The sequence below is a fragment of the Paenisporosarcina sp. NPDC076907 genome (assembly GCF_050269735.1).
Lineage (GTDB): Bacteria > Bacillota > Bacilli > Bacillales_A > Planococcaceae > Paenisporosarcina.
In genome coordinates this window covers 1,255,136-1,312,806 of record NZ_JBNNIX010000001.1, presented here as the reverse complement: position 1 = coordinate 1,312,806, position 57,671 = coordinate 1,255,136, and the positions used below count along the sequence as shown (strand labels likewise).

General features: G+C 40.8%; 59 protein-coding genes and 1 other annotated feature (2 of these 60 running past the window's edge). Of the genes, 6 read left to right on the top strand and 53 right to left on the bottom strand.

All coding sequences use genetic code 11. The annotated features are described in order from the left end of the window. The 46 genes from pyrE to ACQKEV_RS06140 all read right to left on the bottom strand — a co-directional run. On the bottom strand, window positions 1-332 hold the 5' portion of the coding sequence (gene pyrE / locus ACQKEV_RS06365) for an orotate phosphoribosyltransferase (protein WP_427444495.1). The gene continues 301 nt to the left of window position 1, outside the view; only the first 332 of its 633 coding nucleotides appear in the window; its start codon is at window positions 330-332; its stop codon lies beyond the left edge, outside the window. After that, window positions 329-1,042 carry an orotidine-5'-phosphate decarboxylase gene (gene pyrF, locus ACQKEV_RS06360; RefSeq protein WP_427444493.1) on the bottom strand — a complete coding sequence of 238 codons (714 nt, stop codon included), beginning with the start codon at window positions 1,040-1,042 and terminating at the stop codon, window positions 329-331. The genes pyrE and pyrF overlap by 4 nt, the downstream gene beginning before the upstream one ends. Then, the gene (locus ACQKEV_RS06355; RefSeq protein ID WP_427444490.1) at window positions 1,039-1,950 is read right to left on the bottom strand and encodes a dihydroorotate dehydrogenase; all 912 of its coding nucleotides are present in this window, start codon (window positions 1,948-1,950) and stop codon (window positions 1,039-1,041) included. Before ACQKEV_RS06355 ends, pyrF begins: the two co-directional genes overlap by 4 nt. Then, a complete protein-coding gene (locus ACQKEV_RS06350; protein ID WP_427444488.1) occupies window positions 1,947-2,723 on the bottom strand; it encodes a dihydroorotate dehydrogenase electron transfer subunit in 777 nt (258 codons plus the stop codon). The genes ACQKEV_RS06355 and ACQKEV_RS06350 overlap by 4 nt, the downstream gene beginning before the upstream one ends. Further along, window positions 2,720-5,917 (bottom strand): carbamoyl-phosphate synthase large subunit, encoded by a 3,198-nt coding sequence (gene carB / locus ACQKEV_RS06345; RefSeq protein ID WP_427444485.1) that lies wholly within the window; start codon window positions 5,915-5,917, stop codon window positions 2,720-2,722. The genes ACQKEV_RS06350 and carB overlap by 4 nt, the downstream gene beginning before the upstream one ends. After that, window positions 5,910-7,010, bottom strand: a complete 1,101-nt coding sequence (locus tag ACQKEV_RS06340) for a carbamoyl phosphate synthase small subunit (RefSeq protein WP_427444482.1) — start codon at window positions 7,008-7,010, stop codon at window positions 5,910-5,912. Before ACQKEV_RS06340 ends, carB begins: the two co-directional genes overlap by 8 nt. After that, a complete protein-coding gene (locus tag ACQKEV_RS06335; protein WP_427444479.1) occupies window positions 7,010-8,287 on the bottom strand; it encodes a dihydroorotase in 1,278 nt (425 codons plus the stop codon). Before ACQKEV_RS06335 ends, ACQKEV_RS06340 begins: the two co-directional genes overlap by 1 nt. Next, window positions 8,287-9,165: an aspartate carbamoyltransferase catalytic subunit gene (locus tag ACQKEV_RS06330; protein WP_427444477.1), complete on the bottom strand. Its 879-nt coding sequence runs from the start codon at window positions 9,163-9,165 to the stop codon at window positions 8,287-8,289. The genes ACQKEV_RS06335 and ACQKEV_RS06330 overlap by 1 nt, the downstream gene beginning before the upstream one ends. A 144-nt stretch (window positions 9,166-9,309) precedes the next feature. Beyond that, entirely contained in the window at window positions 9,310-10,629 is a 1,320-nt protein-coding gene (locus ACQKEV_RS06325) for a uracil-xanthine permease family protein (RefSeq protein ID WP_427444474.1), read from the bottom strand. A gap of 18 nt (window positions 10,630-10,647) precedes the next feature. Continuing rightward, window positions 10,648-11,187 (bottom strand): bifunctional pyr operon transcriptional regulator/uracil phosphoribosyltransferase PyrR, encoded by a 540-nt coding sequence (gene pyrR, locus ACQKEV_RS06320; RefSeq protein ID WP_427444471.1) that lies wholly within the window; start codon window positions 11,185-11,187, stop codon window positions 10,648-10,650. Window positions 11,188-11,429: 242 nt separating this feature from the next. Beyond that, window positions 11,430-12,356: an RluA family pseudouridine synthase gene (locus ACQKEV_RS06315; RefSeq protein ID WP_427444468.1), complete on the bottom strand. Its 927-nt coding sequence runs from the start codon at window positions 12,354-12,356 to the stop codon at window positions 11,430-11,432. Continuing rightward, complete coding sequence (gene lspA / locus ACQKEV_RS06310) at window positions 12,357-12,842, bottom strand: signal peptidase II (protein WP_427444466.1); 486 nt, start codon at window positions 12,840-12,842, stop codon at window positions 12,357-12,359. Between the two features lie 140 nt (window positions 12,843-12,982). Then, window positions 12,983-15,745 carry an isoleucine--tRNA ligase gene (gene ileS, locus ACQKEV_RS06305; protein ID WP_427444463.1) on the bottom strand — a complete coding sequence of 921 codons (2,763 nt, stop codon included), beginning with the start codon at window positions 15,743-15,745 and terminating at the stop codon, window positions 12,983-12,985. A 118-nt stretch (window positions 15,746-15,863) separates the two neighbouring features. Next, window positions 15,864-16,087: a binding site (T-box leader), on the bottom strand. Between the two features lie 121 nt (window positions 16,088-16,208). After that, on the bottom strand, window positions 16,209-16,718 hold the full coding sequence (locus tag ACQKEV_RS06300) for a DivIVA domain-containing protein (RefSeq protein ID WP_016427756.1): 510 nt from the start codon (window positions 16,716-16,718) through the stop codon (window positions 16,209-16,211). 98 nt (window positions 16,719-16,816) lie between these two features. Next, window positions 16,817-17,605, bottom strand: coding sequence for an RNA-binding protein (locus ACQKEV_RS06295; protein WP_427444459.1), 789 nt, complete (start codon window positions 17,603-17,605; stop codon window positions 16,817-16,819). Between the two features lie 54 nt (window positions 17,606-17,659). Next, window positions 17,660-17,920, bottom strand: coding sequence for a YggT family protein (locus ACQKEV_RS06290; protein ID WP_427444456.1), 261 nt, complete (start codon window positions 17,918-17,920; stop codon window positions 17,660-17,662). 20 nt (window positions 17,921-17,940) lie between these two features. Beyond that, entirely contained in the window at window positions 17,941-18,402 is a 462-nt protein-coding gene (locus ACQKEV_RS06285; protein ID WP_427444453.1) for a cell division protein SepF, read from the bottom strand. After that, a complete protein-coding gene (locus ACQKEV_RS06280) occupies window positions 18,399-19,088 on the bottom strand; it encodes a YggS family pyridoxal phosphate-dependent enzyme (protein ID WP_427444450.1) in 690 nt (229 codons plus the stop codon). Before ACQKEV_RS06280 ends, ACQKEV_RS06285 begins: the two co-directional genes overlap by 4 nt. Before the next feature lie 74 nt (window positions 19,089-19,162). Then, window positions 19,163-19,411 (bottom strand): YlmC/YmxH family sporulation protein, encoded by a 249-nt coding sequence (locus ACQKEV_RS06275; RefSeq protein ID WP_427444447.1) that lies wholly within the window; start codon window positions 19,409-19,411, stop codon window positions 19,163-19,165. 628 nt (window positions 19,412-20,039) lie between these two features. Next, on the bottom strand, window positions 20,040-20,828 hold the full coding sequence (sigG, locus tag ACQKEV_RS06270) for an RNA polymerase sporulation sigma factor SigG (protein ID WP_427444445.1): 789 nt from the start codon (window positions 20,826-20,828) through the stop codon (window positions 20,040-20,042). Window positions 20,829-20,923: 95 nt separating this feature from the next. Next, window positions 20,924-21,631: an RNA polymerase sporulation sigma factor SigE gene (sigE, locus tag ACQKEV_RS06265; protein WP_427444443.1), complete on the bottom strand. Its 708-nt coding sequence runs from the start codon at window positions 21,629-21,631 to the stop codon at window positions 20,924-20,926. Window positions 21,632-21,650: 19 nt separating this feature from the next. Beyond that, complete coding sequence (locus ACQKEV_RS06260) at window positions 21,651-22,481, bottom strand: sigma-E processing peptidase SpoIIGA (RefSeq protein ID WP_427444441.1); 831 nt, start codon at window positions 22,479-22,481, stop codon at window positions 21,651-21,653. A 259-nt stretch (window positions 22,482-22,740) separates the two neighbouring features. Further along, window positions 22,741-23,916, bottom strand: coding sequence for a cell division protein FtsZ (gene ftsZ / locus ACQKEV_RS06255; protein WP_427444439.1), 1,176 nt, complete (start codon window positions 23,914-23,916; stop codon window positions 22,741-22,743). A 40-nt stretch (window positions 23,917-23,956) separates the two neighbouring features. After that, a complete protein-coding gene (gene ftsA, locus ACQKEV_RS06250) occupies window positions 23,957-25,249 on the bottom strand; it encodes a cell division protein FtsA (protein WP_427444437.1) in 1,293 nt (430 codons plus the stop codon). A gap of 111 nt (window positions 25,250-25,360) precedes the next feature. Then, window positions 25,361-25,717, bottom strand: coding sequence for a small basic family protein (locus ACQKEV_RS06245; protein WP_427444435.1), 357 nt, complete (start codon window positions 25,715-25,717; stop codon window positions 25,361-25,363). A 3-nt stretch (window positions 25,718-25,720) separates the two neighbouring features. Beyond that, entirely contained in the window at window positions 25,721-26,440 is a 720-nt protein-coding gene (locus ACQKEV_RS06240) for a DUF881 domain-containing protein (protein ID WP_427444432.1), read from the bottom strand. A gap of 96 nt (window positions 26,441-26,536) precedes the next feature. Further along, window positions 26,537-27,253: a DUF881 domain-containing protein gene (locus ACQKEV_RS06235; protein WP_427444429.1), complete on the bottom strand. Its 717-nt coding sequence runs from the start codon at window positions 27,251-27,253 to the stop codon at window positions 26,537-26,539. Next, window positions 27,234-28,025 (bottom strand): cell division protein FtsQ/DivIB, encoded by a 792-nt coding sequence (locus tag ACQKEV_RS06230; RefSeq protein WP_427444426.1) that lies wholly within the window; start codon window positions 28,023-28,025, stop codon window positions 27,234-27,236. Before ACQKEV_RS06230 ends, ACQKEV_RS06235 begins: the two co-directional genes overlap by 20 nt. A 24-nt stretch (window positions 28,026-28,049) precedes the next feature. Next, window positions 28,050-29,132 (bottom strand): putative lipid II flippase FtsW, encoded by a 1,083-nt coding sequence (gene ftsW / locus ACQKEV_RS06225; protein ID WP_427444424.1) that lies wholly within the window; start codon window positions 29,130-29,132, stop codon window positions 28,050-28,052. Between the two features lie 20 nt (window positions 29,133-29,152). Then, on the bottom strand, window positions 29,153-30,505 hold the full coding sequence (gene murD, locus ACQKEV_RS06220) for a UDP-N-acetylmuramoyl-L-alanine--D-glutamate ligase (protein WP_427444421.1): 1,353 nt from the start codon (window positions 30,503-30,505) through the stop codon (window positions 29,153-29,155). Further along, entirely contained in the window at window positions 30,506-31,477 is a 972-nt protein-coding gene (gene mraY / locus ACQKEV_RS06215) for a phospho-N-acetylmuramoyl-pentapeptide-transferase (protein ID WP_427444418.1), read from the bottom strand. It abuts the gene before it with no gap. 42 nt (window positions 31,478-31,519) lie between these two features. Continuing rightward, a complete protein-coding gene (locus ACQKEV_RS06210) occupies window positions 31,520-33,439 on the bottom strand; it encodes a penicillin-binding transpeptidase domain-containing protein (RefSeq protein ID WP_427444415.1) in 1,920 nt (639 codons plus the stop codon). 58 nt (window positions 33,440-33,497) lie between these two features. Then, window positions 33,498-35,660, bottom strand: a complete 2,163-nt coding sequence (locus ACQKEV_RS06205; RefSeq protein WP_427444412.1) for a penicillin-binding protein — start codon at window positions 35,658-35,660, stop codon at window positions 33,498-33,500. Window positions 35,661-35,695: 35 nt separating this feature from the next. Continuing rightward, a complete protein-coding gene (gene ftsL / locus ACQKEV_RS06200) occupies window positions 35,696-36,064 on the bottom strand; it encodes a cell division protein FtsL (RefSeq protein ID WP_427444409.1) in 369 nt (122 codons plus the stop codon). Next, complete coding sequence (rsmH, locus tag ACQKEV_RS06195) at window positions 36,065-37,015, bottom strand: 16S rRNA (cytosine(1402)-N(4))-methyltransferase RsmH (RefSeq protein WP_427444407.1); 951 nt, start codon at window positions 37,013-37,015, stop codon at window positions 36,065-36,067. An 83-nt stretch (window positions 37,016-37,098) separates the two neighbouring features. Continuing rightward, on the bottom strand, window positions 37,099-37,530 hold the full coding sequence (gene mraZ, locus ACQKEV_RS06190; RefSeq protein WP_036659407.1) for a division/cell wall cluster transcriptional repressor MraZ: 432 nt from the start codon (window positions 37,528-37,530) through the stop codon (window positions 37,099-37,101). 176 nt (window positions 37,531-37,706) lie between these two features. Next, complete coding sequence (gene bshC, locus ACQKEV_RS06185; RefSeq protein WP_427457765.1) at window positions 37,707-39,329, bottom strand: bacillithiol biosynthesis cysteine-adding enzyme BshC; 1,623 nt, start codon at window positions 39,327-39,329, stop codon at window positions 37,707-37,709. Between the two features lie 82 nt (window positions 39,330-39,411). Next, complete coding sequence (locus ACQKEV_RS06180; RefSeq protein WP_427444400.1) at window positions 39,412-39,801, bottom strand: DUF3397 domain-containing protein; 390 nt, start codon at window positions 39,799-39,801, stop codon at window positions 39,412-39,414. Beyond that, window positions 39,794-40,696, bottom strand: a complete 903-nt coding sequence (locus tag ACQKEV_RS06175) for a 2-dehydropantoate 2-reductase (RefSeq protein WP_427444397.1) — start codon at window positions 40,694-40,696, stop codon at window positions 39,794-39,796. The genes ACQKEV_RS06180 and ACQKEV_RS06175 overlap by 8 nt, the downstream gene beginning before the upstream one ends. A gap of 123 nt (window positions 40,697-40,819) precedes the next feature. Further along, on the bottom strand, window positions 40,820-42,361 hold the full coding sequence (locus ACQKEV_RS06170; protein ID WP_427444394.1) for an acyl-CoA carboxylase subunit beta: 1,542 nt from the start codon (window positions 42,359-42,361) through the stop codon (window positions 40,820-40,822). 45 nt (window positions 42,362-42,406) lie between these two features. Beyond that, on the bottom strand, window positions 42,407-42,619 hold the full coding sequence (locus ACQKEV_RS06165) for an acetyl-CoA carboxylase biotin carboxyl carrier protein subunit (RefSeq protein ID WP_427444391.1): 213 nt from the start codon (window positions 42,617-42,619) through the stop codon (window positions 42,407-42,409). A 1-nt stretch (window position 42,620) separates the two neighbouring features. Next, on the bottom strand, window positions 42,621-43,976 hold the full coding sequence (locus tag ACQKEV_RS06160) for an acetyl-CoA carboxylase biotin carboxylase subunit (protein WP_427444389.1): 1,356 nt from the start codon (window positions 43,974-43,976) through the stop codon (window positions 42,621-42,623). A 171-nt stretch (window positions 43,977-44,147) separates the two neighbouring features. Further along, the gene (locus ACQKEV_RS06155) at window positions 44,148-44,528 is read right to left on the bottom strand and encodes a transcriptional regulator (protein ID WP_427444386.1); all 381 of its coding nucleotides are present in this window, start codon (window positions 44,526-44,528) and stop codon (window positions 44,148-44,150) included. Window positions 44,529-45,108: 580 nt separating this feature from the next. Continuing rightward, the gene (locus ACQKEV_RS06150) at window positions 45,109-45,870 is read right to left on the bottom strand and encodes an enoyl-CoA hydratase/isomerase family protein (RefSeq protein WP_427444383.1); all 762 of its coding nucleotides are present in this window, start codon (window positions 45,868-45,870) and stop codon (window positions 45,109-45,111) included. A gap of 82 nt (window positions 45,871-45,952) precedes the next feature. After that, complete coding sequence (rpmF, locus tag ACQKEV_RS06145; protein WP_016427787.1) at window positions 45,953-46,126, bottom strand: 50S ribosomal protein L32; 174 nt, start codon at window positions 46,124-46,126, stop codon at window positions 45,953-45,955. 24 nt (window positions 46,127-46,150) lie between these two features. Then, on the bottom strand, window positions 46,151-46,681 hold the full coding sequence (locus ACQKEV_RS06140; protein ID WP_427444380.1) for a YceD family protein: 531 nt from the start codon (window positions 46,679-46,681) through the stop codon (window positions 46,151-46,153). 125 nt (window positions 46,682-46,806) lie between these two features. On the opposite strand from ACQKEV_RS06140, the gene ACQKEV_RS06135 reads away from it, so the two are divergent. After that, window positions 46,807-48,018 (top strand): nucleotidyltransferase, encoded by a 1,212-nt coding sequence (locus ACQKEV_RS06135; protein ID WP_427444377.1) that lies wholly within the window; start codon window positions 46,807-46,809, stop codon window positions 48,016-48,018. 86 nt (window positions 48,019-48,104) lie between these two features. On the opposite strand, the gene ACQKEV_RS06130 is transcribed toward ACQKEV_RS06135, so the two are convergent. Next, window positions 48,105-49,160: a SepM family pheromone-processing serine protease gene (locus ACQKEV_RS06130; protein WP_427444374.1), complete on the bottom strand. Its 1,056-nt coding sequence runs from the start codon at window positions 49,158-49,160 to the stop codon at window positions 48,105-48,107. Window positions 49,161-49,299: 139 nt separating this feature from the next. Between ACQKEV_RS06130 and ACQKEV_RS06125 the strand changes: the two genes are divergently transcribed. Beyond that, window positions 49,300-50,154 (top strand): hypothetical protein, encoded by an 855-nt coding sequence (locus ACQKEV_RS06125; protein ID WP_427457762.1) that lies wholly within the window; start codon window positions 49,300-49,302, stop codon window positions 50,152-50,154. Between the two features lie 693 nt (window positions 50,155-50,847). On the opposite strand, the gene coaD is transcribed toward ACQKEV_RS06125, so the two are convergent. After that, entirely contained in the window at window positions 50,848-51,333 is a 486-nt protein-coding gene (gene coaD, locus ACQKEV_RS06120; RefSeq protein ID WP_427444368.1) for a pantetheine-phosphate adenylyltransferase, read from the bottom strand. Then, on the bottom strand, window positions 51,326-51,895 hold the full coding sequence (gene rsmD / locus ACQKEV_RS06115) for a 16S rRNA (guanine(966)-N(2))-methyltransferase RsmD (RefSeq protein ID WP_427444365.1): 570 nt from the start codon (window positions 51,893-51,895) through the stop codon (window positions 51,326-51,328). Before rsmD ends, coaD begins: the two co-directional genes overlap by 8 nt. Window positions 51,896-52,012: 117 nt before the next feature. Between rsmD and ACQKEV_RS06110 the strand changes: the two genes are divergently transcribed. Beyond that, on the top strand, window positions 52,013-52,402 hold the full coding sequence (locus tag ACQKEV_RS06110) for a DUF7147 family protein (RefSeq protein WP_427444362.1): 390 nt from the start codon (window positions 52,013-52,015) through the stop codon (window positions 52,400-52,402). A 1-nt stretch (window position 52,403) separates the two neighbouring features. On the opposite strand, the gene ACQKEV_RS06105 is transcribed toward ACQKEV_RS06110, so the two are convergent. Next, window positions 52,404-52,676 (bottom strand): YlbG family protein, encoded by a 273-nt coding sequence (locus ACQKEV_RS06105; RefSeq protein ID WP_269925520.1) that lies wholly within the window; start codon window positions 52,674-52,676, stop codon window positions 52,404-52,406. 130 nt (window positions 52,677-52,806) lie between these two features. Here ACQKEV_RS06105 and ACQKEV_RS06100 point away from each other — a divergent pair, with 130 nt between their 5' ends. Continuing rightward, window positions 52,807-53,715, top strand: coding sequence for a glycerophosphodiester phosphodiesterase (locus ACQKEV_RS06100; RefSeq protein ID WP_427444359.1), 909 nt, complete (start codon window positions 52,807-52,809; stop codon window positions 53,713-53,715). A gap of 84 nt (window positions 53,716-53,799) precedes the next feature. On the opposite strand, the gene ACQKEV_RS06095 is transcribed toward ACQKEV_RS06100, so the two are convergent. Next, entirely contained in the window at window positions 53,800-54,249 is a 450-nt protein-coding gene (locus ACQKEV_RS06095; protein WP_427444357.1) for a YlbF family regulator, read from the bottom strand. Window positions 54,250-54,336: 87 nt separating this feature from the next. Here ACQKEV_RS06095 and ACQKEV_RS06090 point away from each other — a divergent pair, with 87 nt between their 5' ends. After that, window positions 54,337-54,825, top strand: coding sequence for a PaaI family thioesterase (locus ACQKEV_RS06090; RefSeq protein ID WP_427444355.1), 489 nt, complete (start codon window positions 54,337-54,339; stop codon window positions 54,823-54,825). Here the strand turns inward: ACQKEV_RS06090 and ACQKEV_RS06085 are convergent. Further along, window positions 54,796-56,271, bottom strand: a complete 1,476-nt coding sequence (locus ACQKEV_RS06085) for a UDP-N-acetylmuramoyl-L-alanyl-D-glutamate--2,6-diaminopimelate ligase (RefSeq protein ID WP_427444352.1) — start codon at window positions 56,269-56,271, stop codon at window positions 54,796-54,798. The genes ACQKEV_RS06090 and ACQKEV_RS06085 overlap by 30 nt on opposite strands. Before the next feature lie 112 nt (window positions 56,272-56,383). Between ACQKEV_RS06085 and ACQKEV_RS06080 the strand changes: the two genes are divergently transcribed. After that, window positions 56,384-57,127, top strand: coding sequence for an aspartate kinase (locus ACQKEV_RS06080; protein ID WP_427444350.1), 744 nt, complete (start codon window positions 56,384-56,386; stop codon window positions 57,125-57,127). Here the strand turns inward: ACQKEV_RS06080 and ACQKEV_RS06075 are convergent. Next, a protein-coding gene (locus ACQKEV_RS06075) for a CAP domain-containing protein (protein ID WP_427444348.1) crosses the window boundary here: on the bottom strand, window positions 57,121-57,671 show its 3' portion. Its footprint extends 526 nt past the window's final position; 551 of the gene's 1,077 nt are visible here — the last part of the coding sequence; its start codon lies beyond the right edge, outside the window — the gene reads right to left on this strand; the stop codon is at window positions 57,121-57,123. The genes ACQKEV_RS06080 and ACQKEV_RS06075 overlap by 7 nt on opposite strands.

Below are 57,671 nucleotides of genomic sequence, written 5' to 3'. Positions count from 1 at the left end.
CCTTCAATTTGATTCCCACGGCCGTGCTCCTTCGCTTTTGAACGGACATAGACCATCGGCAAATTAAGAACATCACTTACCCATGCTGCATGTGGAATCCCTGCTGTCGCGGTCCCAGCTACTACTTCTGTTTGTGGGAAAAACTCACGGATATTTGCCGCTAATGCTTCGGCAATTTGTTTGCGTACAGTTGGGCTCGACATGGTTAAACGGTTGTCACAGTAAATTGGTGACGAAATGCCAGAGGTCCATGTAAATGGGTCTTGAGGCCTCAATTCCACTGCACCTATTGATAATAATGCTCCTGCAATTTCATCTTGCTGACTTTTCATTGTAAAACCTCCCATTGTTGTTTAACCAACTGATACGTTTCCACTGGATTTTCCGATTTAGTGATCGCTCTACCGACGACAATCAAAGAGGAACCTTCCAATCTCGCTACTTCAGGTGTAGCAATACGGATTTGGTCATGCTCAGTACCATCTGTCAGACGAATCCCAGGTGTTACCCGCAAGAAGTCTTCCCCACAAACTTGTTTAATGTCTGCCGCTTCCAGTACGGAACAAACGACTCCGTCTAGACCTGCCCGTTTTGAAAGTTCCGCATAATGTATGACGGATTCCTGTAATGTTAAATTGATTTTCTGTTCATTCTTCATTTGCTGTTCGCTTGTCGACGTTAATTGCGTCACACCGATAAGAAGTGGTCGTTGTTTACCTGCTTCAGTTCCCGCTTCAAGGCCTTCCAACGCACTCTCCATCATTCGCAAGCCACCTGCCGCATGGACGTTCACCAAATCTGCACCGAGCTTGGCAAGACCGCGCATGGCGGATTGAACCGTATTCGGAATATCATGCAGTTTCAAATCCAGGAAAACGTTATGTCCCATTTCTTTTAGGTCCGTTACGATCGTTGGTCCTTCCTGTAAATAAAGTTCCATGCCAACTTTGACAAACAGTTTTTCATCGAACGGCTTGAGAAACTGAAAGACCTCTTCTTTTGCAGAAAAATCAAGCGCGATTATCGGGTTACGAATGTTCATCGGTGACTCCTCCCTACTAATTCAGAAACATGATTCAGACCTAACCAATCAAGCTTTTCCGGTAATTGATTAATGATTGTCGGACAGACAAATGGATCAACGAAGTTTGCGGTTCCAACCGCCACCGCGCTTGCTCCTGCTGACATGAAATCGATGACATCGTCAACCGTCGCCACGCCGCCCATTCCAATGATTGGGATGGAAACTTGCTTTGCAACTTCATAAACCATGCGTAAAGCTACCGGTTTAACCGCAGGACCTGATAATCCGCCTGTGCCATTTGCAATGACAGGTTTCCCTGTTCTTGTATCCAGACGCATTCCAATCAACGTGTTGATCATCGTGATGCCATCTGCTCCACCCGCTTCAATCGCTCTCGCGATTTCACCGATATCGGTCACATTTGGGGACAACTTTACATAGACCGGAACTTCCGAAACTTCTTTAACAGCTGCGGTCAGTTCTGCAGCAACTGTCGGATCTGTTCCAAACGTAATGCCGCCACATTTTACATTGGGACAAGAAATATTTAATTCTAATGCATGCACATTTTTTGATTTTGAGATATGTTTTGCAACTTCCACATAATCTTCCGTCAACGTGCCGGCAACATTTGCAATAATCGGCACATCGTATTGTTCCAACCACTTCAGCTCTTCAGCCAGTACTTTTTCCAAACCCGGATTTTGAAGACCGATTGCATTCAGCATCCCGGAAGACGTTTCTGCAACCCGCGGTGTAGGATTTCCTAAACGCGTCTCGAGTGTCGTTGCTTTGATCATAATCGCGCCAAGTTTTGATAAGTCATACAACCGGGCATATTCTTTGCCAAATCCGAAACATCCGGAAGCCGGCATAACTGGATTTTTCAATGACAATCCTGGTAACTCTATCGACAATCGATTCATACAGACACCACCCCTGCAGGAAATACCGGACCATCCGAGCACACTTTTACATAGTCCACTTCGGTTTGATCCGTCGTTTTGCACACACACGCAAAACATGCGCCAAGTCCGCAACCCATGCGTTCTTCAAATGATAGAAACCCTTTTCGATCAGGATACATGTTTTGAATGGCTGCAAGCATGCCTGTTGGACCGCAAGTAAAATATGAAGCAAATTCAGGTTGTAATTCAGCCAGCAACGTTGTAACAAATCCTTGTTGCCCGTATGATCCATCTACTGTGACGATATGCGTTTCGCCAAGTTCACGAAAAGCATTCTCGTAGAAGACAGCTTCTTTTGACTGGAAGCCAAGTACATGAATCGGTTTAACACCTTTTTCTACAAGTCTTTTAGAAAGTTCATATAACGGAGGAACACCGATCCCTCCTCCAATCAGGACCACTGTTTCTCCTGGAGCGGTTTCCTTAATGGGAAAACCGTTTCCAAGAGGGCCCAACACATCGAGTTCTTCCCCGACCTGCTTTTGCGCTAGCAACGTCGTGCCTCTGCCTTCCGCCCGATAAATCATGGTGAACTCAGAATTCTCATGATCAATGGACGCAATGCTAATTGGTCTGCGGAGCAATGGCTCATAACTATCCGACACACGGATGTGTACAAATTGACCTGGGCTGGCCATGTCATGGACAAGCTGACCGACCAAAGTCATTTCGAAAATACGATGAGCGATTTCCTTATGTTTGACGATACGCATGCGTTCTTGTCTGATCATGCAAAAACCCCCTGTTTCGGCATCTCCTCCGCTTGGAAGGTCATTGATTCAATGACACGCAACATTGCTTCTGCTGTGTCCAGTGAGGTTAAGCACGGGATCCCATTCTCAACTGATTCACGACGGATACGGAACCCATCACGCTCTGGCAGTTTACCTTTTGTTAGCGTGTTAATGACAAACTGCGCATCCCCTTTTTGGATGTAATCGAGAAGGGTTGGACCATCGTTGCCGATTTTATTAACTGTTGTAACGGGGATTCCCGCTTGTTTCAAAGCATCTGCCGTTCCTTCAGTTGCAAGTATTCTGTACCCGATTGAAGTAAAGCGTTTAGCAATCGATACTGCTTCTTCCTTGTCTTTATCTGCAATCGTCATGAGTACGGAACCGTGATCTTTAATTTCCATACCCGCTGCCACTAGACCTTTATATAGTGCTTTTTCAAGCGTGATATCTTTCCCCATGACTTCCCCAGTTGATTTCATTTCAGGTCCCAATGTAATATCCACTCGGCGCAATTTCGCAAAGCTGAATACTGGCACTTTCACGAACACACCTCTAGGTGAAGGCGCAAGTCCGTTTTCAATGCCTTGAGATGGTAGAGACTGTCCTAAAATTGCTTTTGTCGCAATTTTAGCCATTGGAATATTCGTGATCTTGCTTAAGAAAGGAACTGTACGGCTTGAACGTGGATTCACTTCAATCACATAAACTTCGCCTTTAGAGATGACATATTGGATATTCAGCAAACCAATGATGTTCAGACCTTTTGCAAGGCGTGTCGTATAATCTACGAGTGTATCCACTTGTTCGCAGGTTAAGTTTTGTGGTGGATAGACTGCAATCGAGTCACCCGAGTGAACACCCGCTCGTTCGATATGTTCCATAATTCCTGGAATGCATACATTTTCTCCGTCAGAGATGGCATCGACTTCAATTTCCGTACCTGTTAAGTAACGGTCGACCAGTACCGGATGCTCCGGACTTGCCTGCACCGCATGTTCCATGTAGTGAGCTAGTTCTTCTTGATTGTAAACAATTTGCATAGCACGTCCGCCTAAGACGTATGATGGACGGACTAATACCGGGTAGCCGATTTCGTTACCGATTGCCACTGCTTGTCCGGCTGAAACAGCCGTCTTACCCATTGGTTGAGGGATACCGATTTCATGTAGTGCACGTTCAAATTTATCACGATTTTCTGCACGGTCCAGATCTTCCAAAGAAGTTCCCAGGATTTGAACACCACGTTCCTGCAGCTTATCCGCTAAATTGATGGCCGTTTGTCCTCCGAACTGTACGACCACCCCTTTAGGTTGTTCCAGATCCACAATGTGCATGACATCTTCAATCGTCAATGGTTCAAAGTAGAGCTTGTCCGATATGGAGAAGTCCGTTGAAACTGTTTCTGGATTGCTATTGATAATGATTGCTTCATAGCCTGCTTCTTTAATTGCCCAGACGGAATGCACAGTGGCATAGTCAAACTCTACTCCTTGCCCGATTCGAATTGGGCCTGAACCTAGCACAATGACACTTTCTTTTTCTGTTCTGATTGATTCATTTTCATCTTCATATGTTCCGTAGAAATAAGGTGTTTCCGATTCGAATTCTGCCGCACATGTATCCACCATTTTAAACACTGGAATCAAGTTTTGTTCTTTTCTCCAGTTGTAGATGGTCAATTCATCGCTATTCCATAAAGTCGCTAACGTTGCATCTGCAAAGCCCATACGTTTTGCTTTTTTCGCTACGTCGAAATCAAATGGATGTTCAGAAACCACTTCTTCATACTTCACGATATTTTGGAATTTATTGAGGAAGAATAAATCGATTTGGCTCCACTCATGTATAGTGTCAATCGTCACTCCACGTCTTAATGCTTCTCCAATGAAGAACAAGCGCTCATCACCTGCACGTCGGATACGTTTTTCAATCCATTCGTCTGACAGGGCATCCGCATTTTTCAGATCTAAATGGAATTGGCCAGTTTCAAGAGAACGCACAGCTTTTAGGATGGATTCTTCGAATGTTCTACCCATCGCCATAACTTCTCCAGTTGCTTTCATTTGTGTACCTAAATTTCGTTTAGCTGATTCGAATTTATCAAAAGGCCAGCGCGGAATTTTAGTAACGACATAATCGAGCGCAGGTTCAAAACATGCATACGTTTTGCCGGTAACGGGATTCATCATTTCGTCCAGTGTCAAACCAACTGCGATTTTAGCAGCCAGTTTGGCAATTGGGTAACCTGTCGCTTTAGACGCCAGAGCAGATGAGCGACTAACCCTTGGATTCACTTCGATAATATAGTAGTTAAAGCTGTATGGATCCAGTGCTAACTGAACGTTACAGCCCCCTTCGATTTTCAAGGCACGGATAATTTTCAAGGAGACATTACGCAACATTTGATACTCACGGTCTGATAACGTCTGACTAGGCGCAACGACGATCGAATCTCCTGTATGAATACCTACCGGATCAATGTTCTCCATATTACAGACCACGATGGCATTGTCATTGGAGTCTCTCATCACCTCGTATTCTATTTCCTTGAATCCAGCGATTGATTTTTCAAGAAGACACTGTGTAACAGGACTATATTTCAAACCACTCGTCACCGTTTCAAGAAGTTCTTCATCGTTGTGGCAAATCCCCCCACCTGTTCCACCCAGGGTAAATGCAGGACGGACGATGACAGGGTAACCGATTCTTTCAACGAATGCTTGGGCTTCTTGCATGTTATGGAAGATGTCACTTTGTGGAACGGGTTCGTTCAATTCGTTCATTAATGTTCTGAATAAATCACGATCTTCCGCTTTATGGATTGCTTCTAATTTTGTTCCCAAAATTTCAATGTTCAATTCTTGAAGAATCCCTGATTCGTCCAATTCAATCGCCATATTCAAGCCTGTTTGTCCGCCCAATGTTGGCAGAAGGGCATCCGGACGTTCTTTTCGTAAAATACGGCTAACAAAATCCAATGTGATCGGTTCGATATAAACTTTGTCTGCAATTTCAGTATCCGTCATGATGGTCGCTGGATTTGAATTAATCAGAATGACACGATAGCCTTCTTCTTTTAAAGCCAGACATGCTTGTGTACCAGCGTAGTCAAATTCAGCTGCTTGTCCAATAACAATCGGACCGGATCCGATGACGAGAATGGTTTCTATATCTTTACGTTTAGGCATGTATTTTTTCCCCTTTCACGTTGGCGTTCATTAACTCGATAAAGCGATCAAATAAGTGATTTGAATCTTCTGGTCCAGGTGAGGCTTCAGGATGATATTGCACTGTGAATGCTGCAGCATCCAAATGTTTTAAGCCTTCCACTGTGCCATCATTTAAAGCCGTATGCGTAACTTTCAAACGTGTACCTGTTAATGATTCTGGGTCTACTGCATAGCCATGGTTCTGGGAAGTCATTTCCGTTTTGCCGGATTCCAAATCTTTTACCGGGTGATTGGCTCCTCGGTGACCGAACTTCAATTTAAACGTGTCTCCGCCACTTGCCAGGGCAAAAAGTTGATGACCAAGACAAATGCCGAATATCGGAATTTTGCCAATTAGGTTCTGTAACATCTCGATTGCTTCCGGCACATCTTTTGGATCTCCAGGTCCATTTGATAGCATGATGCCGTCTGGATAAATCGCCATGATTTCTTCAGCAGTTGTGTTGTAAGGTACCACCACCACATCACAATCCCGTTTATTCAGTTCACGCAAGATGCCGTGTTTCATTCCGAAATCTACAAGCACCACACGTTTTCCGCGTCCTGGACTAGGATAAGGACGTTTGGTTGACACTTGTTTGACTTGATCCGTTGGGAATGTCGTCATTTTTAACTGTGCAACTACTTCTTCCACTTGGATATCTGAACCCGCTTCACTGATGTGGCCTTTTACGGAACCGTATTCGCGAATAATTCGTGTCAGTTTACGTGTGTCCACTCCTTCAATACCGGGAATGTTTTTCAAAACGAATAAGTCATTGAGTGTCGCATCACTTCGGAAGTTTGATGGTGTGTTCGCTAGTTCTCGCACAACCATCCCTTTAATTGCCGGTTCAATTGATTCAAAATCGTCCCGATTAATACCGTAATTGCCGATCAATGGATAAGTCATCGTTACGATTTGACCGCAGTAAGATGGATCCGATAGCGTTTCCTGGTAGCCTGTCATACCCGTTGTGAATACGACTTCTCCTTCACTGGCATTCAAACTACCGAATGCTGTTCCATTAAACACATCTCCAGTTTCTAAAATGAGGCTTCTTTTCATCATCATTTCTCCTCCTGCCAAATAACATTGCCTTCAAACATCGTCATGACCGGCCAACCGGTGCATGCCCAATCTTGGAACGGTGTATTTTTTCCTTTTGATACAAACGTTGCAGTATTTATATTCTGTTCTTTCGCCAAATCAATAAATACTAAGTCTGCTGATTCGCCCATATGCAAGCGACCATAAGGCAGTCCGAAAACATCAGCCGGCTTTCTCGTCATCCAGTCTATCAATTGCGCTAATGTCCATTTTCCACTTTTCACAAAATGAGTATGCAGCAAGGGAAAAGCCGTTTCCAAACCAACGATTCCAAACGGTGCCTGTTCCATTCCGTTCCCTTTTTCATCAGCTGTATGAGGGGCATGGTCCGTAGCGATGAAATCCAGTGTCCCATCTTCCAGTCCCTCAATTAAGGCTTGTAAATCTTCTTTTGCGCGAAGTGGCGGATTCATTTTCCAGATTGCGTCATTTCCTGGAATATCGTCTTCACATAACAACAAGTGGTGAGGACTGACTTCAGCTGTAACCCGTATTCCTGCCTTTTTGGCATCTCTGATTACTCGCACAGATTCTTTGGTGCTAACGTGACACACGTGATAGTGCGCACCAGCAGCTTCAGCGAGCAATACATCTCTCGCAATATGCACAGACTCTGCAATGGATGGAATGCCTTTCAGACCCAGTTCTTTATTTTTCACACCTTCGTGCATGACGCCCGCGTAGATAAGTGTATTGTCTTCACAATGAGCAACTATCGGCATATTCAACTTTGCTGCATCTTTCATTGCTTCATACATCATGCCAGCCTGCTGAACACCAACCCCGTCATCCGTAAAGGCAAAGGCACCATGCTCTTTCAATGCAGCCAGATTTGTTCGTTCTTTACCAGCTTCGCGAATGGTTATAGAAGCATAAGGGAGTACTCGAATTAACGCGTTTTCTTCTATTAAACTATTGACATGAGATAGATTTTCAACCGTATCCGGAACAGGTCTTGTATTCGGCATTGCACAGATGGTTGTGTATCCACCTTTTGCCGCAGCATGTGTACCGGTTTGAATCGTTTCTTTTTGCTCGCCACCTGGCTCACGCAAATGAACATGGACATCGATGAACCCTGCGGAAACAAAATGTCCGTTGCCGTCGATAATTTCATCCGCTTCAGGTGTTGTTTTCGGATTTACTTCGATAATGCGTCCATTGTCGATCAGGATGGATCCCTCCATCAATTCATGATTGTCATTAAGCAATTGAATGTTTTGTATGAATTTTTTCATCATGATCTCCCTTTCAAAACGGATTCCAGTATGGCCATGCGTACGAACACACCGTTGTGCATTTGCTTGAATATACGTGATTTTTCACTTTCCACCAGCTCGTTTGCTATTTCCACGTCCCGATTAACAGGCGCTGGGTGCAAGATGATAGCTGTCGGTTTCAATTCTTCATAGCGTTTGTTTGTTAAACCGTATGTCTCATGGTAGCTTTCTTTCGTAAAGTCAGTTGTTGATTCATGCCGCTCATGTTGCACTCGTAAAAGCATAATCACATCAGCAGTCGGCAGTATGTCGTCCCAAGTATTTACTGCTTCATAGTCGCCTTGCCACTCAGGTGGACAAAGGAATGTGACATGTGCACCTAATCTTGTCAGCGCTTCTGCATTTGATTTGGCTACCCGGCTATGTGCGATATCCCCAACGATTGCAATTTTCAGCCCTTCAAACTTTCCAAACTCTTGTAGGATGGTATATAGATCGAGTAAACATTGAGTTGGATGCTGACCCGAACCGTCTCCACCATTGATGATTGCGACGTTCACTCCGGCTAATAATTCTTCATAAAAACCATCTTGTTCATGCCTTATAACAACAGCATCCACCCCGATAGCTTCCAAAGTTTTTACTGTGTCGTACAAAGTTTCACCTTTTAGAGTGCTCGATGTTCCTGCTTCAAATGGAAGTACGTTCAGTCCAAGTTTCCGCTCGGCCATCTCAAAACTCATTTTTGTTCGTGTACTCGGTTCGAAAAATAAATTTGCTACCGTATATGGTTTAATCAAATTAGCTGATGCTTGCTGTTGAAAGTGTGATGCACGACTTAATATCGTTTGTATGTCCTTTTCTTGTAGGTCTTTCATGCTCAATAGATGCTTCACTTTACAGCCTCCCACTTTCTTTTGGTTAAAAGAAAGCCTCTCAACAAGTGTTGAGAGGCTTAAGGGGTACCTTCAAGCAAAGATCCATGATGTCACGGAACTCTACCAGTCGGTTTCCCTTTTCCTGCCTCTCTGGACTAGGTATTAAAAGGATTCAGTATTTGATTTGTCTTCCAATGAATCAATAGCTTCTTGCGGTCTACCAGGTAGGACCAAGTTTAGTAGAACACCGACTATGGCAGCTAAAGCCATGCCACCAACTTCAAACGTATCCATGAAGTGTAGTTTCGCCCCACCGATTCCGATTACCAGGATAATCGATGAAATGACTAAGTTACGCTTGTCTCCAAAATCAATGTTGTTATCTACCAGCATGCGTAGACCTGATGACGCAATGATCCCGAAGAGTAAAATCGAAATTCCACCCAGCACTGCATTTGGAATCGTTGCAATGAGTGCCATGACTTTGCCAAAGAACGAGAAGGCGATGGCAAGTACTGCAGCACCCCCAATGACATAGACACTATATACTCGGGTAATTGCTAGCACTCCGATGTTTTCACCGTAAGTTGTTTTTGGTGGTCCACCCAACAGACCACTGATGAAAGTTCCAAGGCCGTCACCTAATAATGAACGATGAAGTCCTGGATCTTTTATGTAATTGCGGTTAACGATTTTTCCTAAGACCAATTGATGACCGATATGCTCGGAAATCGTTACGATTGCGATGGGAACCATCAGCCAAAGTAAGGTCGGCGTAATGACAAATTCATAATGCACACCAGGAATCAGGAAGTCAGGAACTGATATCCAATCCGCTTTTTTTACTGGATTGAAATTGACGATTCCGATTATCAATGAGTACACATATCCTACGATAATTCCAATCAGAACCGGCATTAAGCTGATGATTCCTCTGAAGAATAACGTTGCCACAACTGCTGCTGCTAATGTCACTAAGGCTGCTGAGAAATGCAGCATGCTGTATTCTTTTATTCCGTCTAAGTCAGGGTCGATATTCATCGCCATATCGATTGCGACTGGTGATAAAGCCAACCCAATTACGATGATGACAGGTGCCACTACAATCGGCGGTAATATTTTCATAATCCATTTATAGCCTGTTTTCCAGATAATCAGCGAAACGATAAAGTAGACGATTGCGACGAACAGACTGCCAATCATAGCACTGCCGATACCGCCTTCTTTCGTTGCCATTTGAATCGGCAATATGAAAGCAAATGAAGAACCTAGATAAGCGGGAACTTGGAATTTCGTTACGAACATAAAGATCAGCGTCGCGATCCCACTTGTTAACAATGCAATTGCCGGACTTAAGCCGACCAATTGTGGCACCAGTATTGTTGCCCCAAACATGGCAAACATATGTTGAATACTTAGCGTTGCTAACTTGCCCGTTGAAGGTCTGTCATGTATGTCCAAAACTGTTTGTGTATTTGTCATCTCATTCTCCCCATTCGTCTACTCGTGAATTGTTACACTGTCTTCATGATCTGTTTCTTGCATACGTACAACAATTCGTTCCAGGCTTGCGGTCGGAATATTTTTTCCGACATAGTCCGCTCGTACGGGTAATTCGCGATGACCTCGATCAATCAAGACTGCTAATTGAATTTGTGATGGTCTTCCCAAATCCATTACCGCATCCATTGCGGCTCTTACTGTGCGCCCTGTATACAAAACATCATCTACCAAAATGACTTTCTGGTCGGTCACAACATGTTGGATATCCACTTGTTGCACAAGAGGTTCTTTGTTTGCCGTTTTCATGGATAGGTCGTCTCGATACAATGTAATATCCAGCTCGCCGGCTTTGATTGACTTACCTTCAATTTTTTCAATTTTGGCAGCCAGGCGATTCGCTAAATAAGCTCCTCTTGTTTTGATCCCTACAAGAATACAATTCTCAATTCCTTTGTTGCGTTCAATAATTTCATGAGCGATCCGTGTCAAAGCACGGTTAATGGCTTGTTCATCCAAAATATTCGCTTTTTCGACCATCTTCGATTTCTCTCCTTTTTCCCCAAATAAAAACCCTCTCGTCCAAAGATGGATGAGAGGGTGTGAATGCAGAAAATTAGGCGTATGAATAACACACAGCATGTGTTCTTATACGTTCACTGTTACCTTCTCAGCCTCTCTGGACTGTTTTTAAAGGTGTTCTATTAAATTTTGATTTGTGTTAATGAATGAAAAGACGTATGAACTTTAACTACCGTCCTATACTTTAAACTAGTATAGATTTACTTTTCCTTGGTGTCAACAGTCGTTTTCATTTCTTCAAGCAAAGCCTGGAACTCAGCAGGTAATGGCGCTTCAAATTCCAAGTACTCTTCTGTACGTGGGTGAATGAACCCGAGAACGCCTGCATGTAACGCTTGTCCGTCAAACTCGATTGTTTTTTTCGGTCCATATTTCGGGTCACCTGCAAGAGGGTAACCGATGTATTTCATATGCACACGAATTTGATGTGTACGTCCTGTTTCCAGTCGACATTCCACCAATGTGAAGCTGCCGAAACGTTCCATAACACGGAAATGCGTGACGGCATGTTTTCCTTTATCAATAACTGCCATGCTTTGACGATCGCGTGCATCACGGCCAATCGGCGCATCGACGGTACCTTTATCATGCGGAATATGACCATGAACTAAAGCTGTATATTTACGGGTAACCGTCTTTTTCACTAACTGATCCACTAAAGATTCATGCGCTTTATCATTCTTTGCAACCATTAATAAGCCAGAAGTGTCTTTATCGATACGGTGTACGATACCTGGACGCATTACACCATTAATACCGGATAAATCTTTTACCTGGTGCATCAAGCCGTTTACAAGTGTTCCTGAAGTATGTCCAGGGGCTGGATGAACGACCATTCCGCGTGGTTTGTTTACCACTAGAACGTCTTCATCTTCATAAACGATTTCAAGATTTAAATCTTCTGCTTGGATATCCAAAATTTCAACATCCGGTACTGTGACATTAATAACATCATTAGCTTTCACTTTGTAGTTAGATTTAGCAGTTTCACCGTTGACTAATACGGCTCCATCTTTTAACCATATTTGAATTTGACTACGTGACCAATCTGCTTCAAGTGTTGCTAATGCTTTGTCGATACGTTCACCTTTTTGTTGCTCTGAAATTTTATACGTAAAATCTTCCATCTATTCACCTTTTCTCTTTGCAGCTTTTTCTGCTTTTTCTTCTAAAAATAATACGATGATGAGCATGACGACCCCAATGGTTAATGCTGCATCTGCAACGTTAAAAATCGGAAAATCATAATTTATGACTGGAATAAGAACGTCCGCAAAATCCACAACTTCACCGCGGAACAAACGATCTATAAAATTCCCAATCGCACCACCAAGTAAAAGCATCAAACTTAATTGAAAGTATGGCTTTCCTTTTGCTTCTTTATGAAAGTAATACAAAATACCAATGACCACGATGATCGTGACGATCGTAAATAGCCACATCTGTCCTTCTAACATTCCCCACGCTGCTCCACGATTCCGATGGGAAAGTAATGCAAACGTCGGATCCATTAAGACAATCCGTTCGCCTAGTTCCATATTTTTTACAACCAACCATTTTGTCCATTGATCAATCGCCACAACGGCAATTGCTACTAAATAAAAAATGTACACGAATGTTCCTCCGTTACGCAAGTATCTTAGCTAGTTTACCACATAACATGAACGGACAGAAAGAGCTGCCCAAAAAGGACAGCTCTTTCACATGCAGGAATACTTAGTCTGGCAATAATCAAAGCCAGTTTCCCGATCTTTTATACGTAATATTTTTCTACTACATCTGCACATCGTGGACATAATGTCGGATGTTTTTCATTTTCTCCCACTTTGGAAGAAATTGTCCAGCATCGTTCACATTTTTCACCTTGTGCTTTTGTAACGACAACAGATGACACTTCAAGATTTAAAGCCTCCGCTGGTGCTTCTTCTTTTGCACCCGCTAATGTAAAGTCCGACACGATGAAGAATTGTGCAAAATCCACTTTGCTTGCATCAAATGCTTCTACAAGTTCTTTCTTCACATAAAGCGTAACTTTTGCTTCTAGTGACTTCCCGATGACTTTTGCATTACGTGCTTCTTCCAATGCTTTTAACACGTCGTCACGTACTAGCATTAATTGTTGATACTTCGTACGTAAACTTGCAAACACTTCATGTGATACCGCTTCAGGGAAGTCAGTCAGCTGCACACTTTCTTCCGTTTCATGTGTCAGGAAGACCCATAGCTCATCCGTCGTATGCGGTAGAATTGGTGTTGTCAGTTTCAATAATCCAATCAATGTATCGTACATGACTGTTTGCATCGCACGACGATGTGAATTGTCCACTCCTTCGATATAAACAACATCTTTTGCAATATCCAAGTAGAATGAGCTCAAATCAGATGATACAAAATTGTTGACAGCATGATAAACACTTGGGAAGTCATACTTGTCATAAGCTTTGCGAACAGTTTCAATCAAATCTTGCAGTTTCATGAACATGTACTGATCTACTTCACGTAAATCTTCGAAAGCAACACGATCGGTCTGTGGATTGAAGTCCGATACATTTCCATGAAGGAAACGGAACGTATTGCGAATTTTACGGTAAACTTCAGCAACTTGCTTGAAATTTGAGTCCGTTACTCGAACGTCTGCTGTGTAATCGACAGATGCTACCCATAGACGAAGAATGTCAGCACCTAGTTGATTCATGACTTTCGCAGGATCGATGACATTTCCAATAGACTTACTCATCTTACGTCCTTCACCATCAAGTGTGAAACCATGGCTTAACAATCCTTTGTATGGAGCGTGACCACTGATAGCAACACTTGTTGTTAACGAGGAATTGAACCATCCACGGTATTGATCCGATCCTTCCAAGTATAAGTCAGCTGGATACGAAAGGTCTTCACGCTCATCAAGTACAGCTTGGTGAGAAGATCCTGAATCAAACCAAACATCCATAATATCCGTTTCTTTAGAGAAGCGGCCGTTTGGACTATTCGGATGTGTGAATCCTTCTGGAAGCAAGTCTTTCGCTTCACGTTCAAACCACACTGTCGAACCGTGTTCACGGAACAATTTTGAAACATGGGCAATCGTTTCTTCCGTTAAAATTGGTTCTCCATCTTCCGCATAGAAGACAGGGATTGGAACACCCCATACACGTTGGCGGGAAATACACCAGTCTCCACGGTCACGGACCATGTTGAAGAGACGAGTCTCACCCCATGCAGGTGTGAAGGATGTATTCTTAATTGCGGTTAATAATTCGTCGCGGAATGCTTCAACAGAAGCGAACCATTGAGCTGTTGCACGGAAAATAACCGGTTTTTTCGTACGCCAGTCATGAGGTGCAGAATGTGTGAAGAATGTTAGTTTTTCTAAAGCACCAGCAGCATCCAAAGCTTCTGTGATGACTTTATTGGCTTTATCATAAAATAATCCTTCGAAGCCAGGTGCTTCAGCTGTTAATACACCACGGTCATCCACTGGTGAAAGCACTTCAAGTCCATAAGCTTTACCTACTTGGAAGTCATCTTCCCCATGCCCTGGAGCTGTATGGACACATCCAGTACCACCCTCGTCAGTTACATGGTCCCCGAGCATTACAAGCGAATCACGGTCATATAAAGGGTGTTTCGCTACCATGCGATCCATTTGTTCACCTTTTAGTGTCTGAACAATCTCATAAGAATCCCATTCAAGAGTAGTTGCCACATTCTCCAGTAGTGCTTTTGCTAAAAGGTAACGCGTTGATGCAACTTCTACAATTACATAGTCGAATTCAGGATTTACTGAAATTCCAAGATTAGCTGGAATTGTCCAAGGTGTAGTCGTCCAGATAATAATTTTAGTTCCTTCAGCAACTACGCCTTTACCATCTGTCACTTCAAAACTCACATAGATAGATGGAGATTTTTTATCCTGATACTCGATTTCAGCTTCAGCAAGCGCAGACTCACTTGATGGAGACCAATAAACTGGTTTTAACCCTTTATAGATATAGCCTTTACGTGCCATTTCACCAAAAACTTCAATTTGACGGGATTCATATGCTGGTTTCAATGTCACATATGGATTTTCCCAATCACCTTGTACACCAAGGCGTTTAAATTGTTCACGTTGACGGTCAATTTGTTCATAAGCATATGTTTCACATAAGTTCCGGAATTCCGCTACCGTCATTTCTTTGCGATTGACACCTTTATTCGTTAAAGCTTGCTCAATCGGCAAACCATGAGTATCCCAACCTGGAACATACGGTGCATAATAACCCGTCATAGATTTTTGACGTACAATCATGTCTTTTAGCACTTTGTTCATAGCATGACCCATGTGAATATCGCCGTTCGCATATGGAGGGCCATCATGTAAAATGAAACTTGGGCGCCCTTTAGTACGCTCCAAAACTTTTTCATAGAGTTTCATTTCATTCCAATTTTCTTGCATCGCCGGTTCCCGTGTAGGTAAGCCACCGCGCATTGGGAATTCCGTTTTAGGCATCAATAAAGTATTTTTGTATTCCATTTTAAAAAACCTCCTCTTAATATACAAGCGCATTGCTTGGGGGACTGACCATTCAAATCTTCCTATTCTCAGGAAAATCCAACCATTTTAAACCAAACAAAAAAACTCCTCATCCCAATGAAGGGACGAGAAGTTATAACTCGCGGTACCACCCTAATTGCAACATGAAGAAGTTGCCAGCTTAGATCACGTTAACGGTGTGAATCCGAAATCACTTACAAAATCAAGTTCAGTGATTTTACTCAAGAGTGATTTTCATTTGATTGCCGCCTGTTCGGGCTTCCACCATCCCCGAATCGCTTTTCTGTGCTTTCAAACTACTGTCTCTTTCAGCGTATTAGTATAAAGTATTGTTTACAGTTTCACTATGTCTGGCTAGAAACATCTGCTATAGAGACGTTCTTCGCATTTCTTATAATATGTAGATATTATAGGGAATGATTCCATAATCGTCAAGCTGTGATTAGTCTTCTTTTGAATCCATTCTTTCAAGCTGAGTCGTGTCCACTTCATATTGCATCAAGTGATCCCAATCATCAGTGTTGATTAAATCAAGCTGAGCTTCGACCAACATTTTAAAACGGTTACGGAAAACTTTTGATTGCTTTTTCAAATCTTCAATCTCAAGGGCAATGCGGCGAGCTTTCGTCAATGCTTCATTTACGATACGGTCCGCATTTTTCTCAGCTTCTTTAACGATTAACTTTGCTTCTTTTTGAGAGTTTCGGCGTACTTCTTCTGCAGCTTCTTGTGCAACCACGATTGACTTCTGAAGTGTCATTTCGATAGTTGTGAAATGGCCAACTCGCTCACTTGACGACTTCAATTTCTCTTCCAATTCTTTTTTATCTTTGATTAGAAGTTCGAAATCTTTAATCACTTGGTCCAAAAATTCGTTGACCTCATCTTCGTTATAGCCTCGGAACCCACGACCAAACTCTTTGTTATGAATATCTAGTGGTGATAGCGGCATTTCAAAAATCTCCCCTTTACTAACTTACATCGTTTCCAACTATTATACCGTTCATTGTCGATGATGACATCAATAATTCGAATTTTCTTGAATATAATTCACGAATTTTGTTCAATTCGCCCTATTTGAAGTCGTATTTTGTCTTTCTTTGTACGTCCTTCAATCATTCCAATTCGTATTCTCCCATAGCCCCTGATCGAAAGCAAATCAGATTCATGCAATTCGAATGATGGTTGTTCGCGCACAGTCCAGTTCACCTTTACTTTACCACCATGGACAAGCATCGATGCTTTTTGTCTGGAGACATTAAAAAGAGAAGCGATGATTGTATCAATTCGCATTGAACTTACTGTATGTGTCTCTTCGACCCACACGTCCCTGTTTTCTAAATAGGCATGGTCAGGCTGCAGTTCTTCCAAATGAACTTTTGCCTTACCAATGGAAGTAAGATGCATCCGTACAAAATCGGCAACTTCCGAAGCAACTGCAAATTCAATTTGATTGTCATCCACTCGGATATCTCCAAATTTTGAGCGATCCAATCCTAATGACATAAGGGAACCTAATACATCGGGGTGTTCAATATTGATGAATTTCGAAGGATATTTAATAGAAAACATCGCAATGTCATAATCATCGTCAGTCGCAGTAAAGTATGAAGGAGCAATGAGCATCCGTTTTCTTTCTGCTTCAGGAAATTCACCAAAAGCAGTAGTTAACACATCTTCATTCTGACCAATAATTGCATGCACAATAAATTGCTGTCTTGGATCCAGGAAATCGGTCAACTTTGGGGCATACCGATCCTGCGTCTCTCGCAGCCATCCACTGACTTGTTCGATAAATGGTTGTTCATCTTTACGAAAATGTTGCAAAACTTGTTCCATCTTTGCTCTTCCTTTCAATGGTCAAAAAAAGCCCCACGAAAGTGAGGCAATCTGTTAGACAAGTCTACTTAAATATTCCAAGCCACCACGAGCGAGGTTTAATACTAGAATAGCGACAATTGGCGATACATCGATCATACCAAAAGGTGGGATAAAGCGTCTGAAAGGCTCTAAATACGGTTCACATATTCTTTCAAGGAAACGTCCGATACTCGATTCTTTCACACTCGGTACCCACGACATAAAAATATAGATAATAAGCAAAATCGAATATAATCCAATTGCTTCATTTAATAAATTGATTACAAAATCCATAAGAATTAATTACACCTCAATTATTGTATGTCATCATAAAAGTAGTCGGAAATGGCTCCAGCCACTTCTACGGTATCAGGTGCACACAAGAAAATATCGGTGCCAATACGCTGAATATCTCCGCCTAAAGCATACACGGTTCCACTTAAAAAATCCACAATGCGTATTCCCTGATCTTTATCTATTCGTTGTAGATTAACTACTACTGCTCGTTTATTTTTTAAATGCTCCGATATATCCTGCGCTTCCGCATAAACCCGTGGTTCAACAAGGATTACTTTTGAAGATTTCTGTAAGTTTTGGAGACTCACAATGTTAGGAGTTGAAGTCGATTCCGAATGCACAACTCTTCTTTCTTTTGTCGTTTTGCGAACAGTCGGTTGAGGCATTGATTGAGATTCTTTTCTGCGTTCATTCGTTGTTGGAATTTCTTCTTCTTCATCTAAGTAAAAAAAGTTTTTGAATTTATTCTTCATGCTCATGTAAGATCCTCACTTTCATCTCCGACTAGTGCTGTACCGATTCGTACATATGTGGCGCCTTCTTCGATCGCGATTTCAAAGTCATTAGACATGCCCATAGATAATTCCGTACAAGGTGCACGAGTATAGCCTTTACTGGCAATATTAACCTGCATGTCCTTGAGGGATTTAAATACGGAACGAATGACTTTTTCATCTGACGTATTTGGTGCCATTGTCATTAATCCAATGATGCGTATTTGATGATGGTCACTTAATGATTCAATGAATGGTTGGACATTCTGCAACTCAATTCCATGCTTTGCTTCTTCACCAGACACATTAACTTGAATAAAACAATCAATCTTTTGAGTTGCACGCTTTTGAATTTCATCCGCTAAACTCATTCGGTCCAATGAGTGCAAAACTTGAACACTGTTGATTACTTGTTTTACTTTGCGTGTTTGTAAGGAGCCGATATAATGCCAAATTGCGGGCGTTTTAATTTCAGCTTGTTTGGCCAACAAGCCTTCCGGGCGATTTTCACCAAGATGGTTGAGTCCTGCCAATATGGCTTCCTGCGTTCGCTCCACAGTAACTGACTTAGTTACTGCCACAATATGAACATCCTTGATAGAACGATTGACACGCGCACATGCTTGACTGATTTGCTGTTGTATTTGTTGAAGTTTCCGCTCAATTGGCATTTTTAGAAGTTCCTAACTATTAAGTATCGGTGTTATCTCATTATTGTACCAATCAAACGTTGAATATTCAATGTTTATCCGTGTTCAGAACCTTTCGTCTGAACGATAACCACGTCTTTTCCAATGACTTTAATATCGGATAATCTTATTACAGTTGTCGGTCGATTACCAGAGAACAATTCGAGCATCTTTTTCGGTTCTGCCAGGAAAAAGGATTCAATCGTTCCATTTTCTTTTGAAATTCTGGCATCATTGACAAAGCCAAGCATCCGTCCATCACTCGCCTCAATAAATTCTTTTTGTTGGATATCGGTAAATTTCAACGGTCATTCCCCCTTTTTACAGTTTATGTTCATAAACAAAAAATAAAGCTTTTATTCCGTAAAAGGAATAAAAGCTTGCAGACAGATGAAAAATCGAATTAATAACTTTTGCACTTGATGGAAAAAGAATGTGGTCGGATATTTCTTTCGCTTTCCGCGGACGAAACGCTAGCCTCCTCGGCTCGGCCTGCGGGGTCTAGCTTGTTCCGTTTTTTCCGCAGGAGTCTTCAGAAATAGCCGACCACCAGCTTACTGATATAGGTTGCAGAGACACGCAGACAGAAACTTTCTGATGATTGGAGTGGAGGCGGCGAAAACATACTGCTCCTGCGGTTACTCGTCGCAAATATATTGGCCATTTGCCAAAATATTTTCAGCGGGAACAGCACGAGCTGAAGGCACCGCAAGAAGCGAATTGTGCAATTGGAAGTTTGCACAATTCATTTGCGACGAAGCTAGCGAAGTGATGCAGGAGCAACGTTTTTTTGGAGACTGAAGCCGTGCCCGCGAAACGCGTCCGCCGAAATGGCAATCAAATTTTTTTGCTTTGGAACTTTATTCTTTGACTCATTTTAATGTCTACAATTTAAAAGCTTTTATTCCGTAAAAGGAATAAAAGCTCAGTGTTTCATCGATAATCGATGTTGTATTCTTCTTTAATGACGCGAATTGCATGTTTTTCCAGCCTTGAAATCTGAGCCTGGGAAATACCCAGTTCTTTAGCGATTTCAGTTTGGGTCTCACCGTAGTAATACCGTTTAGCCAATATTTTTTGCTCCCGGATGTCCAACTTGCTTATGCTTTCTTTCATGAAAACATATGTGGACCATGACTCTTCTGATACTTGCTCATCTTTTAACTGATCAAGCATAAAGACTGGGTCTCCCCCGTCGTGATAAATCGGCTCCTGTAACGAAATGGGTTCTTGAATGGCATCCAAAGCAAATAGAATATCTTCATGGGGAATGTCAATCATCTCAGACAGCTGCTGTAACGTAGGTTCATGCAAATGTTCTGCAATGTACTGCTCTTTTGCCTTCATTGACTTATACGCAATATCACGAAGAGACCTTGATACACGTACTGGATGATGATCACGCAAATGTCTTCTGATTTCACCGATTATCATTGGCACTGCATACGTTGAAAAACGCACATTGTGTTTTAAATCAAAGTTTTCAATTGATTTTATCAGGCCGATACAGCCCACTTGAAACAAGTCATCAGCTTGTTCTCCACGATAAGCAAAACGTTGGACCAAGCTGAGAACCAATCGTAAGTTCCCCATCACAAGCTCTTCTTTTGCTGTTTCATCTCCACTTTGGAACCTTATAAAAGTTTGTGTCATCACTTCGTTTGATAAAACAGGTAGCTTTGACGTATCTACACCGCATAATTCGACTTTTGTACGTACCATCGCTTTTTCCTCCGAACTGTTCAACACTGTGATTCTTATCAGTGTGTCCGCCTCGAAAGAAACTATGCGTTGTCAAATACGTCCAATTTCATCCATTAAGCTGTTGGTTGATTCAATTCTTCTCTCAGATCATGAATAATTTTCTTTTCTAATCGGGAAATATAAGACTGTGAAATTCCAAGCATATCTGCAACTTCTTTTTGTGTCATTTCTTCCTGACCATTTAATCCGAAACGGCATTCCATAATGTATTTCTCCCTTTTATCCAACAAGTCAATTGCCGAAAACATAAATTGTCGTTCAATCTTTTTCTCAACGTCTTCAGCGATAATATGTTCGTCCGTGCCTAAGATATCCGAAAGTAATAATTCATTACCATCTGCATCTGAGTTCAATGGTTCATCAAAAGAAACTTCAGATTTTAAGCGGCTTGTTTTGCGAAGATGCATCAGGATTTCATTTTCAATACAGCGTGATGCATATGTGGCGAGCTTAATTTTCTTTTCTGTGTTGAAAGTTTCAATCGCTTTAATAAGTCCTATGGAACCAATGCTGATTAGATCTTCAATATGGGTTCCTGTATTTTCAAAACGTCTTGCAATATATACGACAAGCCTTAAATTACGTTCGATCAACGTGTCACGAGCAGAAAGACTGCCATTCATAAATGCTTCAATGGTTTTTGCTTCTTCTTCACGATTCATTGGATGTGGTAGCGACTCACTACCGCCAATATAGTATGTTCCTTTACTGCGCCATTGACTCCAAAGCTCAATAAGTCTGTTCCAAATTTTCATTAACATAGCATTCGCCCTCCCATGATTAGCTGAATAATGTTGAAGCATGCAATATGACATCTGTTTGACGTGGAAAATGTTTGCTGTTTTTCGTCAATACGATGTAACACGGCGACAAGAATTGCTCTTTATTGGTTTTCAAACGGATATGATCCACTTTTATTCCGATTGCCCAAGTCGATTCGTTCTGAACGGTCTGGAGACGAATTAAACGCAATTGAGAGCGAAATGGTAAAGGGACATTTTTAAAATTTTCTGATGAACTTCCTTCAAAATCATGAAGATATTGCCACAAATCCATTGGAAGGTATGATTTCATTTTTTCAGCAGAAATAAAATGAACAGGATTGCCTGACAACGGTTCAATACATTGGTTGCCCGTGTCAGAATATGAGGTGAGTTGAAATTCTTGCTGAAACAGACGAATGGTGACTTGCCCAACATACGAATCTTTCAGGGCAGTCAGGTTGACGCGGAACCAATTTTTTCGGACCCCTGTTAAACTTAAAACTAGAACACTTCCTGCAACCAGCAAAACAACATACCAGGTGGCATTAGCTAGAAGTGGTTGAATAACTGTCAGCAAACCACCAGCAAATAATGCCCCTATTAAAGTATTAGTTGCAGCGAGTATCCAATTGGTGCGATTCATTCCAAAAGCAATTGTCGTCATAAAGACAAAGGTTGCAACGATTGAAAGGAAACTACCACCAAATAGGACAATACTTATTCCACCAATAAATGCACTGAGCCATAATCGCCAAGATTTTTGATGAAACGAACCCATTTTGTTTGAAAAGGAAAGTAATGAAAAATTAATGAGTGTATTAATCGTGATCAAGACTTCAGCATACATTTTCTCACCTCCTATAAATACGGTATCATTTGTCCCGTGCAAAACCTGTCAGTTCTTGTTCCTCTATTAAAAAAATCTACGACAAAAAAAGCCCAACTTAAGTAGCGATATAAGCTACTTAAGTTGGGCTTCTTTTGTTATGTCTAGTTACAAGCGCCAGCTCGCACTTCCGCTTCAAGGCATCATGCGAAAACAGGTTTTCGATTCGGACTTTCCATCGTCAGCGTCGAGCTAGATTAGCGCTTTTCACTTTTCTAAATTAGTTTCTTTTTTGACGATTACGCAAGAACGTTGGAATATCTAACGTATCTTCTTGATGTGAAGTTTGTTGCTCTCTTCTTGGTGCTTCTTGTTGGTAAGAAGGTGCTTCTTCACGTCTAGATTCACGAGTTGGAACATGTTGTGGTTGTTGTGGAGTTTGAGCTTGTTGGGCACGCCCTGCACCAAATCCACCGCTTCTTGTTGTACGATGAGTAATTTGTTCTTCGTTAAATCCAGTAGCAATTACTGTTACGATAATTTCATCTTTCAAATTATCATTGATTACAGAACCGAAGATCATATTAACATCTTCATCTGAAGCAGAAGCAACAATATCAGCTGCTTCTTGTACTTCGAATAAGCTTAGGTTCGAACCACCCGTGATATTCATCAAGACACCTTTTGCACCGTCAATTGACGTTTCAAGAAGTGGACTTGAAATAGCCTTCTTTGCAGCTTCTGCAGCACGGTTTTCACCAGAAGAAATACCGATACCCATAAGCGCTGAACCTTTGTTTGACATGATCGTTTTCACATCAGCAAAGTCTAAGTTAATCAATCCAGGTACAGCAATCAAATCCGAAATACCCTGAACACCTTGGCGAAGAACATTGTCCGCTTCACGGAATGCTTCTAACATCGGTGTGTTCTTGTCAACAATTTCAAGTAAACGGTCGTTTGGAATTACGATCAATGTATCAACTGCTTCTTTCATTGAACCAATACCGCCGATTGCTTGAGTCGAACGTTTACGACCTTCAAACGTGAATGGACGAGTAACAACACCAACCGTTAATGCGCCAATTTCACGAGCGATTTGAGCGATTACAGGTGCTGCACCTGTACCAGTTCCGCCACCCATACCAGCAGTCACGAAAACCATATCAGCTCCACGTAAAGCTTCTTCAATTTGTTCTTTGCTTTCTTCAGCAGCTTTTTTACCAACTTCAGGGTTAGCTCCAGCACCAAGCCCACGCGTTAATTTCGCGCCGATTTGTAACTTCACTTCTGCTTTTGATAAATTTAATGCTTGTGCATCTGTATTTACTGCAATAAATTCTACACCTTTAACCCCGTGTTCGATCATACGGTTTACAGCGTTATTTCCGCCACCACCGACACCAATTACTTTGATGACGGCAAGTTGGTCTACACTTGTATCAAACTCCAACATCGCATTTCCTCCTTCAATTACAATTAGTCTCTACATTTTTTTATTCGAAAAATTTATCGAGGAATTTGCGAGCTTTCCCCATAACACTTTCTTTGTCTTCTTCTTTTGTCTGCATTTGCTGTTTTTGTTTTTTTGGAGCCGGTGATTGTTGTTCAGGTTTTTTTGATTGGCCTAAAGCACTGTTACCACCGAACCGGTTAAAGAACTGATCTTCCTTATGAGCGTAACGTATTAACCCGACTGCTGTCGCGTAACCCGGCTCACGTACTCCGATATACTCAGGTGTGTACAGTCTTACGCGAGTTTGCAAAATGTGACGAGCCAGTTGTGATAGCCCTTCTAATTTTGCAACGCCACCTGTAATGACCACGCCACCTGGTAAATCCTGAAGACCCATGCGATAGAATTCTTCTAAGACTAATTCAAATAACTCTTCTAAACGAACGCCAATAATTTCCGAGATGTATCTCTGACTATATTGTTCTTTCATTTCTGCACCAATCACAGGAACTTCAAACAATTCATCGTCAGATGCATCATCATAAAAGGCATGTCCATATTGATGTTTAATTTTTTCCGCTTGTTCAGTCGGAGTTTTCAGGACAATAGATAAATCTTTTGTCAAATGATCCCCACCAACAGGCAATACAGATGTGTGTGTTAAATGACCATCTTGGAATACAGCAATCGTAGTTGAACCGCCACCAATATCAATGAATGCGGTACCATGATTTTTTTCATCTTCTGATAAAGCAAAATAGCCAGAAGCGAGCGGTTGTAAATAAATTTCACGGATTTGAAGACCCGCACGCTCCACACAACGTAAAACATTATGTAAAATCGTTTTCGATGTCGTCATCATGGTTCCATCCATTTCAAGACGGATGCCAATCATGCCGCGTGGATCTTTAATTTCATCCAGATGATCCACAATAAATTGTTTAGGCACTAAATTGACTAATTCTCTTTCAGGGGGAATTGACATTACTTGTGCCGAATCTATGACGCGATCCAAATCATCATCGGTAATTTCACGATTCTCACTATTAACTGCCACAACGCCTTTCACATGATGCAACATGGCTTGATTGGCAGGAATTCCTAATACTACTTCGTTTATAGACATTCCGATCATTCGTTCAGCTTGGTCAATTGCTTTTTTAATGGACTGCACGGTCGCATCAATATCGACAATTGCACCTTTTCTAATTCCATTTGATTTAACGTTCCCAACGCCAATGACGTTTAGGGAACCATTCGTCATCTCTCCAATAAGAACCTTAATTGATGAAGAACCTATATCAAGAGAAACATATAATTCTGTCTGATTCAATCCGTGGCACCTCCTTCAACAACTCTTTACTCATCATTCTATTGCATTCTATCAAGCTTGTCTAAGCAAAATCGTTAAAAGTTGTAAATTTTCCTTCTATTCGACTGTTTTTTAGTCAATAGTCCCTTTTCTTTCAGTCCACTTAGTCAATAACATACGGCGAATTACCGCTATATTCTGGAAAAGCCTAACTCCAAAAGCAAAAATAGCTGCCAAATACAAATCAACACCTAAATGTACCCCAAGAAAAGCAAGACCTGCAGCTAAGACAATATTGAAGAAAAATCCAGATACAAATACTTTATCGTCATAGACATGTTGAAGTTGGGCACGTATTCCTCCAAACAAAGTATCCAGCGCCGCTAAAACTGCTATGGATAAATAGTTTTCATACACCGAAGGGATTTGAATATCCGTTAGTAATCCTAGTGATATTCCCAAGATTAATCCTAGTAATGGTAGCCACATATGTTAGTCCCCTTTCGATGTATTTTTCAAATAATTGTTTTCAATCTGCTGATCATAAGCGGGAATGCTTATTTGATCTTTTGGTTCCTCTATTGTCAATGTTAGGTTATCGATGAAAAAGTCATCTGCAATCATTGAAGATTGAAGATGGTTGTAAAGCTTTTCAGCATCCTCCATTGTCTCGGTTCCAATTCTGATGTTAAATGGTGGCTTTCGGACATTTAAACTATTAACCGTCGTCTGTCCATTTATATCTCTGATTGGGGAGGAATGAATAATTCTTTTCCCATCGATTGAAACATCATGTCCGTTAAAACGATTAATTTCATTGAGCAACCGAACTAGTAAATCGGGTGAGATTCCAGAAACAGTTTCACCAAGTGCAATCCCTTCCAATGAAGGTTCAATCATTAGTTCCAGTCCAGGACCTGTCACTATAGTCAATCCTGCTTTTTCCCTTAATGTTTCAAGGGTTTCATTTAAAGCTTGCGCAGGACTTTCCGACTGCAGATTTTCGTACTTAGTAATGGTTTCATTAACCTCTCTAATATCCGACAAAAGTTCTGAGTGCAATTGTTTTTCCGCAGAAAGCTCTTGTCTGATTTCCCAAATATCTCGGGTATCCCGTGATTCTGGTTTTTGAACCGTATTGTATTGTACCGCAACCATAAAGCCTACAATTAATAAGATAAACGTGAAGCGGACATAAACGCCTTGTTTCATCGAACCGCTCCTTCCTTTCGCGTGGAGATGTTGACAATGCTTGTCCATACCCTGGGAAAAGCGCAGCGTCAGACTAAAATGGCGCTTTTACTTTTCTTATAGCGATGGCATTTCTAATTTTGATTTTTCTTCGATTGTTACTACAATATTATCGTTGACGAGTTGATCCAACACGCCACCTGTTAATTTAAGCGATGGTAATAATACGGATGGATCACCAATTGCTTCAATGACAAATGGAGCAGGGAATTGTTTACCATCAATCGTAATGACTGGCCCATTGCATTTTATGTACGAGTTGGCTTGTAAGCGTTGGCCATTGATGGCAATGGCTTGAGCTCCGGATATTTTCAATTCATTCAGTACTTGGAATACATGACTTTCATGAACAATATAATCATTTGGATTGACAGACGCCGGATCGTATTCTGCATCTTCCAATTGAACTTTGACCCCTTCACCAGTAGACGGTAGTACGCCAAGCAGTAAGCGTAAATCTTCTGCTTCTTGAATCAGACTCTCGTATTGCTCTTCGCTTCCTGACAGAGACTTTTCAATCTCTCGGACTTGTTGTTGTCTCGCCACTAATTCTGTTTCCAACTCTTTGTTTCGTTCTTTCTGCTGAATTAGATCTTCTCGGTAGCGTTCTTCCTGTTCGAAAAATTTGCTGCTGGTTGGTTCTCCGCTCATTTTCTTACTGCTCGATAAACTGTAAGAGTAGGCTAACATAAAGCCCAAAACGAGGCACACTATCGAAAAAATGATGCGTTTGTTCACAACCGACCGATTAGGTTTATTCTGAAGTTTCTTCAACTTCCTCCTCCTCCTTAGGTTGCGGATTATACATATCTACATAAGTCTGAAAAAATGAACCCACTTCAATGTCTATGACACCTTTTTCAGATTCTCCGATTTGCGCAATGATGGAGGGATAATAATTCATCTTATCAGCAAAAGACGGAATAACTGCCCTGATTTCAAACCCATCATTCATAAATAATCGAATTCTGTATGGATCTGCTTTAGACGGTACAGATTCAATTTGTGAAATCATGGATAGCACTTCACCTTTTAATTTAGCAAGTTCCTTAACCATACGCTTCAGTGCTTTCGGATTTTCAAAAGAACTTAAAACAGGTGCATCAACAGGTGCTGTTTTTTGTGAAGAATGATAGATTGTCCCATTTTCAAGCACCAGGTCAAAGCCTCCTTCTGAGTGAACGTAGGCAGCTTTTTTCCATTCTGTTACTTCAATTGTTACAGAAGTTAATCCAGTTCTCTTAACCGTCACATCTTGAAGCCATTCATTTTTAAGTAAAACTTTTTCGGCATTGCTTGTCCGGATTTCCCACATGGATTGTCCTTCTTGAATACCACTTCGTTCAATATATTCGTCGCTGGTCGCCAAGTTAGCTCCTTTTACGACAATACTTTGAACATGACTATAAGGAGATTGAAAGTAGAGGAGACCAAGTAAAGCAAATAGGAAAATGACGAGCAATAACGTGAACTTGCGGTTTGTTCTCTTTTTTCTGCGCTCTCTCAGCGTTGGTATACGATCTTCAATATCGATGATTTTATCCACGTTATTCACTCCTTTCCTAATCTATCAATCTTTTGAAAATCGAAGAATGAGCCCGACAATGAGCCAGGTTGAAAGTAAAGACGAGCCACCATAACTAATGAATGGCAATGTTACTCCCGTAACAGGAAATAAGCCAATGACAACGCCAATATTTAAAAATATCTGGAAACCAATCATGGATTGAATCCCTGCAATTGCATAAAAACCTACTTTGGTTGGTGCTAAAACAGCTAATCGATAACCTGTGTACAAGAACAGACAAAATAATCCTATCAATAAAAAAGCACCGATAAAGCCCATTTCTTCTACGATAATTGAGAAAATGAAGTCATTTTGAGGTTCAGGCAAATAAAGAAACTTTTGTCGACTGTGACCGAAGCCATGTCCAAACAGGCCGGACGGACCAATTGCCATTAGGGATTGCGTCCCTTGAAATCCACTGTTCAATGCATCTTCCCATGGATCCAGGAAGGCATAAATCCTTTTTAAACGGTAAGGAGCCGAAATGATTAAGCCAGCAAGAGCCAATACTCCAATTGAACCAATGCCGACAAAGAAGCGTACCGGAAATCCGGCGATAAACAACAGAGAAAAACCACCTACAATTAATAGAAAAGCGGAACCGAAGTCCGGCTGGACCATTATGATACCAGCTGGAACCAAACAAACCAGAATCGGCTGGACATATCTTCTTTTGAGACCAGTTGACTTTTGTGCCAACATGCAGGCAAGAAATCCGATGACAGAAATTTTTACGAATTCAGCAGGCTGCAGGCTAAAACCTGCAATTTGAATCCAGCTTTGTGATCCGTTCCTGACAATTCCAAGGCCTGGAATATAGACAGAGAAAAGCAGGAGAATGGACAGAATGTAAGCAAGCTTCCAAAACTTGCGATTGGTTAGGAATGTCATTTTCGACATAGCCAAAGCGCACAACATACCTAGCGTTCCATACATTGCTTGTTTCCAGAAGAATGGCAAACTGTCCTCGTAATGAATTTTTCCCCAGTAAGAGCCAGCAGAGTATACAAAAAAGTATCCAATGACCGTTAATAGTAAACTAGTAAACAGAAAAACATTAGTCGGTTTATTCTGCAGTTTTGGCATCCCTTCATCTGTTATTCTTATTAGTTAATTTGAAAGACTGCTTCTATAAAATCGTCTCCACGCAACTCAAAGTTTGCATATTGATCCCAGCTTGCACAAGATGGTGAAAGTAGAATCACATCATTTGGTTGAGACAATTTGGTTGCGACTTTAACGGCTTGTTGAATATTTTCTACTTTTTCCAAACCTTCAACACCGCATGATTTGGCAAATTCGATGAGACGATCAGCGGTTTCTCCAAATGAAACAATTGCTTTCACGTTCCCCATATAGTTACGCATTTCTTCAAATGAATGTCCGCGATCCAAACCACCGGCAATTAAAATAATTGGTTCATTGAATGCCGCAAGTGCACTCTTAGTTGCTAGTGTATTTGTAGCTTTAGAATCGTTAAAGAATTTGCGTTGCTTCCATTCACGTACAAACTGCGTACGATGTTTTACTCCAGTAAAGGACGTCAAAACATGCTCAATTGTTTCTTTCGGACATGACATCAATATGGAAGTAGCAACGGCAGCCAAAATGTTCTCAAGATTATGTTCTCCCGGTAAAGCAATGGATTTTCTTGCAAGGAATGGTTCACCGAGCCAATAAATCCGCTCAGCATCTGCACTGATTCCTTGTTGTTTACGTCCTTTAGTCGAAAACGGCAAAAGTTTTGCATTCGTTTTGCTTGCATAGTTAACCACTGCTGGTTGATCTGCATTGTAGATGAAAATATCTTCAGACTTCTGGTTTTTGGTGACTGCAAATTTTGCATCCCCATACTCTTCGAATGATCCATGATAGTCTAGATGTGCCTCATACAAGTTTGTAAGAATCGAGATTTTAGGTCTAAATTGATTAATCCCCATTAATTGGAATGATGATAATTCCGTGACAATGACCTGGTCCTTTTGTGCTTCTTGAGCAACTGAACATGCTACCGTTCCGATATTACCTGCAATCAGTGGTTTTTGACCACCTTGATTAAGCATATGGAAAAGTAAAGTTGTGGTTGTTGTTTTACCATTTGAACCGGTAATTCCTATAAATGGAGCCTCGCTGATTAAATAGGCCAGCTCTATTTCTGTCCAAACCGGTATTCCCCGGGAAATGGCGTCACTGACAATTGGGTTCCGATAAGGAATACCAGGATTTTTAATTACGTATTCGAATCCTTCATCTAACAAATCCTCAGGGTGTCTTCCACAAATTACCGTGATCCCTTTGCTCAATAAATTCTGTGCATCCGGACTTTCTTCAAAGGGTTTAGCGTCGTTAACGGTAACAAACGCACCTAATTGGTGCAGAAGCTCCGCAGCAGCTACACCACTTTTTGCAAGACCGAGCACAAGTACTTTTTTAGATGTAAATTGTGTAATGTTTTTCATTTATAATACCTCCAACATAACGACGATAAAGGCTGCGAGGAATGCTGTAGACCAAAAAACCACGACAACTTTCCATTCAGACCAACCCGATAATTCGAAATGGTGATGAAGTGGACTCATTTTAAATATCCGTTTACCAGTTGTCTTAAAACTGATGACTTGCAAAATAACAGAAAGTGTCTCTGCAACGAAAATGATTCCCACAAGCAACAGCAAAAGTTCTTGCTTAACCAAAATCGAAACCATCGCAAGAGCTCCCCCAAGTGCCAGAGAACCTGTATCCCCCATAAATAGTTTAGCGGGATTTGCATTAAAAATTAAGAAGCCTAGCAGTGCGCCAGTTATGGCAAATGCAAAAATCGCAATATCTTGTTGATTGTAATACATCGCCAATACGCCAAATGTCGTAAACGCGATTGAGGCTGTTCCTGAAACCAAACCATCCAATCCGTCGGTCAAATTGACTGCATTGGAAAAGCCTACCAGCCAGAAAACCATGAACAATACATAAGCGATGCCAAGATCCATCGACCAGTCTGTAAAAGGAACACCGACAGTCGTTTCAAATGGACCTTGCTTAATCAAGAAGAACGAAGCAACCGCAATAACAATTTGCCCAATCAGCTTTTGTCTTGACGTTAAGCCTAAATTTCTTTTTAACACAACTTTAATAAAATCATCCAAAAAGCCAATGAGTCCAAAACCAACAAACACGATAACTAATACAATCGTTTGCGTGGTCAGCATTTCCAAATAAAAAGCAACGCCTAATGTTGTGAGGACAATGGAAACAATAAATACAAGTCCTCCCATAGTAGGTGTACCTGCTTTTTTCATATGGGATTGAGGACCTTCCTCACGGATACTTTGACCAAACTTCATCCGCTTCAGTGCCGGGATGAAAAGTGGTGTCAATAATACCGTAAGGAAAAAGCCTATCCCTACAATCATAAGTGTTGTTGCGAGTGTCATATGTATTCTCCTTCAAATAAACGATGTTTGTCGTTATTACTATTATTCACCTAAGTATAAATGAATTGTGCCGTCTAAAGACAATAAACTATCTGCTTTTGGAAGTTGAGATATGATTTTATTTCCTGTCCCGTGCCATTCAATTCTGAAAGGCTCTTCCATTTTCACAACTTTCTTTTTGTCGAGACCCACAAGTTCAGGAACATGCTGTTGTAATGCATCACCCCAGCGATACTCTTTTGCAAGTTGATCTTTGCTGTGTTTAAAACCAATAAATGGTGCACTATCTTCAATGATTTGCCCGACAATCGGCGCAGCAATGACTCCTCCGAACTGTAAAACATGTTTCGGATTATCGATTGCTACATATACCACGATTTCAGGGTCATTAGCAGGTGCAAAACCAATAAATGAAACAATGTATTGCCCTTCTACATAACGGCCATTCACAGCCTTCTGAGCAGTACCTGTTTTCCCTCCAATGCGCATCGTATCGCGGAACGCATTTCGACCTGAACCATTGGCCACGACTGATTCCAATGCTTCGCGAACTTGTTTGGATGTTTCTTCACTAATAACTTGCCTTACTATTGTCGGTTTATTTTCTTTTAGTATTTCATTGGTTTGTTCATTGTAGATTCGTTTCACAACATACGGTTGGAACAGAGTACCGCCATTGACAGCTGCGGATACTGCCTGAACTTGTTGAATGGGTGTAACAGAAATTCCTTGCCCAAAAGAGGTGGTTGCGTGCTCAACTGGCCCGTAAGCTTCCTCTGAAAACAAAATTCCTGTGGATTCTCCAGCGATCGAGGACCCTGTTTTTTTCCCAAAACCAAAATTTCGTATGTAAGCAGAAAGTTTCTCACGTCCAACGCGTTGACCAAGTTCAATAAATCCTGGGTTACAAGAGTTTTCAACCACTTCCAAAAAAGTCTGTTGTTTATGTCCTTCTCTTTTCCAGCACCGCAATCTTGCGCCTTCCACCAATGAATAACCTGGATCATAAAAGGATTCTTTGTGCAAATCCACTTTTCCTTCTTCAAGCGCAGCAGCAAGCGTAATGATTTTAAATGTTGAACCAGGCTCAAAAGTCATTGAGACCGGCAAGTTTTGATTATATACGCTTGGGCTCACTTTGTCATATTGTAAAGGATGGAAAGTCGGAAACGAAGCTAACCCCAATAGTTCCCCTGTTTTGGGATTCATGGCAATGCCCATTGCCTGATCTGCATCGTATTTCTTTACTGCTTGTGAAAGTTCACGTTCCATTACCTGCTGCACATCTAAATCGATTGTCAGGTCGACTGTTGAACCGTCCTCTCCTTTTCCCCATTCATCATTCACATGGGGCAAGGATTGGCCCTTGGCGTCGGTAAATAATCTTAGAGTTGATTCAGTAGATGTCAGAAATTCATTGTATTGATATTCGATTCCTGCCAAACCTTCGTGATCGTAACCAGTGAACCCAAGAAGGCGCGACAATAGTTCATCATGGGGATAATCACGTACATAGTCAACCCCGGTGTATAAACCAGGGATTTTTAAGGACTGAATCTCAATTGCTTTACCGAGCTCAATATTCTTACCTGCTGGCGCCAGTTTGATCAGAAATGTTTTTTTACTCATCTGCTCAACCAGTTTCTTTTCGTCAATGTTTAAAGCTTTGCTCAGTTTTGCAGCGGCAGTTTCAACATCTTCATTTTGAGCGGGCATAAAATAGAGCGTCGGTGCTAGCTTGCTTCCTACAATTAATTCACCATCACGGTCGCGAATATTACCTCTTGTCTGTGAAAATGGAATTTCACGATCCCAATTCTCTTCAGCTTTTTCTGTAAGCCATTCATATTGAAAAAACTGCATGTAAATCAATTTCCCCAATGATGCAATACTTAAGCAAAAAAAGAGAAGAACCATTGTCCGAACTCTGATTTTCAATTGATGAGGCACTCCAGCCTTCATTTAAACCACACCTTGTTTTTTAACAACTTATGATAGGAATGGAGTGCCTATTCAAAATTTAATCTTGCGGGAGTGTTTCTTCTCCCTCTTTAACCGGCGGTTGTTTCATTTTTTTATTGGTTTCTTCTGGTGTTTCCAATTTGATAACAAGTGGGGTTTGTTCGTTCACAACAGAACCTTTGGAAACACTTTGACTTACGACATACCCTTCCCCAACAACTTCAATATTTAATCCCGAAAGCATTTGGTATACCCATACATGACGTTTCGACCAGTTCGTGAAGTCAGGAATCGTGATGGGACCTTCTGTTTTCAAGAGCACCAGACTGCCAGGAAGAATTTCTGTACCGGCTGCAGGGAATTGCTCTTGCACTTTCCCACTTCCCCCAATCGTCACTGCATTCATCTTATGTTCAAGCATGACACTTTGAGCCATCTCAACATTTTTATTTTTCACTTCTGGCAATGTCACTGTTGGAATGGACTTCACTTGTTGAGGCTTGATATTCATATATTTCAAACTGTTTTCAGTTACTGATTTAAATATTTCTGAAACAGGTATGGACCCGACTTCAGTGTCTTTCAACTTCGGTTTAGATACCGCTACATATACGACAAGTTGTGGATTTTCAACTGGTGCCATGCCTAGGAAAGAATACAAATAATTTTCATAACCTTTTTGATAAAATCCATCCTTATCCGGAATTTCAGCAGTACCCGTTTTTCCCGCAACCGTATAATCCGTCAGTTTGAATCGTTTAGCAGTACCCGCTTCCTCAGTAACCGTAGAAGCTAATAAATCCCTCATTTTTTTGGCGGTTTCAGCGGAAATGGGTTTACCAGCCTTTTCAGGTTTTGAGTCATGCATGACCGCATTTGTAGTTGGGTTTACTATTTTTTCAATTACATATGGTTTCATCATGGTTCCATCATTTGCAATGGCTGTTTCAGCTTGTATCAGCTGCATAGGAGTCACCGTGGATCCTTGACCAAACGTAGAAACAAGTCGGTCAATCGGCCATTTGCTAATAATTTTCCCACTTGCTTCATTTGGCAGGTCGATGCCTGTTTTCTTTCCAAAGCCGAATTTGTCCAGGTATTCAAGAAAAGCAGTGTCGCCAAGTCTCTCTAGTAAATAAGCCATCGCAACGTTTGAAGATCGTTGGAAGCCTTCCTCAAACGTAATCGAGCCCCATCCAGTGCGATTGTGGTCACGAATGGTGCGGTCAATTAATGTGTATTGTCCTGATTTGTACCATGCATTCGGATCCCATTTGCCTTCTTCCATGGCAGCAGCGACCGTAAAAGTTTTCATCGTCGAACCAGGTTCGATTGTATTTTCGATTGTTTCATTCAACCAATTTGTTGTTAGTCCTTCACGTGTTTCGGGATCGAAGGAAGGACGCTGGCTCATGGCCAAAATTTTACCAGTCTTAGGATCAGCGACCATCGCGACAATCTTTTCTGGCTTATACTGTTCCTCAACGCGACTCATGGCATCTTCAAGAAAATTCTGAACGGTTTTATCGAGCGTCAGATGAATATTGTATCCATCCTGTGCTGGTGTTACCATTTCTTCAGAATTAGGCAATAAATACCCCCATAAATCACTTTCATATTGCACTTTTCCATTTTTGCCTGTTAATTGTTTGTTATAAATCGATTCAAGACCCATTTTCCCCACTGTTTGGAACTTCCCGGCTTCTTGTTCCTCTTTAACAGCAAATCCGATTAGATGAGATGCAAACGTTCCACCGGGGTAAAAGCGTTTTAAATCTCTTACAAAAACGAGACCGGACAATTTCTGCTCCGAGATTTTCGTCATAACTTCATGGCTGATATCCCTGCCTGCAGAGCCAAATTCAACTTGATAAACACCTTCTTTAGATAAGCGTTCAACTAATTTCTCTTTTGACAAAGGAATGTATTCAGCCAACACACTAGCAGTTTTCTCCACATCGTTTACATGTTTTGGATTTTTGGCATTTGATGTTGCTTTTGGGCTGAGAACCGCCACTAATCGATAGCTCAGTGTATCTTCAGCTATAATTTCCCCATGTTTATCGAGTATTTTACCCCGACTTGAATTAATCACTTGTTCTCTTTCATATTTAGCAGCGGCTTTTGCCGCAAGCGCTTGTCCATCCGCTTCTCCCGTGACTTGGATAAAAACCATCCGTGACAACAATAGAAAAAAGAGCCCTCCGTAGAACAAAAACATCAGAAAGGCTCCCCATTGAAATCTAAATTTCTTCGTCATTGTCCCGGTACGACCTTCACATTTTGCTCGTTCAGTTTCAAGCCAAGTGCTTTAGCTTTTTCCCAAACGCGCTCATATGTTGAGAGCTCACTAACTTGAATGGACAAATCTGTATTCTGTTTTTTCGTTTCATCAATTTGCTGTTCAATTGCACGAATGTCTTGAGCAGAAGCGTGAATGCTTGCCTGAGTCTGTAAAATCATGACACAGAACAATGCAACGACTGACAAGAAAGCTGCAAATAGTATTTTTTCACCTTTAGTAAAGATTTTCCGTTCCGGCTTAATCGACGGTTGGATGGCAGGCTGTGGGTTAACGACAGGCTGCTTTATGTAAGTTGTTTGTGTTCTTGCGTGCATTGCCATTTAGACACGTCCTTCATCCTTTATTTTTTCAGCGATACGTAGCTTTGCTGATCGAGAGCGATTATTGTGAAGTAATTCTTCTTCACTTGGTAGTATTGGTTTTCTTGTTACTAATTTCAACATAGGTTCCATGCCTTCTGGAATGACCGGTAAGTTCGGTGGTAGCTCCGGATACGAGGCCGCTTCTTTGAAAATAGTTTTGGTAATACGATCTTCTAGTGAGTGGAAAGTGATAACGCTGATACGTCCATTTAATGCAAGCAGTTCAAGTGCGTCTTGAAGCGATTGTTCGGCAGCTCCAAGTTCATCATTAACAGCGATTCGAATCGCCTGGAATACGCGTTTCGCAGGATGACCACCTTTTCTTCTTGCAGGAGCAGGTATCCCATCTTTAATCAATTCAACAAGTTGTCCAGTTGTTTCAATTGGTGCATTATTTCTCGCTTCTTCAATCTTACGGGCAATTTGTTTAGAAAATTTTTCTTCACCATAACGATAAAAAATACGAACCAAATCATTAAATTCCCATTCGTTTACAACGTGATAGGCCGAAAGTGGCGCTGACGTATCCATACGCATGTCCAACGGGGCATCATGGTTGTAACTGAATCCACGTTCTGGTGTATCGAGTTGAGGTGATGATACACCTAGGTCGTAAAGAATCCCATCCACTTTCTCAATACCAAGTTCATGTAATTTCTCTTTTATATAGCGGAAATTCGCATGCACAAACGTCACTTTATGAAGATGCTCTGCCAAACGAATTTTCGCATTTTCGATTGCAATGGTGTCTTGATCAAAGCAAATCAATCTTCCTTGATCACTTAACTGTTGAACTAAATATTCACTATGTCCCGCTCCACCAAGGGTGCAATCGACATATGTACCATCTGGACGAATGTTCAATCCGTCAACGGTTTCATGTAGCAATACGGTTGTATGGTTGAACAATGGATCGTCCTCCTAAAATGGGTCCACAGGATGTGGGTCATGAAGGCGTCGCGATACGATGTCGCGTTCTTATCCTTCTTTACTTAAATATCAAAGCCAATCATGTTTTCAGCTAAGTCGTTAAATGAGTCCTCGGATTCATCGAAATAAGATGTCCAAGAATCTTTCGCCCAGATCTCGATACGGTTTGAAACTCCCAAGACGATACATTCTTTTTCCACATTTGCATGGGACAGTAATGTACTTGGGATATTAATTCTGCCTTGTTTATCGATTTCTACTTCCGTTGCACCTGAAAAGAAGAATCGCGTGAATGCACGAGCATCTTTTTTAGTCACAGGGAGAGCCTTTAATTTTTCTTCGAGTTTTCGCCATTCATTCATAGGATAGCCGAATAAGCAGTTATCAAGACCTCTTGTAATTACAAATGTCTCTTCAAGGTGCTCACGAAATTTTGCCGGTATAATAAGACGGCCCTTCGCATCAACACTATGTTGATATTCTCCCATGAACATGCTACTCACCCCACTTATTGTCATAAATGTACCACATCCCCCCACTTTCCTCCACCATTTTTATATTTTTTTTTCATTACAAAAAGAAATGTGTTAATAGCACTTGTTGAACCAGCCCAAAAACCTTTTGTCCCATAGAAAAAAGCCGTCTCAATATACTGAGACGGCTTTAAGAATTAATACGAAATGACTTTATGTTTTCCGTTAAATTCAAACGGTTGAGATAATAGATTATCAATGAAGGTTGGACCCATTTCATTTAAAAACAATAATGGACTAAACCAACGTTCCTGTAATGTATATTCTGGGAAAATAAATCCTTCAATATGATTGTATTTACGAAGCTGCACATCATGACGCATTAAATTGGCATCTTCTATTTTACGACTTAAGTAAGTAAATTGTTTTTCATGAATTTGCAAATTTTTCCTCGTCAGAACGGAAAGCGCCGAAGCTGATTGTGTTGTTTCTAAATGACCAGCAAGTTTACCGTATTGCTCGACCAATGTTTGTTGGATTTCACGGATCATTTCTTCCGCAACATCATCTTTAACATCATCCATGAAAGCTTGTTTATGCATTTGCAATTGTCCATCGAATACACTTTCTAGTGGCAGAGCAAGCTCATCCAAGTACTGTTTGGATTTTCTGTCAAGAATCGTGATAGATAAACGAGGTACGATAACAGGCAATTCCATATCAAAATGTTCGAACATCGTTTTGAAGGTTGCCCAATACGCCAGTTCGCCCGGACCACCAATGAATGCTAAAACAGGAAACACCATTTCCTGCATTAACGGGCGGGTAACAACATTATTGCTCAAGCGTTCGGGATGATTTTTTGCAACGTCCAGTAATTCATGTTTTGTGAAAGAGAGACCCGCTGCTTCATTTTGAAATACTCCATCCACTTGTTTCAATAAAAAACGTTCTCCATGTTCTACGAAGAACAAGTTGGCACTGTCGGGCGAAGCTTGTATCGGTTGTCCATAACCCGCTTGTTGAAAACGATTTTCTTGGTCGACAACAAGTGTTGCAATCTCTGGAGCTTGTTCTATCATCTTCTCAAAATAGGGAGATTCATAACGTCGAAGAGATTCGTAAGCGGCGTCAATCATTAATAAACCTTCATTTGCAAAAAAATCATGCATCATAAAGGTGAAAAATTGGCTATACGTTGAAACTTGAACGGCAATTTCCAAATACTTTTGAAGCATTTCTTTCGTGTAAACCGTTTCAGTGAATTGTTTAAAGACGTCCTGAATAAAGGATTGTAATTTTTCTGTCTCAAGCGTACTTTCTGATGCCATTTGCTTGCGATTTGGTCGGTCATTATAGGTTGTTTTGATCAAATTTCCACGTTGAGGCGTGAAAGTCGAGTTGATTTCATCCAGGTCATGGTCTTCTCCAGCAATCCAGAAAACGGGTACGACTGGAACACCTAATGCTTCACGTTGCTGCTTCGCCAAGATCACGATAGAAATCGCTTTATGGACGGAATAGAGAGGACCTGTCAATAATCCCGCTTGCTGTCCTCCGATAACGACTAGCGCATTTTCTTCTAACTCTTTTAAATGCGTGTCCACTTTTTCGCTATGGGTTAGGTTCGCCATATATTCGCGGATTACTTTTGTCAGTTGTATTCTGTCTACCCGGTGCGATTTTAATGTCTTAGCTCGATTCTCAAAAGATATCTGACTCGGTAAGTAATGAAAAAAGGTAGAAAGATCTTCCTTTTGAGAATAGAAATCAGCCATGAAGGAACTGCTATTTGGTTGATTAATTTGGTCATATTTCATCGTGGTAACCCCTTTTGCTTCTAAATACAAATCGAGTATATCATTTGATGGCACGCCTGGAAAAACAAACGACTTACCAGGATTAATTCATGAATTCCATAACTTTTAATACGAGCCCAACACACCAGACAATAAAGTAGGCAAAACTGAGAACCAAAAACAAGAACCTCCAAATTTTACGGAGCAAAGGGAATAATTCGATTTCTTTCTTTGACTTCCATTCCAAAATCGTCAGGACGACACTCGTTATTATAGCTATGCTCAATACAACTCCCATCGTCTGTATTTGAAACAAAGACTTTATAGCGACCGGGACTGCCATAAATAGAAGCAGAGTGGTTATATCTGATGCATGTCCAAAAGCTCTCGATGTTTTCTTTGTTAGTTTCAATGAAATAATATAAACCACAATGAACATGACAATAGGAAACACAATGAGGAAACTGATAGTTGCTTGAAGAATATTATTCATGAACCTCACCTTTTTCATCAAATGCCAATACCAAATGATAAAGCGTTTCCATGACAGGCAAATCTTTGCCCCTATTCGCAGCCATTTGAAGCAATGCTCCTACAATTGGTTCAATTTCAGTCGTACGACGATTAAGTCGATCCTGTAACATAGAAGAATTGTTTTTTGAAGTTTTTAAACAAAGTGCTTTGACTTCTTCAAAGGTCAGTAATTTCAATATTTCCGGAAATACATTTTCTAACTCACTGAATACTGTTTTCATTAGCTGAAAGGCTTGGGAGTTTGTAAGGAGTTCACCATTTTTTATTTGTAAAATCGCGGTGATCGGATTAATACAGGCGTTTAATATCGCTTTTCTTAATACAATCCCATAAGCATCTTCCGCCAACTCGATTTGAAACGAATCGGACTGAAATATAGTGAAGTCTAATTGACTCGTATTTTTTATATAAGGCGCAATTTTTGTGACTCCGATTCCTTTATGGACAACTGTTGTTGGATCCTTTTTCATGGCGCCATGCTCAATTGTCGCTATATATATCGGATGATGTTTGAATTGGTTAATCCACTGTAAGTGAGCAAGACCATTTTGAATAAACAAAAAGGCTGTTGTCTCAGGTAAAGAATTTAACTCCATTTGAATAGTTGATAAATGATGATACTTCACTGCAATAATCCATAGTGCATCAGTAGGAGCTTGCTTAAATTCTGTACTGGCAAAAACTTTTGTTTTCAAGGTCCCACCATTAGGTTGAATGCGGGTTATTCCTTCTTTATTAAGAATGTCAGCTTGTTTAATTGTTTTAGTTATGTATGTAACTTCATGTTTTTGCTCACTTGCGTATGAGCCAATCAGTAAACCGATTGCACCTGCTCCGACGATGACAACTTTCAATTATTCTTCAACTCCCAAATGAAAAGCGCAAAGCGCCATTATTGCTAGACTGTTACTTTAAGCATATCGACTGTATAAGAAAAGGCCTACCAACAAACGGCAGACCTTTAGTCTTTCTTATAATTATACTGGATAAACTGGATGTTTACGAGGTGGTTGTGGAATATGTTTCGTACTATAGGCACGGTAACGCATTGCCAACACTTCTCTTAAATTACTTGGTGCGACAATTTCATCAATAATCATTTCGGAAGCTAATTTGTAAATATCAATTTGTTCTTTATATTCCTGATGTTTTTCTTGAACGAATTTCAAACGTTCTTTTGGATCTTCAATCGCTTCAATTTTGTTTGAGAATACAGCGTTAACTGCAGCCTCAGGACCCATAACAGCGATTTGAGCAGTCGGCAATGCGATACACACATCCGGTTCAAAAGCAGGACCTCCCATTGCGTATAGTCCAGCTCCATATGCTTTACGCACAATAACCGAAATTTTAGGCACGGTAGCAGAACTCATGGCCATAATTAGTTTCGCACCATGGCGGATAATGCCCGCACGCTCAACTTTTGTACCAATCATAAATCCAGGTACATCTGCAAGGAACAGCAATGGGATGCCGAATGCATCACATAAATTGATGAATTTCGCAGCTTTGTCAGCGGAATCAACGAATAAAACCCCGCCTTTTGCTTTCGGTTGGTTCGCAATAATACCCACGGCCTGCCCTTCAATTCGCGCAAGTCCCGTGATGATTTCAGGTGCAAATAATTTCTTAATGTCAAAGAATGATCCTTCATCAATTAATTGATCAATTGCTTCATACATATCGAAAGGAGCATTTTGATTTTCAGGAATAATTGCTTCCAGTGTACGTCCTTCTTTTGCCGCTTTAGGTTCCACCACTTTTGGCATTTCCGTAAAGTTTGCCGGGAAGTAAGCTAAATAACGTCTAGCTTCGGAAATGGCTTCTTGCTCTGTAGATACTAATACATCTCCACATCCACTAACTGAACAGTGCATGCGTGCGCCACCCATTTCTTCCAAAGTCACTTTTTCACCAATTACTTTTTCAGCCATTCGTGGTGAACCTAAGTACATGGAGGCATTTCCTTCTACCATGATGACGATATCGCAAAATGCAGGAATGTAAGCACCACCTGCAGCTGATGGACCGAATAACAAGCAGATTTGCGGTACAAATCCAGACATACGAACTTGATTGTGGAATATCTTACCTGCTCCACGGCGATTCGGGAACATGTCTAATTGGTCGGTAATTCGCGCTCCTGCAGAATCGACCAAATAAAGCATCGGTACTCGGTTTTTCTCGGCAATTTCCTGAATGCGAATGATTTTCTCAACCGTACGGGATCCCCATGAGCCCGCTTTTACTGTCGAATCATTTGCCATCACACAAACTTGTTGCCCACCAACTTTACCTGTCGCTGTTACAACACCGTCTGCAGGCAAGTCACCTGCTTCACAATTTGCAAAGCGTCCATCTTCCAGATATTCACCATTATCAAAAAGCAAAGCTAAACGATCGCGGACGAATAATTTATTTTGCTCTTTCATTTTTTCATGATATTTTGAATGACCACCTGCAAAGATACCAGTCAACTTATCTTCCAGACGTTCGTTATACGTTGTCTTAGCCGTCATGTATGTTACCCCCTTTGTTTAAACCTCACTTACCCCATGTAAGTTTTATTCGAATGTTACAAGTACATCGCCTTCGTTTACGAAATCACCGATTTGTGCATTGATTTTTGCGACTTTACCCGCTATTTCCGCTTCAACTGGAATTTCCATTTTCATTGATTCCAGAATCATAACCGTTTGCCCAGCAGTCACTTCTTCCCCTTCTGTGACTGTAATGTTAAATACCGTTCCTGCCATTGTTGAGTGAATTTGTTTCATGTTATTTTTCCTCCTTTTGTTGTTCAAGCCATTGCGGTAATACTGCTGTTGTATACGTTCCATTCATAAATGCATCTGCTCCTAAAAACTGCTGGAACAATGCAACATTCGTTTTAACTCCTTCAATCGTAACAGATGAAAAGAATTGCTGAGCTTTTTTGACAGCTTGTTCCCTGGAATCTGACTGAATGATTACTTTTGCAATCATCGGGTCATAGAACGGCGTCACTGTATTTCCTTCTTCGTAACCGGCATCAATGCGAATACCTTCCACCGAACCCCAATCCAATCTGCTTATTTTTCCTGGTGAAGGGAAAAATGTTTTTGGATCTTCCGCGTATATACGGAATTCCAATGCATGTCCAGATGAATGGATATCTGACTGATTTGTAATCGGAAGAGGTTCCCCTTTTGCTACTTGCAATTGCCACTCCACTAAATCAAAGCCAGTAACTGCTTCCGTAACTGGATGTTCCACTTGAAGTCGTGTATTCATTTCAAGGAAGTAAAAATTATTATTTTCATCCACAATGAATTCCACTGTGCCTGCATTGCGATAATTTACAGCTTTCGCAGCATCAACAGCTGCTTGGAGCAACCTTTCACGTGCAGCTTCCGGGAAATTCGGTGACGGTGACTCTTCAATAACTTTCTGATTTCTTCTTTGTACTGAACAATTCCGTTCAAACAAATGAACAATATTTCCTTGTGTGTCACCAAAAATCTGCACTTCAATGTGACGTCCGCCGGAAATATATTTTTCTAGAAAGACAACGTCATCTCCAAAGTATGCTTTTGCACGCGTTTTAACGGAGACGAAATTCTGACTGAGCGCTTGCTCATCATCACAGCGAATCATGCCAATTCCGCCACCACCACTGCTTGCTTTAAGCATGATCGGGTAACCAATCCTTTTGGCTTCTTCCAAAGCATCTTCCAACGTCAGCACACCTTCATCCGTTCCAGGTACTACAGGAACACCGGCAGCTTGCATCGTTTGACGGGAACCAATTTTATCGCCCATTTTATCAATTGTTTCTGGCTTGGGACCAATGAAAATCATGCCCTCTTCTTCAATCTTCCGTGCAAAACTTGCATTCTCTGAAAGCAGACCATAGCCTGGATGAATGGCGTCAACCCCTTCACGCTTTGCCAAGGCTAAAATATCATCTACTTTCAAGTAAGATTGCTGAACTTGACTCGGTCCGATTAAGAAGGCAGAATCCGCTTCTTTAACATATGGCAATTCTGCATCCGCTTCGGCATAAATCGCTACTGTTTCAATATGTAATTTCTTACATGTATCGATAATTCGACGTGCAATTTCTCCCCTGTTTGCTATTAAAATTTTCTTCATATGTAGTCCCCCTATGCTGTTCGAACATGAAACCCCATCTTTAACAGTCTATACGAAAGATGAAAACGATTTCAACCTTTGAATGAAGAAATATTCAAACTACATAAACAAATTTAAAAAAGACCGTCTATTTTAAGATGTAATCCTAAAAGAAACGGTCTTTAGAGTTTATTAATTCTTTTGGCTAATAAACGGACTTTCCAGACATACACGTTGAATTTGCTGAACAAAGGTTTTTAACTGTGCATGTTCTTTTTGAAGTCTATCATGTGCTTCCAGCAATTCATCATAGCTGGTCATCGCTTGCTTCAAGTGTGTATGCATCGGATGTTGGTATTTTTGTTTTGCGTGGTTCAAGTCCTGTCCATACGTATGTCTCAGTGTTTTATTCCATCGAAACCCACAAGCCTGTTTCGTACGAGATAGTTTTTCAGCTGCCACTTCAAATGCATGAATTTGTGTGCCTCCGTTTTTTACTATCTCCAACACAGTAGTTGCTAATTTATGGTCATCCTCTGCAGTCCATTGATCTTTTCTTTTAACTTGAGTCATAGATTCTTCACCTCGCGCTTTTTTTCTACTATATGCGCGAATAGAAAGAATAGAAGTTAAGGTTCAAAAAGTAAATAAAATGTACCTGTAAGGTAACTTTGATAATTACAAAGCCCCTATTTTTTGGAAGAAAGACAGATTGTATGAAGCTATTTAAATAAAAAACTAACTTTCAGACTGACGGCAAAAGAATATGATTAATATAACAGTTTTAAAATTCGAACCTTATTTTTGCACTCATTCAAAAAAGAAGGTGGTCGTCTATTTCTTTCGCTTTCCGCGGACGAAACGCCAGCCTCCTCGGCTCATTTGTCTATGACAACTGAGCCTGTGGGGTCTAGCTTGTTCCGTTTTTCCGCAGGAGTCTTCAGAAATAGCCGACCACTTTCCTACTTAAATAATTTGAAGAGAAACGCTGACAGAAGCGCATTCTGTTGATTGGAATGGAGGCGGCGAAAACATGCTACTCCTGCGGTTACTCGTCTCAAAGGAAATCAACATTTTCTTAAATACGTTCTTTTTTCAATAGAATGCATTAATAATCAATCATTTTATTATGTCTACAGTCTAACAACTCACTTTATTTTTTGCGGGAGAGGAATTTTTGAACAGCATTGTGATGTTCTTCGGCTTCCCAAAGTAGCGAACAGTTTTTGACTTCTTCCTTGATTTGACCAAGTAGATTTTGACCGATCCATTTGCGAATCAACATTTGTTTATATGCTCGGTGCACAGATGCTTCTACTTGTGTCATCTCAGTTAGAAAGGACTGTAAAGCTTGATCTTTGTCACCGTTATATACTTGTGTTGCCCAACCTTTATCAAGTAGAGCATCCGCCGAATAAGGTTTTGATTCACATAGCATATGCATAGCAATATCTTGCCTTGCTAATTTTTCAAGCAAATAGGTTCCACCACCCCAGCCACTTGTTATGGCTAAAGATCCTTGAATAAACCCTGCTTTAGCCTTTGATGAAACAAGGCGGAAGTCACATGCTGTGGCAATCTCACATCCGCCTCCTACCGCGTGACCATTTACGAGGGCAATAACAGGCACAGGGAGGGTGGCAACGTTATATAAGACACTGGCCATCCGATCAAGCATTGGAAAGGCTTCTTGCGCTGTATGGAGACCATGAAAGATGGACAAATCTCCACCAGAACAAAACGCTTCATCTCCTTCACCGGTGATGACGACAAATTGTATAGTTGAATCATTATGTACAGTTGAAACTAGTTTTTCAAGACCATCTATGACTTCATGATTAATTGCATTTCGAATTTCAGGACGTTTAATCGTAAAACGGAGAATATTTTCTTCTCGATTAATGGAAAATGTCATTTGAGTTCCTCCTTGTAAATAGAGAAAAAGGCCACCGGAGAGCCATGGTCTCTCCGGTAGCCTTTATAGAACAAATACTGAATTATTTGCTCAATACTTCTTTCCCTTTGTATTGTCCGCATGATTTACAAACATGGTGAGCCAATTTTGATTCACCACAGTTTGGGCAAGCTACCATTCCTGGTAGAGATAATTTGAAATGCGTACGACGTTTTCTTTTTACTGTTTTAGAAGTCTTTCTAAACGGTACAGCCATTGGTGGCACCTCCTTACAGATCGTTTATTCGTCTGTTTGATCAAAATACTTTGCTAAATCAGCAAGTCTAGGATCCGATTTTTTAGGTTCATTTTCTTCTTTTGCAGACAATTCCTCATCTGTTAAGTACGACCAGTTTTTGCCGCTAGCAATCGGTTGATGCTCAGCATCTTCCTTAAACACTTGCATCGGAATTTCTACTAGAATCAATTCTTCAAATACAGGGTCGACATTAACAACATCGCCTTCTACATAATGAATATCTCCATCGTCTTCCTTATGTGCTTCTGACCAGCTAAAAATCTCATCTGTTTGAATTTCAAACGGATACTCAACATCTTCCCAAGTGCGAGCACATGGTAAAGTGAGGGTGCCTGTCAGTTGAAAATGACAAGTCATTTGCGCTGCACCAAATGTGCAGTGCCCTTTTACATGAACGGGTGAAATTTTCCGGATGTCCGGGTTACGTTCCATCACTTCATCCAATTGAATCGTTTCATCAATTGGCATCCCGTCATGGCGATATTTAGATAGTTGATGAATTGCCCATTTCATTCGTTTATCACCTCAAGACAACAAAGTTGATTATATAATGCAGGAAATTAGATGTCAAGATAATTTCTTGTCACTCCTTTTTTAGACCCGTATAATCGAGAGTAGAAGATAAGGGGGTCACAATCTTGAAAGCAACTGGTGTAGTCGTAGAACATAATCCGTTTCATAACGGACACTTCTATCATATCAAAGAATCTCGCAAGAAAACAGCAGCAGATATTATTATTGCTGTCATGAGCGGAAATTTTTTGCAACGAGGGGAACCTGCCCTTGTGGATAAATGGTGCCGGACGGAAATGGCCCTGAAAGCTGGCGCGGATATTGTCATTGAGCTACCTTACGTTTTTGCTACCGCACAAGCCAGTGACTTTGCACGTGGTGCCATTACGCTGCTAGAAGCCATTGAATGCGATGCCTTTTGTTTTGGAAGCGAGGAAGGCACGATCGAACCTTTTATCCGCTCCTACGAGGTCCTAACTACACAACAAGAGGTTTACCAAAATTTAATCAAACAATACATGAATCTTGGATTAAGTTATCCCAAAGCGTTAAACGAAGCCTATGCTGATATTACAAAAGACTTAAACTTTTCATTTGTGGACTTATCTAAGCCCAATAATATTCTCGGTTATCACTATATTGAAGCTGCCTTTCAGATGAAGGCACGCATTCAGCCTGTAACTATTCAACGAATCGTAGCGAACTACCATGATGATGTTGATCAGAATCAATCCATTGCAAGTGCTACAGGCATACGTAAGGCACTATTTGAAGAAGGCTCTCTCGAAGCATTGGAAAAGTTCATGCCCCAGACTTCATTGGAACAACTATTGAAGTGGAGAGATTCTGTCGGTGTATTTGGCAGCTGGCAACAGTTTTGGCCGCTCCTCCGACATACAATCATTCGATCATCCATACAAGATCTTGCTTCTTACGCCGAAGTTACGGAAGGCATTGAGCATTTAATCTACGAGGCGGCTAAAGAAAGTCGGACATTTGAAGAATTTATGATCAGCGTAAAATCGAAGCGTTATACATGGACTCGCATTCAACGTATGCTCACTCATATTTATACTGGTTTTAAATGGGAGACGCTTAGAGAACATCCGGAACCGACTTACTTACGAGTTCTAGGCATGACAAAGAATGGACAGAAATATTTAAGTGAAAAGAAAAAAAATCTTTCGTTACCACTCATCAGTCGAGTTGCAGCAACAAAAGATTCTTTACTGGAAATAGATATTCGTGCTTCTGATTTATATCAGTTGGGATTACAATCATTAAAAATTGAAAAACCGGTCGGGATGGACTATCGAAAACCACCAATTTTTTTATGAATCTTTATTAAACGGTCTGTGTTAATTGTACTTTGCGCTAGTCGTACATTCTTTTTAAAAAATTAATCGTAAAAATTATCAATCATTTAATCATTACTTTTTGGCTTAAGTTGATTTAAGTAAGCAAGTGCGTCATCCACTGTTTTAACGGGCACGATTTTCATCGTCGTGCCTATTTTTTCTGCTGTTTCTTTTGCATCCAAATAATTTGAACGAAGGGAAGGGTTACTTTTCAATACTTCTTCAGGCAATTCATCGTCTGGTGCAAAGAAAATCTCGATATCTTCTTTATCGGCAGCAATGACTTTCAAATCAATTCCTCCGATTCGTCCAACTTCCCCATTTTCTTGCATCGTTCCTGTACCCGCGATCTTGTAACCTCTTGTTAAATCCTCATCCATTAATTGATTTAAAATTTCCAGTGTAAACATCAGTCCGGCGGATGGACCTCCAATATCATCAGCCTTGATATTCACTTTCGGTGTGGTAGTAATTTCTTTATCATCTGTGAACGTGATACCAAGACCGGCTCGGGACTCATCAGTGGGAATAGGCTTCAACTCCACTTCAACGGAATCTTTCTCTCCATCACGTTCTATGTTCAAGATAACCGAATCTCCTAATTTCTTTTGCTTCAAATAATCAATGATCCCTTGTTGTTCGTCACTCTTTATGTCATCGATTTGTAAGATACGATCTCCAGGACTAAGAAGACCGTCAGCTGCTCCATTTGGCAATACATTTAAAACAAATACGCCTTTTGTTTTAATTTCATATGGTTTATCCGCTTTTTTAAATGCCACTTGGATCGCATTAAATTGTGATTGTGACATCAGGTGTAGTTGACGAACATTATATTCTTCATCATCCTCGTCAGGATTTCTAACTTGATTAGTCTCCAATATTTCTTGATGGGCGGATACTTTTGCCCACGCATAGGTAAGAGGCGTCGCTTTTGCTAAAGCGATAGTCATTAAACTCATCGTCCCCTTATCATCTTCATCCCCACCATCGATATTTACAAGCGGTTCAAGAGGATACGCTCCTCCAGGCTTTGTAATGTAAGCATCGACGGGATAAACTGTCGCGCTGATCAGTAAAATACAAACGATGAAAAAGCCAATCGTACTTTTCTTTGGCATGTACCCTCACCTCCATGATGACAAGCATTCTTTTTGCATATACATAGTGTAGCACTTTCACTTTACTTCTGACAAAACGGTTGAAACGGGGAAATTTCGCATGCTACATAAGACCAATTTATTCATATGTTGGTTTCTCATGACTTTGTTTATATTCATGCCAGGGATAGCCCATCAAGGTGCTCAGATGGGACTGCAAGTTTTTCTAAAACGTCTGCTCCCTTATTTATTACCTTACTTAGTGGTTTCTCAATGGCTATTGTATGAACTGTACAAAAAAAATCAATGGCAGTCCCATGTTGGAAACAGCATCAAAGTTTACGCAATTGGAGCGTTTGGTGGATTCCCCACGGGTGCTGCAACTATTTCGACCTTATCGCAAGCAAGCATGATTAGTAAACGTCATGCAAGTCATTTACTTGGGATTTGTCATGCACCAAGCCCCATGTTCGTGGTAGGCGTGGTTGGAAGCCAATTTTTATTATCTGCCAACACAGGCATTCTATTAATGGTTATTTTACATACGATTAATTTATTATTTTTAGTTTTTCTTCATATATTCGTTCCTTTACCAACCATTTCTAAAAATGATGCCATCGCCAAGCCTGTTACCTCCCCTTTAAGTGAAGGGATACATCAAGCTGCTTCCATTCTACTTTTGGTTGCCACAACCGTAGTCTTCTTCACGACGATCAGTACTGTTATCAGAGAAATCATGGGAACGGTTTTCAATGGGATTCCTCATCAAGCAACCGTTTTTATCTATTCGCTTTTTGAAATGACTGCGGGGCTCGAAGTTGCACATCAGTTGTTTAATATGTCGACCTTTTTCCCAATTTTGGCCGTCATCATTCTTTCTTTCAATGGTTTAAGTATACATATGCAAATCATGGTGTTGGCGAAAACAGCCAAACTTTCATTAAGACCTTATGTCGTATATCGACTGATTCATTTTCTATTATTTGTAGGCAGTTGTTATGTATTACTTTTCTAAAAAGCGTTAGCGATCACTTTAATATAAATGTAAAGCAACCTCAGACTTAAGTGACGGTATCGCGTTCGCGGGGGTTCTATTCACATTGGTCCAAAACTCCAATGAATATAAGGCTTAGCATCTTCTAAATGTATATTGTTGTTGATTATCATTCAAAATAATCGGCAGGTAACGCCACTTCGCTTTGCGTGGGCTTGGCTACAGGCGTCATCGAGGCTTTTCAGCAAAAGGTATTCCCGCAGAAGTCGCCACCTGCGCTCCAATCAACTATAGATGGGGTTGGTTATAACCTAAAATAACTTAATCATGTCTTGGCAATAAGCTAATTTAAATCTTCTTCTCGGTTATTACTTACTTCATTGATTGTAGTGGAAGGCGGCGACTCCAGCGGGAAAAGCGAGACAGTTGAGACCCCGCAGGAAGCGTAGCGACCGAGGAGGCTCGACCTCGCCCGCGGAACGCGTCCGCCTGTTTCTGCATCGCTACGCTAGCTTCGAAACATGAAAGAGCGTTGGAACGGAAATCAACAGTATTGTTGAACCAATCTTTTTCTCCAAAATATCTGAAACACTGGAGTTATGGAACTGAAAATTATATACTTTCCTATAATTTTAAAAAACCATGAACGCTAGGTTCATGGTTTATTAAAATTGTTTACTTATCTTTTAAAGAAAAAACGCAGAAATGCGTGATTTATTCAAATCCGAATTTCATTTTCAGAGCTGTTTCAACAGTCTTAGGCACCAGTTCGGAAATATCTCCACCATATTTGGCCACTTCCTTGACAATGCTTGAACTCAAAAATGAATATTGGTTATTCGTCATAATGAAGAATGTTTCGATATTGTCGTCCAGTACACGGTTCATAGACGTGATTTGCATTTCATATTCAAAATCGGATACAGCCCTCAAGCCACGTACAATAGCATGAGCGTTGACACTCTTAGCATATTCAACAAGCAATCCAGAAAAAGAATCCACTCGGACATTCGGCAATTTCGCAGTCACTTCACGAATTAAATCCATGCGTTCTTCAATTGAAAAAAGTGGCTTTTTTGAGGAATTATTTAATACGACAACATGGATTTCGTCAAATACAGAAGCACCTCTTTTAATAATATCTAAATGACCGAATGTAACCGGATCAAAGCTTCCCGGAACGACTGCAATTTTAGTCATGGTGTTTTCCTTCTTCCTGTCGATAAATCGAAATAATAGTACTGCCATAAAGTTCTTGTCTTGTTAGACTAAATGACCCATATGTATTTGGCAAATCCACGCCTTTTTCGTGCTCACACAATATGATTGCATCATCAGTCAATAAGTTTTTTTCCACGAACTGTTCAACCAATTCATAATAGCCCACTTTTTGATAAGGGGGATCTAAAAACAGTAAATCAACTCGGGCTTGTCTTTTTTCCAACGCCTTAATTGCACGAGTCGCATCTGCCTTATAAACCTCTGCACGTTCATCTAGTTTGCATTTCTTTAGATTTTCATGAATCGTTTGAATCGCACGCGGGTCTTTCTCAATAAAGATACATGTCTCTATACCACGACTGAGCGATTCAATCCCGAGTCCCCCACTTCCTGCGAATAAATCCACAGCAAGCCCTCCATCAAAGTATGGACCGATCATATTGAAAATAGATTCTTTCACTTTATCAGTTGTTGGTCGTGTACCTGCACCAGGCACCGCTTTTAAAGGGAGTCCTTTTTGTTTTCCTGAAATTACTCTCATGATGTTCCTCCTACTCCGATTCATCGGTTATTAAATAGCCATTTCTGACTTTTTTTACATATGCTTCACGGAACAAGCCGTGATAAGATGGCTATTGAAAGGATGTGTTATTTTCTCATGATTCAACGCTTTATTGAACTTGGAGAAGGTTATAGCGATATTTATGAATGGTTAGAGTTATTAAAAACAAATGAGCACCGTTTTCACCGTGTATGTATTTTGACATCTGTATCGAAAGACGTCAAAAAATTAAGCGTTGCACTTATATTGAAACCTGTAGATGAAAGTAAATTCACGCCCATCTATTTCTGTCGTGAAGGAATTGAATATTCGGCGGTGAAAACAAGTAAACGTATCCAATTAGTCGAAAAGACGCTGCAGGAAAGAAACTATTCCCCACACCGTCTTGAAGTTAAGCATTCATCTTATTTTGCAGAACCCGCTTTATACCATCAGTATTTAATCGGGTTATTTAGGTTGCATCACATTTTGCCGCCTTTAAGCTAGGTTATAATCCCGTTTTGTAATCATATTCCTTGGCTTTGTCCGGTTTAGAATTTTCATATTCAGTTTTGACAAACGGTCTATAGGACGGGCTGACTTCTTTAACAAACGGGAGTTTTAATAATTTCGTTGAGATCGCTTCAATTTGATCAAGGTCGCAATACATTACGACATACTTTAATTTTCGGGAAATATATTGAACATGTCCATATTTCCTTAGCGATTTCGCTTGTTTTAAATGATGTACATATACAACTAATCCTTGTCGTTCATTCATGCGAGTTCCCTCTTTTCTTAATTAAAAGAATACCATATGGAAGAAAACGTTCGCAACCGCTTGAAGCTGACAGTTTGCTATACTTTCCTTTATAATGGGGAAAGCAAGTTTCCTATAGGAGGAATTAGACATGGGAAAGAAAACGAAAGTAGCAATCGCGATCGCTGCAGCTGGGGCTGCTGCTTGGGCAGGCTCAAAAGCCATCTCAAAACCTCAAAAACGTGAAGATAAAGAAGCACTTCAATATGAGCATCCGATTATTTTAGCACATCGTGGTGGTTCTTTAATTGCTCCAGAAAACTCAATGGCCGCTTTCAAAAAAGCAGCTGAACTAGGAGTTCATGGATTCGAAATTGATATTCGATTGACAAAAGATGAAGAAATCGTGGTTTTCCATGACGAATATGTAGATCGTACCACTGATGGCGCCGGGCGTATTGCAGATATGACGCTGTCAGAACTCCAAGCTTTTGATCTGGGCTATCAGTTTATTAATGCGCAGCAAGAATATGAGTTCCGCGGACAAGGTGAAACGATTATTACCCTTCGTGAGTTGTTTGAAGAATTCCCACAAATGTTGATCAATATCGATATGAAGGATTCTCCTGAAACATATGAAGGCAGTCTGATTCCTTCAAAATTATGGCGATTGATAGAAGAACTTGGCGCTCAAAACCGTGTTGTTGTGACGAGTTTCTATGACGAACAAATCGATCGGTTCAACTTGTATGCACAAAATACAGTTGCGCTAGGAGCAGGAGAAAACGAAGTCCGAAAAGCTTATTCTGCCTATACTAGTCAGTTTGGACATTTGTATCACCCTCGTGCGGACGTCGTTCAAATTCCTGTGAAATCAGGTATCTTCCCTCTTGATGGAGAAGGTTTCATCAACTTTCTGACCAAACTGAATGTTCCTGTACACTACTGGACAATTAATGACCCTCAAATAATGGAGAGACTACTGAAATCAGGTGCAAAAGGCATTGTTACAGACCGTCCTGATTTGGCGATTACCTTACTAGCTGATCGGTTAGCATAAGAAAAAGGATGTGCACATTACGCGCACATCCTTTTGTTATGTCTGTCTCAAAGGTGCGGTCGCACACTAAGATCCAATCTTATATTAAGCTGAACAGCCACAAGAACCACCAGTTCCACAACTTCCGGTACTACAAGAAGATGCAGCCGAGAAGAACGGATTGCTTACTGGGACCTTGACGGATTCAGATACAGTTTTGCCTATGAGTAAGCTGACTTCATCCAACAAATCTTGCAATTCATTTTCAGCCAGTTTTAAATTAGCGACACGTTCATTCATATCAAGTGCGCGTTTTTGTACTCGAATTGACTTCATCACGTGTTGATAGTCAGGATGATACTTTCCGAAGCGTTGAACATCTTCATATTGTTCTTTTAAACGAGAAAAAGAAGCGATTTGTCTTGTTAATAATTCGTCTGTATAAACGGCGAAATATGCTTCTTTGAAACGTTCTGCTTGCTCGGAGGATAAAATCATCTGTGTTAAACTATCACCTTCATCCATGATATTTGCCCATTCTGATGTCATCATCATCGGACATTCCTCCAATCTGTACCTATCATAACAGATTAGACAAAGAAAATAAAAGACCTGTATTTGCTAAAAGTTAGGAGAAACAACATGAAAAAATCCGTACGTAATCAGCTCGAACATATCTTAAATCAAGCGTCACATGAAGATATCTCTACTTTATCAAAATGGTTGGAAGGCTTTGAGAAGAAGCAAAACGGAGATCTTTCCACTTATTTAGGTGCCACATTGCATATGGAAAAGAAATTAAGTGATGATTCATGCACGATATCCATTCCTATAACTCCGTATATTCATAATACTCTTCATATCCCTCACGGAGGTATTTTGGCTGTAATGCTAGATACCGCAATGGGAGTCCTCGCAAATCATTCACTATCTGAAGAATTTGCTGCAGTAACAATGAATTTATCAATAAATTATTTAGCGACAGCAACGGAAGGGCATCTACATGCACATGCGACGTTTTCACACAAAGGCCGTCAGACAATGGTGGTTACAGGTGAAATCACGGATGATAATGGCAAGAAACTTGCCGTTGGTAATGGATCATTTTTCGTAGTTCCACGTAACCGGTAAAGTCGATAATTTTTGAAGAACGGTTTGCTCATCTGAAAAAGGAACAATTTGGTCTCCAATGTGTTGTGTCGATTCATGACCTTTACCTGCTATACACAGCAAATCTCCCGGCATGCAATGAAGAAGCGCTTTTTCAATCGCAGTCGCTCGATCTATTTCAATGTGAATCCTCGAAGTCTCCGGCAAATTCTCAACGATTTGCTGGCAGATTTTCAGCGGATCTTCTGACCGGGGATTATCTGATGTTACCCAAACACTGTCTGCATATTGTGAAGCAATCTCCCCCATGACACTTCGTTTTGCTTGGTCGCGATTTCCTCCACAACCGAATACCACAAGTAACCGTCCTTCCGTTATTGCAGCTGCTGAAGATAGAAGATGCTGCAGAGCTTCTGGTGTATGTGCATAATCTATGACAACTTGAAAAGGTTTTTTCAAGATAAATTGAAATCTTCCTAGGGGCAAATTGATGTTGGGGAGGATTGGAACAATTGATGACATTGGAATGCCCATCTGACGAACAGTCGCAATTGCAGCTGCTATATTTGATAGATTATAGATCCCGGTAAAACCAACTTCCACCGAATGGGGATTACAATTTCCTTCATCAAATACTTTCACATTCATTGATAGTGGTTTGATTTCTTCCAGTTGAACGTATTTTTCTCCAAACCACTTCAGTTCTTTCTTAGATTGTTTTCCTTTTTCCAACCAAAAAGAATCATCTTCATTTACTACGAGCTTTTGGGTTAAATCCATTAATTTGCATTTTGCTTTTTTATAGGCCTCAATGCCTTCATGATCTTCAAGATGATCATGCCCTAGATTTAAGAAGACTCCTTGTTCAATGGAGCAATGGTCCAGCCGGTGCTGTGCCAATCCCATCGATGAAGCTTCAATTATTACATGTGTGATGTTCATTTTTAACAGCCGAGCGAAGGTTTGATGAAGATGAGGAGCTGACCATGTTGTTAGCGAAGGAACGTTCTCTTCTACACGTAAACCATTTACAAACAGTCCTAGTGTACCAATTACAGCAGTTTGATACCCAAGCATTGTCAAAATTTGACCAATCAAATGACTGACGGTTGTTTTGCCATTAGTCCCAGTTACTGCTATCACATGCATATTTTTTGAAGGATCGCCATATATACGGGAACATGCATGAGAAAGAAAGGTTCTTGTATTTGGCACAATGCCAAATGCAACCTCTCCACACATTTCTTCATATTTGCGATCTTCTGCAATAATGCAGACAGCCCCTTTTTCAATTGCCTCTTTTATAAAAGTAGCACCATCGGCATTCCTTCCTTTGATGACAACAAAAACATCTCCAGCTTGAACTTCTCTGGAATTTTCTTTAACCCCACTAATGAATTCATTAAATGATCCATGTAACCAAGTACATGGCCAATCTTTTAATAAATCGGCAATGACCAAAGTCATTGTACCCCTCCTACACAAAATGAAATTGACCGAATACATTACAGTCAAGGTACGTTCATCGTATGTAAGCATGCGGGAAAATGTCACTCATGATTAATAAGGAGCGGGTTTAATGATTGTGCAGAAATTCGGAGGCATCGCGATGAGAGACGCAGCATCGCGGGGAGTATGTATTCAACATATTAAAGAAGGCTTAGCAAAATATAAATCGGTTCTTGTCGTTGTTTCAGCAATGGGGCGTCATGGTGATCCCTATTCCACCGATACGCTGATTCGACTAACAGACGCGTTTCAAATAGCACCTGAATCAAAAGATGTTGCTGCTATATGCGGAGAGCTACTCGCCTCCTCCGTTTTATCAGCGGAATGTTTAAAGCAACAAATTCCTTGTCAATTAGCCTATGGCGTTCAGGCCGGTATCTACACAGATGACCACTTTGGGGATGCTTCCATAATTAAAACCTCCAAAAAAGTAATTGAAGAATTGTTACAGCATGTGCCTTGTGTCATCGTACCAGGATTTCAAGGAATTACGACAGACCATCGTTTTACAACACTTGGACGTGGTGGCAGTGATTTAACCGCGATTGTGCTGGCTTCGTTATTTGAAGCTGAGGCTGTCGAATTTTATAAAGATGTACCAGGTGTCATGTCTGGTGACCCTAAAAACACTGAAAATGTTCATAAATTATCCAAGGTATCCTATCAAATGCTTCAAAAGCTTTGTGAAACTGCTAAACATCCACTAATACAAAAAAAAGCAGTGGACATGGCGGCTAAGCACCACATACCACTGCATATTCGTCCATTCGGTTCATCTGAAGAAGGCACATGGATAAACTCCCATGTTCATTGATCTTCTCTACGGTCCCTCTGTCTTTTCACAAAGTTTTGGGTATAGTATTTTCCAAACGTTCCAACGCCGAGATGTGTAAAATCTTCTCTTAACAACACTTCCCTATGATCTGCAGAATTCAACCAACCGTGAACTACTTCTGCTGAATCATAATAGTTTGCTGCTAGATTTTCAGCGGCACTGTCATAAACGATTTGCGCCTCTTCCAAACGGTCTTCCAAATCACCGTATTCCGGTGACTCATGTGAGAAATAATTTTGCAACGCCATATCTTCACTATGTTTACTTGCAACTAAACCGAGAGAGACATCTTCTATGACCGTTCTAACGGAGTGTCGAGAACGATATACATTGGTCAGCTCCAAAATCTGACGTTCATTTGTTTCATTAATAGATTGTTGCAATGTTGTTGAAGGTACCTCAGAGGCTAAGTAGTCTCCCTTGTATGTCATTTCATATGGTTGATGGAGAACGAGTGTCTTGGGATCGGTAAAACGGATAGCTTCTACCTCCCGATCTTCTTCATCCACATAAATTTGCGCAA

Coding starts and splice junctions, on each gene's coding strand:
- pyrF (WP_427444493.1), bottom strand. CDS start 1,042: ATGAACATTCGTAACCCGATAATCGCGCTTGATTTTTCTGCAAAAGAA.
- ACQKEV_RS06355 (WP_427444490.1), bottom strand. CDS start 1,950: ATGAATCGATTGTCGATAGAGTTACCAGGATTGTCATTGAAAAATCCA.
- ACQKEV_RS06350 (WP_427444488.1), bottom strand. CDS start 2,723: ATGATCAGACAAGAACGCATGCGTATCGTCAAACATAAGGAAATCGCT.
- carB (WP_427444485.1), bottom strand. CDS start 5,917: ATGCCTAAACGTAAAGATATAGAAACCATTCTCGTCATCGGATCCGGT.
- ACQKEV_RS06340 (WP_427444482.1), bottom strand. CDS start 7,010: ATGATGAAAAGAAGCCTCATTTTAGAAACTGGAGATGTGTTTAATGGA.
- ACQKEV_RS06335 (WP_427444479.1), bottom strand. CDS start 8,287: ATGAAAAAATTCATACAAAACATTCAATTGCTTAATGACAATCATGAA.
- ACQKEV_RS06325 (WP_427444474.1), bottom strand. CDS start 10,629: ATGACAAATACACAAACAGTTTTGGACATACATGACAGACCTTCAACG.
- pyrR (WP_427444471.1), bottom strand. CDS start 11,187: ATGGTCGAAAAAGCGAATATTTTGGATGAACAAGCCATTAACCGTGCT.
- ACQKEV_RS06315 (WP_427444468.1), bottom strand. CDS start 12,356: ATGGAAGATTTTACGTATAAAATTTCAGAGCAACAAAAAGGTGAACGT.
- ileS (WP_427444463.1), bottom strand. CDS start 15,745: ATGGAATACAAAAATACTTTATTGATGCCTAAAACGGAATTCCCAATG.
- ACQKEV_RS06300 (WP_016427756.1), bottom strand. CDS start 16,718: ATGCCGCTATCACCACTAGATATTCATAACAAAGAGTTTGGTCGTGGG.
- ACQKEV_RS06295 (WP_427444459.1), bottom strand. CDS start 17,605: ATGGAACAAGTTTTGCAACATTTTCGTAAAGATGAACAACCATTTATC.
- ACQKEV_RS06290 (WP_427444456.1), bottom strand. CDS start 17,920: ATGGATTTTGTAATCAATTTATTAAATGAAGCAATTGGATTATATTCG.
- ACQKEV_RS06285 (WP_427444453.1), bottom strand. CDS start 18,402: ATGAGCATGAAGAATAAATTCAAAAACTTTTTTTACTTAGATGAAGAA.
- ACQKEV_RS06280 (WP_427444450.1), bottom strand. CDS start 19,088: ATGCCAATTGAGCGGAAACTTCAACAAATACAACAGCAAATCAGTCAA.
- sigG (WP_427444445.1), bottom strand. CDS start 20,828: ATGGTACGTACAAAAGTCGAATTATGCGGTGTAGATACGTCAAAGCTA.
- sigE (WP_427444443.1), bottom strand. CDS start 21,631: ATGTTAATGAAAATTTGGAACAGACTTATTGAGCTTTGGAGTCAATGG.
- ACQKEV_RS06260 (WP_427444441.1), bottom strand. CDS start 22,481: ATGTATGCTGAAGTCTTGATCACGATTAATACACTCATTAATTTTTCA.
- ftsZ (WP_427444439.1), bottom strand. CDS start 23,916: ATGTTGGAGTTTGATACAAGTGTAGACCAACTTGCCGTCATCAAAGTA.
- ACQKEV_RS06245 (WP_427444435.1), bottom strand. CDS start 25,717: ATGTGGCTACCATTACTAGGATTAATCTTGGGAATATCACTAGGATTA.
- ACQKEV_RS06240 (WP_427444432.1), bottom strand. CDS start 26,440: ATGAAACAAGGCGTTTATGTCCGCTTCACGTTTATCTTATTAATTGTA.
- ftsW (WP_427444424.1), bottom strand. CDS start 29,132: ATGCCAAAACTGCAGAATAAACCGACTAATGTTTTTCTGTTTACTAGT.
- murD (WP_427444421.1), bottom strand. CDS start 30,505: ATGAAAAACATTACACAATTTACATCTAAAAAAGTACTTGTGCTCGGT.
- mraY (WP_427444418.1), bottom strand. CDS start 31,477: ATGACACTCGCAACAACACTTATGATTGTAGGGATAGGCTTTTTCCTT.
- ACQKEV_RS06210 (WP_427444415.1), bottom strand. CDS start 33,439: ATGAAGGCTGGAGTGCCTCATCAATTGAAAATCAGAGTTCGGACAATG.
- ACQKEV_RS06205 (WP_427444412.1), bottom strand. CDS start 35,660: ATGTTTTTGTTCTACGGAGGGCTCTTTTTTCTATTGTTGTCACGGATG.
- ftsL (WP_427444409.1), bottom strand. CDS start 36,064: ATGGCAATGCACGCAAGAACACAAACAACTTACATAAAGCAGCCTGTC.
- mraZ (WP_036659407.1), bottom strand. CDS start 37,530: ATGTTCATGGGAGAATATCAACATAGTGTTGATGCGAAGGGCCGTCTT.
- bshC (WP_427457765.1), bottom strand. CDS start 39,329: ATGAAATATGACCAAATTAATCAACCAAATAGCAGTTCCTTCATGGCT.
- ACQKEV_RS06180 (WP_427444400.1), bottom strand. CDS start 39,801: ATGAATAATATTCTTCAAGCAACTATCAGTTTCCTCATTGTGTTTCCT.
- ACQKEV_RS06170 (WP_427444394.1), bottom strand. CDS start 42,361: ATGACGGCTAAGACAACGTATAACGAACGTCTGGAAGATAAGTTGACT.
- ACQKEV_RS06165 (WP_427444391.1), bottom strand. CDS start 42,619: ATGAAACAAATTCACTCAACAATGGCAGGAACGGTATTTAACATTACA.
- ACQKEV_RS06160 (WP_427444389.1), bottom strand. CDS start 43,976: ATGAAGAAAATTTTAATAGCAAACAGGGGAGAAATTGCACGTCGAATT.
- ACQKEV_RS06155 (WP_427444386.1), bottom strand. CDS start 44,528: ATGACTCAAGTTAAAAGAAAAGATCAATGGACTGCAGAGGATGACCAT.
- ACQKEV_RS06150 (WP_427444383.1), bottom strand. CDS start 45,870: ATGACATTTTCCATTAATCGAGAAGAAAATATTCTCCGTTTTACGATT.
- rpmF (WP_016427787.1), bottom strand. CDS start 46,126: ATGGCTGTACCGTTTAGAAAGACTTCTAAAACAGTAAAAAGAAAACGT.
- ACQKEV_RS06140 (WP_427444380.1), bottom strand. CDS start 46,681: ATGAAATGGGCAATTCATCAACTATCTAAATATCGCCATGACGGGATG.
- ACQKEV_RS06130 (WP_427444374.1), bottom strand. CDS start 49,160: ATGCCAAAGAAAAGTACGATTGGCTTTTTCATCGTTTGTATTTTACTG.
- ACQKEV_RS06125 (WP_427457762.1), top strand. CDS start 49,300: ATGACTTTGTTTATATTCATGCCAGGGATAGCCCATCAAGGTGCTCAG.
- coaD (WP_427444368.1), bottom strand. CDS start 51,333: ATGACTAAAATTGCAGTCGTTCCGGGAAGCTTTGATCCGGTTACATTC.
- rsmD (WP_427444365.1), bottom strand. CDS start 51,895: ATGAGAGTAATTTCAGGAAAACAAAAAGGACTCCCTTTAAAAGCGGTG.
- ACQKEV_RS06110 (WP_427444362.1), top strand. CDS start 52,013: ATGATTCAACGCTTTATTGAACTTGGAGAAGGTTATAGCGATATTTAT.
- ACQKEV_RS06105 (WP_269925520.1), bottom strand. CDS start 52,676: ATGAATGAACGACAAGGATTAGTTGTATATGTACATCATTTAAAACAA.
- ACQKEV_RS06100 (WP_427444359.1), top strand. CDS start 52,807: ATGGGAAAGAAAACGAAAGTAGCAATCGCGATCGCTGCAGCTGGGGCT.
- ACQKEV_RS06095 (WP_427444357.1), bottom strand. CDS start 54,249: ATGATGATGACATCAGAATGGGCAAATATCATGGATGAAGGTGATAGT.
- ACQKEV_RS06090 (WP_427444355.1), top strand. CDS start 54,337: ATGAAAAAATCCGTACGTAATCAGCTCGAACATATCTTAAATCAAGCG.
- ACQKEV_RS06085 (WP_427444352.1), bottom strand. CDS start 56,271: ATGACTTTGGTCATTGCCGATTTATTAAAAGATTGGCCATGTACTTGG.
- ACQKEV_RS06080 (WP_427444350.1), top strand. CDS start 56,384: ATGATTGTGCAGAAATTCGGAGGCATCGCGATGAGAGACGCAGCATCG.